Source organism: Kitasatospora purpeofusca (genome assembly GCF_034043715.1).
Lineage (GTDB): Bacteria > Actinomycetota > Actinomycetes > Streptomycetales > Streptomycetaceae > Kitasatospora > Kitasatospora purpeofusca_A.
This window is the reverse complement of record NZ_JAXCLC010000054.1, coordinates 1-57,671: the sequence shown is the minus strand read 5'-3', so window position 1 is coordinate 57,671 and position 57,671 is coordinate 1. Positions and strand designations below refer to the sequence as shown.

General features: G+C 74.4%; 48 protein-coding genes (1 of these 48 running past the window's edge). 23 read left to right on the top strand and 25 right to left on the bottom strand.

Annotated features, from left to right (window positions below):
* Positions 1-1,210: the start of an RHS repeat-associated core domain-containing protein gene (locus tag SM793_RS25315; RefSeq protein WP_320440594.1), read on the bottom strand. 6,071 nt of this gene lie to the left of the window's left edge; 1,210 of the gene's 7,281 nt are visible here — the first part of the coding sequence; the start codon lies at positions 1,208-1,210; its stop codon lies beyond the left edge, outside the window.
* A gap of 340 nt (positions 1,211-1,550) precedes the next feature.
* On the opposite strand from SM793_RS25315, the gene SM793_RS25310 reads away from it, so the two are divergent.
* Complete coding sequence (locus SM793_RS25310) at positions 1,551-5,930, top strand: LamG-like jellyroll fold domain-containing protein (RefSeq protein WP_320440593.1); 4,380 nt, start codon at positions 1,551-1,553, stop codon at positions 5,928-5,930.
* 112 nt (positions 5,931-6,042) lie between these two features.
* Here the strand turns inward: SM793_RS25310 and SM793_RS25305 are convergent, their stop codons facing one another.
* The 3 genes from SM793_RS25305 to SM793_RS25295 form a co-directional block, all read right to left on the bottom strand.
* Complete coding sequence (locus tag SM793_RS25305) at positions 6,043-6,270, bottom strand: hypothetical protein (protein ID WP_053649665.1); 228 nt, start codon at positions 6,268-6,270, stop codon at positions 6,043-6,045.
* A gap of 199 nt (positions 6,271-6,469) precedes the next feature.
* Positions 6,470-7,813, bottom strand: coding sequence for a threonine--tRNA ligase (thrS, locus tag SM793_RS25300; RefSeq protein WP_320440592.1), 1,344 nt, complete (start codon positions 7,811-7,813; stop codon positions 6,470-6,472).
* Between the two features lie 259 nt (positions 7,814-8,072).
* Positions 8,073-8,807, bottom strand: coding sequence for a leucine-rich repeat domain-containing protein (locus tag SM793_RS25295; protein ID WP_320440591.1), 735 nt, complete (start codon positions 8,805-8,807; stop codon positions 8,073-8,075).
* 184 nt (positions 8,808-8,991) lie between these two features.
* Here SM793_RS25295 and SM793_RS25290 point away from each other — a divergent pair, with 184 nt between their 5' ends.
* Positions 8,992-10,656, top strand: coding sequence for a peptide-N4-asparagine amidase (locus SM793_RS25290; protein ID WP_320440590.1), 1,665 nt, complete (start codon positions 8,992-8,994; stop codon positions 10,654-10,656).
* Positions 10,657-10,866: 210 nt separating this feature from the next.
* On the opposite strand, the gene SM793_RS25285 is transcribed toward SM793_RS25290, so the two are convergent.
* The 5 genes from SM793_RS25285 to SM793_RS25265 all read right to left on the bottom strand — a co-directional run bounded on the left by SM793_RS25285 (position 10,867) and on the right by SM793_RS25265 (position 14,819).
* Positions 10,867-11,280, bottom strand: a complete 414-nt coding sequence (locus SM793_RS25285) for a hypothetical protein (protein WP_320440589.1) — start codon at positions 11,278-11,280, stop codon at positions 10,867-10,869.
* Between the two features lie 94 nt (positions 11,281-11,374).
* Positions 11,375-11,731, bottom strand: coding sequence for a hypothetical protein (locus tag SM793_RS25280; RefSeq protein ID WP_320440588.1), 357 nt, complete (start codon positions 11,729-11,731; stop codon positions 11,375-11,377).
* A gap of 147 nt (positions 11,732-11,878) precedes the next feature.
* Positions 11,879-13,318 carry a diaminopimelate decarboxylase gene (gene lysA / locus SM793_RS25275; protein ID WP_413816032.1) on the bottom strand — a complete coding sequence of 480 codons (1,440 nt, stop codon included), beginning with the start codon at positions 13,316-13,318 and terminating at the stop codon, positions 11,879-11,881.
* Positions 13,319-13,392: 74 nt separating this feature from the next.
* Entirely contained in the window at positions 13,393-13,599 is a 207-nt protein-coding gene (locus SM793_RS25270) for a hypothetical protein (protein ID WP_320440587.1), read from the bottom strand.
* 299 nt (positions 13,600-13,898) lie between these two features.
* Entirely contained in the window at positions 13,899-14,819 is a 921-nt protein-coding gene (locus SM793_RS25265; RefSeq protein ID WP_320440586.1) for an SMP-30/gluconolactonase/LRE family protein, read from the bottom strand.
* Positions 14,820-14,910: 91 nt separating this feature from the next.
* On the opposite strand from SM793_RS25265, the gene SM793_RS25260 reads away from it, so the two are divergent.
* Entirely contained in the window at positions 14,911-15,351 is a 441-nt protein-coding gene (locus tag SM793_RS25260) for an Lrp/AsnC family transcriptional regulator (RefSeq protein ID WP_320440599.1), read from the top strand.
* A 147-nt stretch (positions 15,352-15,498) separates the two neighbouring features.
* Here the strand turns inward: SM793_RS25260 and lpdA are convergent, their stop codons facing one another.
* On the bottom strand, positions 15,499-16,911 hold the full coding sequence (gene lpdA / locus SM793_RS25255) for a dihydrolipoyl dehydrogenase (protein ID WP_320440585.1): 1,413 nt from the start codon (positions 16,909-16,911) through the stop codon (positions 15,499-15,501).
* Between the two features lie 249 nt (positions 16,912-17,160).
* Positions 17,161-18,786: a M28 family metallopeptidase gene (locus SM793_RS25250; RefSeq protein ID WP_413816031.1), complete on the bottom strand. Its 1,626-nt coding sequence runs from the start codon at positions 18,784-18,786 to the stop codon at positions 17,161-17,163.
* A gap of 109 nt (positions 18,787-18,895) precedes the next feature.
* On the opposite strand from SM793_RS25250, the gene SM793_RS25245 reads away from it, so the two are divergent.
* The 3 genes from SM793_RS25245 (at position 18,896) to SM793_RS25235 (ending at position 21,184) form a co-directional block, all read left to right on the top strand.
* Positions 18,896-19,075 carry an antitoxin gene (locus tag SM793_RS25245; protein WP_320440584.1) on the top strand — a complete coding sequence of 60 codons (180 nt, stop codon included), beginning with the start codon at positions 18,896-18,898 and terminating at the stop codon, positions 19,073-19,075.
* 260 nt (positions 19,076-19,335) lie between these two features.
* Positions 19,336-19,821 (top strand): cation:proton antiporter regulatory subunit, encoded by a 486-nt coding sequence (locus tag SM793_RS25240; protein ID WP_320440583.1) that lies wholly within the window; start codon positions 19,336-19,338, stop codon positions 19,819-19,821.
* A 7-nt stretch (positions 19,822-19,828) separates the two neighbouring features.
* The gene (locus tag SM793_RS25235) at positions 19,829-21,184 is read left to right on the top strand and encodes a cation:proton antiporter (RefSeq protein ID WP_320440582.1); all 1,356 of its coding nucleotides are present in this window, start codon (positions 19,829-19,831) and stop codon (positions 21,182-21,184) included.
* Positions 21,185-21,259: 75 nt separating this feature from the next.
* On the opposite strand, the gene SM793_RS25230 is transcribed toward SM793_RS25235, so the two are convergent.
* Complete coding sequence (locus tag SM793_RS25230) at positions 21,260-21,454, bottom strand: hypothetical protein (RefSeq protein WP_320440581.1); 195 nt, start codon at positions 21,452-21,454, stop codon at positions 21,260-21,262.
* A 74-nt stretch (positions 21,455-21,528) separates the two neighbouring features.
* Here SM793_RS25230 and SM793_RS25225 point away from each other — a divergent pair, with 74 nt between their 5' ends.
* Together SM793_RS25225 and SM793_RS25220 are read left to right on the top strand one after the other, a co-directional pair.
* Positions 21,529-22,206 carry a TetR/AcrR family transcriptional regulator gene (locus SM793_RS25225; protein ID WP_320440580.1) on the top strand — a complete coding sequence of 226 codons (678 nt, stop codon included), beginning with the start codon at positions 21,529-21,531 and terminating at the stop codon, positions 22,204-22,206.
* Entirely contained in the window at positions 22,203-23,708 is a 1,506-nt protein-coding gene (locus SM793_RS25220) for an MFS transporter (RefSeq protein WP_320440579.1), read from the top strand. Before SM793_RS25225 ends, SM793_RS25220 begins: the two co-directional genes overlap by 4 nt.
* 11 nt (positions 23,709-23,719) lie before the next feature.
* Here the strand turns inward: SM793_RS25220 and SM793_RS25215 are convergent, their stop codons facing one another.
* Entirely contained in the window at positions 23,720-24,580 is an 861-nt protein-coding gene (locus tag SM793_RS25215; protein ID WP_320440597.1) for an alpha/beta hydrolase, read from the bottom strand.
* Between the two features lie 260 nt (positions 24,581-24,840).
* Positions 24,841-26,223, bottom strand: coding sequence for an MATE family efflux transporter (locus tag SM793_RS25210; RefSeq protein ID WP_320440578.1), 1,383 nt, complete (start codon positions 26,221-26,223; stop codon positions 24,841-24,843).
* Positions 26,224-26,418: 195 nt separating this feature from the next.
* Here SM793_RS25210 and SM793_RS25205 point away from each other — a divergent pair, with 195 nt between their 5' ends.
* From SM793_RS25205 to SM793_RS25180, 6 genes are all read left to right on the top strand, one after another.
* On the top strand, positions 26,419-26,961 hold the full coding sequence (locus SM793_RS25205) for a PadR family transcriptional regulator (protein WP_320440577.1): 543 nt from the start codon (positions 26,419-26,421) through the stop codon (positions 26,959-26,961).
* 167 nt (positions 26,962-27,128) lie between these two features.
* Positions 27,129-28,046: a class I SAM-dependent methyltransferase gene (locus tag SM793_RS25200; RefSeq protein WP_413816030.1), complete on the top strand. Its 918-nt coding sequence runs from the start codon at positions 27,129-27,131 to the stop codon at positions 28,044-28,046.
* Between the two features lie 171 nt (positions 28,047-28,217).
* Positions 28,218-29,330, top strand: a complete 1,113-nt coding sequence (locus tag SM793_RS25195) for an acyltransferase domain-containing protein (RefSeq protein WP_320440576.1) — start codon at positions 28,218-28,220, stop codon at positions 29,328-29,330.
* A 190-nt stretch (positions 29,331-29,520) separates the two neighbouring features.
* Entirely contained in the window at positions 29,521-30,411 is an 891-nt protein-coding gene (locus tag SM793_RS25190) for an isocitrate lyase/PEP mutase family protein (RefSeq protein ID WP_320440575.1), read from the top strand.
* Complete coding sequence (locus SM793_RS25185) at positions 30,408-30,743, top strand: hypothetical protein (protein WP_320440574.1); 336 nt, start codon at positions 30,408-30,410, stop codon at positions 30,741-30,743. The genes SM793_RS25190 and SM793_RS25185 overlap by 4 nt, the downstream gene beginning before the upstream one ends.
* The gene (locus SM793_RS25180) at positions 30,740-31,954 is read left to right on the top strand and encodes a bile acid:sodium symporter family protein (protein ID WP_320440573.1); all 1,215 of its coding nucleotides are present in this window, start codon (positions 30,740-30,742) and stop codon (positions 31,952-31,954) included. Before SM793_RS25185 ends, SM793_RS25180 begins: the two co-directional genes overlap by 4 nt.
* Before the next feature lie 59 nt (positions 31,955-32,013).
* On the opposite strand, the gene SM793_RS25175 is transcribed toward SM793_RS25180, so the two are convergent.
* The 3 genes from SM793_RS25175 to SM793_RS25165 are packed head-to-tail and all read right to left on the bottom strand — an operon-like array spanning position 32,014 to position 35,341.
* Positions 32,014-32,901, bottom strand: coding sequence for a hypothetical protein (locus SM793_RS25175; RefSeq protein ID WP_320440572.1), 888 nt, complete (start codon positions 32,899-32,901; stop codon positions 32,014-32,016).
* A complete protein-coding gene (locus SM793_RS25170) occupies positions 32,898-34,841 on the bottom strand; it encodes a GMC family oxidoreductase (RefSeq protein WP_320440571.1) in 1,944 nt (647 codons plus the stop codon). The genes SM793_RS25175 and SM793_RS25170 overlap by 4 nt, the downstream gene beginning before the upstream one ends.
* Positions 34,838-35,341, bottom strand: a complete 504-nt coding sequence (locus SM793_RS25165; RefSeq protein ID WP_320440570.1) for a hypothetical protein — start codon at positions 35,339-35,341, stop codon at positions 34,838-34,840. Before SM793_RS25165 ends, SM793_RS25170 begins: the two co-directional genes overlap by 4 nt.
* Before the next feature lie 417 nt (positions 35,342-35,758).
* Here SM793_RS25165 and SM793_RS25160 point away from each other — a divergent pair, with 417 nt between their 5' ends.
* A complete protein-coding gene (locus tag SM793_RS25160; protein ID WP_320440569.1) occupies positions 35,759-36,574 on the top strand; it encodes a DUF4389 domain-containing protein in 816 nt (271 codons plus the stop codon).
* A gap of 191 nt (positions 36,575-36,765) precedes the next feature.
* On the opposite strand, the gene SM793_RS25155 is transcribed toward SM793_RS25160, so the two are convergent.
* Entirely contained in the window at positions 36,766-38,613 is a 1,848-nt protein-coding gene (locus tag SM793_RS25155; RefSeq protein ID WP_413816029.1) for a S8 family peptidase, read from the bottom strand.
* A 297-nt stretch (positions 38,614-38,910) separates the two neighbouring features.
* Between SM793_RS25155 and SM793_RS25150 the strand changes: the two genes are divergently transcribed.
* Positions 38,911-39,675, top strand: coding sequence for an N-acyl homoserine lactonase family protein (locus tag SM793_RS25150; protein WP_320440568.1), 765 nt, complete (start codon positions 38,911-38,913; stop codon positions 39,673-39,675).
* An 84-nt stretch (positions 39,676-39,759) separates the two neighbouring features.
* On the top strand, positions 39,760-40,227 hold the full coding sequence (locus SM793_RS25145; protein ID WP_320440567.1) for a MarR family winged helix-turn-helix transcriptional regulator: 468 nt from the start codon (positions 39,760-39,762) through the stop codon (positions 40,225-40,227).
* 76 nt (positions 40,228-40,303) lie between these two features.
* Here SM793_RS25145 and SM793_RS25140 read toward each other — a convergent pair whose 3' ends face one another.
* The 3 genes from SM793_RS25140 to SM793_RS25130 all read right to left on the bottom strand — a co-directional run bounded on the left by SM793_RS25140 (position 40,304) and on the right by SM793_RS25130 (position 42,672).
* Positions 40,304-41,062: a thioesterase II family protein gene (locus tag SM793_RS25140; RefSeq protein WP_320440566.1), complete on the bottom strand. Its 759-nt coding sequence runs from the start codon at positions 41,060-41,062 to the stop codon at positions 40,304-40,306.
* A 163-nt stretch (positions 41,063-41,225) separates the two neighbouring features.
* Positions 41,226-41,855, bottom strand: a complete 630-nt coding sequence (locus tag SM793_RS25135) for an AAA family ATPase (RefSeq protein ID WP_320440565.1) — start codon at positions 41,853-41,855, stop codon at positions 41,226-41,228.
* A 298-nt stretch (positions 41,856-42,153) separates the two neighbouring features.
* The gene (locus SM793_RS25130; protein WP_320440564.1) at positions 42,154-42,672 is read right to left on the bottom strand and encodes an Imm21 family immunity protein; all 519 of its coding nucleotides are present in this window, start codon (positions 42,670-42,672) and stop codon (positions 42,154-42,156) included.
* Positions 42,673-43,032: 360 nt separating this feature from the next.
* Here SM793_RS25130 and SM793_RS25125 point away from each other — a divergent pair, with 360 nt between their 5' ends.
* From SM793_RS25125 to SM793_RS25110, 4 genes are all read left to right on the top strand, one after another.
* Positions 43,033-44,724, top strand: a complete 1,692-nt coding sequence (locus SM793_RS25125) for an AMP-binding protein (RefSeq protein WP_320440563.1) — start codon at positions 43,033-43,035, stop codon at positions 44,722-44,724.
* Between the two features lie 149 nt (positions 44,725-44,873).
* Positions 44,874-45,059, top strand: coding sequence for a hypothetical protein (locus SM793_RS25120; RefSeq protein ID WP_320440562.1), 186 nt, complete (start codon positions 44,874-44,876; stop codon positions 45,057-45,059).
* Positions 45,060-45,232: 173 nt separating this feature from the next.
* Positions 45,233-46,087 (top strand): aldolase, encoded by an 855-nt coding sequence (locus tag SM793_RS25115; protein ID WP_320440561.1) that lies wholly within the window; start codon positions 45,233-45,235, stop codon positions 46,085-46,087.
* 1 nt (position 46,088) lies between these two features.
* Positions 46,089-47,003, top strand: a complete 915-nt coding sequence (locus tag SM793_RS25110) for a dihydrodipicolinate synthase family protein (protein WP_320440560.1) — start codon at positions 46,089-46,091, stop codon at positions 47,001-47,003.
* Positions 47,004-47,103: 100 nt separating this feature from the next.
* Here the strand turns inward: SM793_RS25110 and SM793_RS25105 are convergent, their stop codons facing one another.
* Complete coding sequence (locus tag SM793_RS25105; protein WP_320440559.1) at positions 47,104-47,679, bottom strand: XRE family transcriptional regulator; 576 nt, start codon at positions 47,677-47,679, stop codon at positions 47,104-47,106.
* A gap of 170 nt (positions 47,680-47,849) precedes the next feature.
* Between SM793_RS25105 and SM793_RS25100 the strand changes: the two genes are divergently transcribed.
* Positions 47,850-48,791: a phytoene/squalene synthase family protein gene (locus tag SM793_RS25100; RefSeq protein WP_320440558.1), complete on the top strand. Its 942-nt coding sequence runs from the start codon at positions 47,850-47,852 to the stop codon at positions 48,789-48,791.
* 79 nt (positions 48,792-48,870) lie between these two features.
* Here the strand turns inward: SM793_RS25100 and SM793_RS25095 are convergent, their stop codons facing one another.
* The 3 genes from SM793_RS25095 to SM793_RS25085 form a co-directional block, all read right to left on the bottom strand.
* Entirely contained in the window at positions 48,871-49,863 is a 993-nt protein-coding gene (locus SM793_RS25095) for an ABC transporter ATP-binding protein (protein WP_320440557.1), read from the bottom strand.
* A gap of 148 nt (positions 49,864-50,011) precedes the next feature.
* Complete coding sequence (locus SM793_RS25090; protein WP_320440556.1) at positions 50,012-52,843, bottom strand: FtsX-like permease family protein; 2,832 nt, start codon at positions 52,841-52,843, stop codon at positions 50,012-50,014.
* Entirely contained in the window at positions 52,840-56,313 is a 3,474-nt protein-coding gene (locus SM793_RS25085) for an FtsX-like permease family protein (RefSeq protein ID WP_320440555.1), read from the bottom strand. Before SM793_RS25085 ends, SM793_RS25090 begins: the two co-directional genes overlap by 4 nt.
* A gap of 344 nt (positions 56,314-56,657) precedes the next feature.
* Between SM793_RS25085 and SM793_RS25080 the strand changes: the two genes are divergently transcribed.
* The gene (locus SM793_RS25080; RefSeq protein WP_320440554.1) at positions 56,658-57,374 is read left to right on the top strand and encodes an ABC transporter ATP-binding protein; all 717 of its coding nucleotides are present in this window, start codon (positions 56,658-56,660) and stop codon (positions 57,372-57,374) included.
* Positions 57,375-57,671: the final 297 nt, after the last annotated feature.

Genomic DNA, 57,671 nt, shown 5'->3' with positions numbered 1-57,671 from the left:
AGAGGCCGTCGGAGTCCTTCACCAGCTGGCCGCTGTGGCTGCCGAGCGAGAGGGTGGCGTTCCAGCCGGCCCAGCAGGAGTCGCCGGAGTCCTTGATGCCCTGGTCCTTGCAGCTCTTGTAGGAGCGCTCGATGAAGCCGGGGCTGTAGGACCAGCCGTCGCCGATCCAGGACGACTGGGAGTTGCGGGCCGAGGTCTCGCCGTCCACCGACTGCGAGTCGTAGGACAGGCTGACCGCCGGTGCCTCGCCGCCCAGGGAGGGCGGCACGGTCACCGGGTAGTGGTAGGTGAAGGCACCCGAGGCGGAGGCGGACCAGGCGCCCGAGGCGGACAGCGAGGTCGCGCCGAAGTCGCCCTGGGAGCCGCTGCTACCGGCCACGGCGGCCACGGCGATGCCCGCGGAGGACTGGGCGGCGGCCGTCGCGGCGGACGGTGCGGCGAAGACGCTGCCCGCCTTCGCGGCACCGGTCCCGGCGCCGGCGGCGACGAGCGCGACCGTACCGCTCAGCTTCCGGTTGACCGGGTCGTTGACCGCCTCGACGGGTGTCCGGGTGCGGCAGGCGGCGAGCTGCGGCGTGGTGAGCGCGCACGCGGGCATCGCCACCAGCTGCAGCCGGGAGGCCCAACCGCCGCCGTACGCCTGCTCGATGGCGCCGTAGTCCAGGGACACCGCGACGTTGCCGGTGTCCGTCCGGGCGTCGGCCCGGTCCAGACCGACCAGCAGGCCGTCCACGCCGGCCTTCTTGGCCTGGCCCCGGTCGGCGAGCTTCACCCGGACCGAGGAGACCGGGCTGACCGGGGCGACCGACGGCGCGAGCGACTTGGCCCGGGCGCCGAGCGCGGTGGGCGCGGCGGGCGAGACCGAGACCGGCAGGTCGCCGGCCTTCGCCCCACCGGCCGGCGCAGCCAGACCGCGCACCGCCGGGACCTTCCCCAGGTCGACGGTGGCGGTCGCGGCGGCCGGCCACCGCACGGGCTTCACCACGTGCGGGACCAGCTCGCGGGCCCCCGGCGGGATCGCCGGTGCGGCCACGCCCCCGGGCCGGCTGTCCGCCGGGGCCCCGGGGACCTTGGGCAGGTCGGGGAGCGGGTCCGCCTCCCAAACCTTGTCCGTGTACTGATATCCGCCGACGATGGAGTCGGCCACGGCGAGCGGTGTCACCAAGGAGAGGACCGCGGCCGTCGCGACCGCGACGGTCCCCCGTTTCATCCAGGCCCGTTTCCGGACACCGCTGACTCCGCGCGTTCCTGCGCGCATGTTCAATCCCCCAGAGAACAAAAAACAGCCGGTGCCTGACGGATCACCAGCTGACGGCTCATTCGGCCGATCGGAACCGTATTGCCATGGTCAGAGCAAGGCAATACCCTTCCCCAGCGGTCACTCCGACCTCTTCCGTCACACGGGCCCCAAGAAGCTTTCACAAGTGGCACCAGGGCGAGCAAAGACCGCGAATCCGACACGTGGCGGGGGGCCACGGGGCGACCGCCGCGTGAGGAGAATCACAGCGGCGCCCGGGACCGCCCGCCTCCGGTCCCTGAAAGGGCGATCCATGGGGGAGCACCTCCGCGCCCGGAGAAATCCGGCGCGCACACTGACACGCCGTCTGGCGCTGTCGGCCGCGGTCACCGGCCTGCTGCTCGGCAGCGCCGGTCCCGCGCTGGCGGACGACCCGGCCGCCGGCGCCGCGGGCCCGGCCGGGGCGGCGGCCCCGGCGGACTCACCGCTGGCGGCCGCCAGGGCCGAGGCCGCCCGGACCGGCGCGCCGGTCACCGTCGACAGTCTGACCACCGAGACCGCGCGGACCGTCGCCAACGCCGACGGCACGTTCAGCGTCACCACCCACCTGCAGCCCGCCCGGGTGCGCAAGGACGGTCACTGGAAGGACGTCGACGCCTCCCTCACCAGGAACGGCGACGGCACCCTCTCCCCCGCGGCCACCCCGTCCGGGCTGGCCCTCTCCGGCGGCGGAACCGGGCCGCTGGCCACCCTCACCGACACCGAGGGGCGCAAGCTCTCCTACACCCTGCCCTTCCCGCTCCCCGCCCCGGTGGTGACCGGCAGCACCGCGCGGTACAACGGCGTCCTGCCGGGCGTCGACCTCAAGGTCACCAGCACCGACCAGGGCGGCTTCCACGAGGTGCTGATCGTCCACGACGCCGCGGCGGCCGCCGACCCGGCGCTCGCCGCGCTCAAGTTGACCACCCGGGTCAGCGGCGGTCTGTCGCTGACGGCCGACCAGGACGGCCGGGTGGCGGTCACCGCCGCCGACGGCAGCGCGGTGTTCCGCTCGCCGACCCCGCTGATGTGGGACTCCGCCACGACGCCCGGCCCGGCCGCCGCGCCCGCCGTGCCCTCCGCACCTGCTGTGCCCGCCGCGCCCGCTGTGCCCGCCGCACCGGCGTCCAAGTCGCTCACCGGGCCGCAGGCCGCGCCGCGCGCCGACGCCCCCGCGGGCGTCCTCCCCGCCGACCCCGGACCCACCGGCACCGGACCCGCCGACCCCGGACCCGCCACGGTTTCCACCCCTGAGCAGCCGGGCAGCTCCGCTCAGGTCAAGCGGATCGCGGTGACCCAGCAGTCCGACACCCTCACCCTGGTGCCGGACGCCGGCCTGCTGGGCGGCGCCGACACCGTCTGGCCGCTGTACATCGACCCGTACACCAGCCCCGTCACCAGCAAGAAGAGCCACTTCATCACCGTCAAGGAGGGCTGCGCGAGCCAGAGCCCCTACGACGACGCCCAGGACAACGGCGAGGGCGTCGGCTACCAGCGCTGGCAGGACTGCCTCGGCCTCAACCGCGCCTACTTCGAGCTGAACATCGCCAACCTCGACAAGAAGATGGTGATCTCCAAGTCGGTCGTCCACCTGACCTCGACCTACGGGGCCTCGTTCGACTGCGACAACGAGAGCGACATCCGGCTCGCGACGGTGACCGCGATCAGCGGCTCCACCACCTGGACCCACCAGCCCGGCGTCACCGGTGACGGCTACATCGGCGGCACCCAGAAGGTCAAGAGCTCCAACATCGGTCAGAAGTGCGGCAACCACGCGCTCAGCTTCGACGTCACCGGGCAGATCAGGAAGCTCTCGGGCGTCAAGGACAGCTGGACCTTCGGCCTCTGGGGCAACGAGTCCAAGTCGAGCGGCAACAACGACTTCGTCCGCTTCGCCAACAACCCGTACCTGACCACGGTGTTCGACATCGCCCCCGAGGTCCCGGACGGCCTGGGCACCACCCCGGCCACCCGCGCGCCCGCGAGCAACGGCTGCGGCGGCGCGGCGGACGGCTGGATCGGCCAGTCCGGGCTGGCCGGGGACGCCTCCGACATCACCCTCGACGCCCACCTCAACACCGAGATGAGCGGGGTCAACCTCCGTTCCCGGTACGAGATCTGGGACACCAAGACCGCGGCCGCCGACGGCGGTTCGACCGACAAGGGCGCCCCGGTCAGCGGCTGGGTCAGCGACGGCGGCACCACCCGGGTCAACATCGGCTTCAAGGTCGCCGACGGCCACCAGTACGGCTGGCACGTCAAGGCCGAGGACGGCACCCTGGCGAGCGGCTGGTCCCCCAACTGCTACTTCAAGGTCGACCTGAGCGCGCCCAGCATCCCCTCCTTCACCGACTCGCCGGTCTTCCCGCCGCTCGGCGGCGACAAGGCGCCCACCGGCCACGCCGGTGACACCGGCGTCAGGATCGCGGTGACGGCCAACGACCCGACGCCCACCGGCTGCACCCGGGGCAGCTGCGTCAGCAGCGGCGTCGACCGCTTCGAGTACGCGCTGGACACCAACATCCCCGCCAACGGCGCCGCCTCGGTCAACGCCGTGGCCACCACCGGCGGCAGCGCCGGCGCCGAGGTCCCGATCGTGCTGAGCGCCGCCCAGTGGGGTGCGCACACGCTGTTCGTCCGGGCCGTGGACAACGCCGGCAACACCCAGGGCACCGTCGGCCAGTACAGCTTCTTCGCCCCCTGGAACCCGGCCGCCAAGGTGACCGCGGGTGACCTCGACGGCGACGCGGTACCCGACCTGGTCGCCCCGACCACCGACGGCGACCTCGTCCTGGTCCGCGGCAACGCCGACCCGGCCGGTCCTCCGGTCAGCGCCTCCACCAAGGCCCAGAGCCCGGACGGCACCGGGTGGGACACCTACCTGATCGCCCACCGCGGCACCGCCACCGGCACCAACGTCGACGACCTGTTCGCCTACTCCAAGGCGACCCACGAGCTGTACCTCTACCAGAACGACGCCGTGACGCCCGGCGGTACGACCGGGCGCTTCACGCTCACCCAGAACGTGGTGCCCATCCGGAACTCGGGCTCCTGCCCGGCCAAGGGCTCGGACGGCACCTGGAACAACGTCACCCAGATCCTCGCCCCCGGCAAGCTCGCCCAGTTCGCCGACGCCCCCGACCTGATCACCGTCGACAAGGGCGAACTCTGGTACTTCCCCGGGACGTTCCAGGCCGGCTGCAACCTCGCGGCCGGTGTGCGGATCGGCACCGGCGACTGGTCCCGCACCACCCTGCTCGCCCCCGGCTCGGTGGGCGGCGTGCCGACCCTCTGGGCCCGTGACGACGCCACCGGCGCGGTCAGCAGCTTCCCGCTCACCTTCGACGGCGGCGTGCCGACCACCCGGATCGCCGCGCCGGGCCACGCCCCGCTGGTCTCCGGCGTGCTGGACACCGGCAACAAGAACCTCTGCCTGGACATCGCCGGCGGCAAGACCGTCAACGGCACCGCGGCCTGGATGTACACCTGCAACGGCACCGACGCACAGCAGTTCACGCTCGGCGCCGACGGCAGCGTCCACGCGCTCGGCAAGTGCCTGGACGTGCAGAAGGGCGAGACCGCCAACAACACCCTTGTGCAGCTCTACCAGTGCAACAACACCGGCGCCCAGCAGTGGGCCCCCGGACCGTACCCGGGCACGCTGAAGAACCCGCAGTCCGGTCGCTGCCTGGCCGACCCGGCGAGCAACCGCAACCCGCGCACCCAGGTGATCATCTACGACTGCATGAACATCGCCGACCAGAAGTGGGCCGCCACCACCGGCAACGTGCTGCCCGCCGCGCAGAAGGTGCTGCCGCTCGGCGTCGGCGACCGGGACGCCCCGACCGTCGCCTCCCCGGGTGACGTGCAGGGCACCGGGTACCCCGCGCTCTACGCCGGCTCCGGTTCCGGCCGGCTGACCGAGTACCCCGGCGCGGCACCGACCGGCGGCCTCGCCCAGTTCGGGAACCCGGTCGGCATCGGCAACGTCCGCCAGCCCTCCGCCTGGTGGAAGCTCGACAGCACCGCGGACAGCATCCGCCCGAGCGGTGGCCTCACCCTCACCGGCGGCGCGGCCCTCGGCACCGACCCGGCGCGCGGCGGGGTCCTGACCCTCAACGGCTCCACCGGGTACGCCGCGACCGCCGGTCCGGCGGTGGACACCGGCCGCAGCTACACCGTGTCGGCCTGGGTGAAGCTCACCAGCCTCACCGACAACTCCACCTTCGTCTCCCAGTCGGGCACCAACGCCAACGCCCTCCAGCTGTACTACTCCAGCGGGGCCCACGCGTTCGCCTTCGGACACGCCCACGCGGACGACACCGCCGGCGCCTTCACCAGCGCCTACGGACCCACCACCGGCGCGCTGGCACCGAAGACCGACACCTGGTACCACCTGGTGGGCGTCTACGACGCGGACTCCGCGGACCTGCGTCTCTACGTCAACGGCGAGGCCGCGGCCACCGCCGAGTACGCGGGCACCGTCTGGAACGCGACCGGCCCGCTGCAGCTCGGCCGCCGCCTCTACAAGGGCGCCTACGGGGAGTACACCGCCGGCCGGATCGCCGACGTCCAGCTCTACCCCGAGGCACTCACCGCCATCGGCGTCGCCTCCCTCGACGGCAAGCGCCCCGTCCCGACCCGGCTGAGCTGACCCCCCGCCCGGCCACCGCGGCCCGTCCGCCCCGCACCGGGGCGGACGGGCCGCGCCCCGGTGCGGGACCTGTACACGGATCGACCGCCCGGCCCGGTCCGGAGGACGGACCCTACCGCGGGGCGTCCAGGTGGTAGAGCGCGGAGCAGGTCCGGCCGTGCAGCGGGACGACCTGGCGGGCGGCGACCGGGGTGTGGCCGACCGCGGCCGTGCAGTACCGGGAGTCCGGGACCGGCAGCGGGCGCAGCGTGACGCCGGTGGCGGGGGCGGCGACCGCCACCCCGCCGAGGGCCAGCCCGGCCGTCAGGGCGGCGACGACGATTCGGCGGGCGAGGCGCATGGGATACCTCCGGAGGAGCGACGACTGGGGACAGCGGTGGCCGGGGACGGCGGCCGCCGCCCCCATTCGAACGGCGGATGTGCCGGGCGGCCCGGCCGACACACCGCGCGCGCCGCTAGTCGTACGTGTACGACTGCGCCCGACTGTGTACGACTGAGCCCGACTGGGCCCGACGCGGTCCGGTGGCGACCGCCCGGCGTCATCCGGCGGACCCGCCCCGGCTCTCCCCCGGCTCGTCCCACAGCTCCTGGGCGCACGCGCCGACGAGCGCGCGGATCCGGGCCAGCGCCTCCCCCGCCGGCAGCGGTTCCGGCCGCCGGCCGTCCCGCAGGCGCAGGGCGAGCAGCCCGTCCGCCGCCTCGCGCGGACCGATGACCGCCTGGTACGGGATGAGCCGGGCCTCCCGGATCCGCGCGCCCAGGCTGCCGCGCTCGGGCCCGGCGAGCTCGGCCCGCAGCCCGAGGTCCATACAGCGCTCGCGCAGCTGCTCGGCCCGGGCCCGCTCGCCCTCGGTCAGCGGCAGCAGCACCAGCTGGGTCGGTGCGAGCCAGGCCGGGAAGGCCCCGCCGTAGAGCTCGATCAGATGGGCGACCACCCGCTCCACGCTGCCGATGACACTGCGGTGCACCATCACCGGGCGGTGCTTCGCGCCGTCCGGCCCGATGTACTGGAGGCCGAACCGCTCCGGCTGGTGGAAGTCGATCTGCACGGTGGAGAGGGTGGACTCGCGCCCCGCCGCGTCGGCGATCTGGACATCGATCTTCGGCCCGTAGAACGCGGCCTCGCCCGCCACCGCCTCGTACGGCACGCCGGAGCGCGACAGCACCTCGGTCAGCAGCGCGGTGGCCCGTTCCCACAGCGCCGGGTCCGCCACGTACTTGCCGCCCTCGCCCGGCAGCGAGAGCCGGTAGCGGACCGGCCGGATGCCGAGCGCGCGGTGTGCCTCGCCGATCAGCTCCAGCGCGGCCACCGCCTCGTCCGCGGCCTGCTCGGGGGTGCAGAAGACGTGCGCGTCGTTCAGCTGGATCGCCCGTACCCTGGTCAGCCCGCCGAGCACGCCGGAGAGTTCGGAGCGGTACATGCCGCCGAGTTCGGCGATCCGCAGGGGCAGTTCCCGGTGGCTGCGGGGCCGTGAGCGGTAGATCAGGGCGTGGTGCGGGCAGAGGCTGGGGCGCAGCACGACCTGCTCGGAGCCGAGGTCCATCGGCGGGAACATGTCGTCCCGGTAGTGCTGCCAGTGGCCGGAGATCTCGTACAGCTCGCGCTTGCCGAGGACGGGCGAGTACACGTGGCGGTATCCGGCGCGCCGCTCGCGGTCGCGGACGAACTCCTCCAGGGTGTGCCGGATCTCGGCGCCGTCGGGCAGCCAGTACGGGAGGCCGGAGCCGATCAGCGGATCGGTGTCGAAGAGTCCGAGCGCGCGGCCCAGCCGGCGGTGGTCGCCGTCGGGTCCGGCGCTTCGGGCGGGCGCAGGGGCGGCGTCGGGGGCGGGTGCCGCGTCGGAGGCGGGGGCTGCGTCGGACGCGATCGGGTGGCTGTTCATGGGGGTCTCCACTCTGCGGTGCGGGCGAGTGGACCGGTACGGCGAAGCCCCGGGGCACTCGCCCCGGGGCTTCGGACCAGCTCAGCAGTCAGCGCGCCGGGACTCTCTCCGGCGTCGTCGTGAGGACGGCTGCAGCGCGCTTCATAACATCCACGCTAGCAGCCGAACGCCCCGGTGGGCGAACGGTTTTCCGTCCGGCCGGGGAGGGCCGCCCGGTCGCCCCGCCGCCCCACCGCCAGGCCGCCCCGCCGCCCGGGGCTCAGTGCAGGACCTCGCAGCCGCGTGCCGCCAGGGCGGTGAGCAGGGACGGCGCCGGTTCGACCGGGTTCCAGCGCAGGTCCAGCTTCTCCAGCGCGGGCAGCCCCGCCGCCCCGTCCGCCAGCCAGTCCGGCAGCGCGGTGATCCGGTTGCCGCGCAGGTCCAGTCGGCGCAGCCGGGGCAGGCCGGCCAGGGCCGGGGGCACCTCGGTGAGCGCGTTCTCGCGGAGTTCGAGTTCGCGCAGCTCGGCGAGCCCGGCGACGGAGTCCGGCAGGCCGGTCAACGCGTTGCCGCGCAGCCAGAGTTCGCGCAGCGCCCGCAGGCCGCCGAGCGAGTCCGGCAGCGCGGTGAGCAGGTTGTGCTGGGCCCGCAGCTCGACCAGGCCGGTCATCGCGCCGATCCCGGCCGGGAGTTCGGCGATCCGGTTCTCGCCGACGTTGAGGTAGCGGAGCGCCGTGAGCCGGCCGAGGGCCGCCGGGAGCCCGGTGAGCGCGTTGTCGTGCAGGTAGAGGAAGTCGGTGAGGCCGGCGAGGTCGCCGAGCTCCTCCGGGACGGCGGAGATCCGGTTGTGCCCGAGGTCGAGGGTCCGCACCCGGTGCAGCCGGCCGATCCGGGGCGGGACTTCGGTGATGCCGGTGTCCGCGAGGACGAGGACCGTCAGATCGGTGCGGTCCCACACCTCCTCGGGCACGGTGCCGAGGTGCTGCCGCCAGAGGTTGAGAATGATGTCGGTCACCCGGCCATCCTGCCGCCCCGCCCGGACCCTGCCCGGGCACTCCCCGTCCCCGAACGCCCCTCGACTCCGGGCACGGACCGCTTGACGCTTGCATGCCATGCTCGGGAGGATGCCGGAACCGTCCGACGAGCTACGCGCCGACCGTCCTCGCCCCACCCTCCGGTCGGCCGGGAGAGGGCCCCCCTTGGCCGTCCATCCACTGATCCGACGAGCCGGCCGACTGGCCGGCGCCGTCCTCCTCGCCCTGGCCGGGGCGCTGACGGCCGCCGGACCGGCGCACGCCGACTTCGGCACCGACTACCACGACCCGTTCACCGCGGCGAAGCCGCTCACCCGGCCCGACACCCGCTCCTGCACCGTCGACGTGATGCGCGACCAGCCGTTCCGCAACGGCTACGGGAACCCGCCGGACACGCCCTACACCACCACCGTCGCCCCGCCCGCCGACTGCGCCGGCCCCTGGTCCGCGGTCGTGCTCGACCTGCACGGGCAGGTCGCCGGGCGGCAGTTCGACCGGCTGTTCACCGTCCGGGTCGGCGGCGTACAGGTCCTGCTCTCCTCCACCCCCGAGCCGTCCAAGGACGGCATCGAGTGGGCGCTCGAACGCGATGTCACCCGCTACGCGCCGCTGTTCGCCGCCGGGCCGCAGCCCTTCGCGCTCGACCTCGCCAACGTCACGGACGACACCTACACCGGCGTGTTCCGGATCTCCGCGAGCCTGACCTTCTACACCACCTCCGCCCGCCACCCCGCCGCCAGGACCGCCGACCGGCTGCTCACCACCGGGCCCTTCGGACTCGACCGGGCGACGCCGAGCGCCGGCACCGACCTGACCTTCCCGCCCAACCTGGAGCGCCTGACCGCCGAGGTGTACGCGCGCGGCGGCGGCGCCTGCGAGGAGTTCGCCTACGCCTCCGCCCCCGAGGAGTTCGCCCGCGCCAACCCGGGGACCGGCGCCTGCGGCCAGGGCCCGTTCCGCGAGCTGCGGCTCAGCGTCGACGGACGGGTGGTCGGCGCGGTCTGGCCCTACCCCGTCATCTACACCGGCGGCTGGGACCCGCTGCTGTGGCGCCCCACACCGGGCGTCTTCGCCTTCGACCTGCCCGCCTACCGGCTGGACCTCACCCCGTACGCCGGGCTGCTGGTGGACGGCCGCCCGCACCGGGTGGGGATCGCCGTGAACGCCGCCGAGGCCCGCAGCAACGACCTCTGGAGCGGCCAGGTCAACCTCTTCGCCGAGGTCGACCGCGCCGCCGCCCGCACCACCGGACAGCTGACCGACTACCGGGTCGCCCCGGAGGCCGCGACCGCCACCACCCTCAGCGACCACGGCGGCGGCAGCGGCGACTGGACGGTCACCGCCGCCCGGCACGACCTCGCCCGGGGCTGGCTCCAGACCTCGCACGGCCGGGTCACCACCGAGGTCCGCGACGACCTCGTGTTCGACTCCACCCAGCGCTTCCGCTCCAACGGCAACGACCTGACCCTGCGCAACCGCACCGACCTCACCCGTACCACCGCCACCTGGGGCTCCGGCCCCCGGCGCACCAGCACGGTCCACGAGAGCCAGCCGCTCGACGTCACCTACCGGTACACCGAGGACGCGGCCGGCAACACCGACCAGACCACCGCCATGGACCTCGGCCAACACCGCGAGGCGACCACGGCCACCGGCGCCCGGGTGACCGAACGCAGCACCGTCGACCACACCCTGCGCCCGACCGCCCACCGCCACGACGGCGACACCACCGTCCGCACCGGCACCTCCACCGAGGACTACCGCAGCACCGGCCCGGACGGCCCCTATCACCGCACCGTCACCACCGTGGACGGCTGGCCGGTCGGCTGACCCTCCGCCCGCGGGGCCTGTCTCCCGGCTCCCTCCGGCGGGACCGCCGGAATCCAGGAGACGGGCCCCGCGCCGTCGGCGAGGACGTGGAGTCGTGCATCAGCTCGATGCCCGTGGCTGCCACCCTTCGGATCCAGGATTCCTGCTGACCCGTCTCATCGAAGTTCGATCAGTCTCAACGAAGTTTGACCGAGCGGTTCCCGGGCTCCGCTACCTGTCGACGTCTACCGGGATACCGCGAAGCTGCAGCCGTGTCTTCAAGAACTCCATCTCCGCCAGGGTGCCCACCACACCGTCGCTGCTCAGCTGCTCGACGAGTCCCCGGGCCTGCGGCAACGAGACGCCCGAGACGTCACGGAAGACCTTCATGGCCTGCACGAGACTGGGCACCGGCCTGACCAGCCGCAGTCTGGCGGCTCCATTCGCTGCCAGCAACGCTTGTCGCCACTCATCGTCCGGCGCCGTCCCCGGCCCGGCATGCTCGCACCGGTAGGAGCCGCAGCTGTCACAGGAGAACTCGGCATCCCACCACAACTCGCCGCGGTTGATGAACTGATTCACCTGCTGCACCGCCATGTGGCCGCACTCGCAGAGCGCCGCGATCTTCACGGTCTGACCAGTCACCCGCACTCCCTCCATCCAACTCACGCCCTCGAATCCCCTCACCTCGGAGATCGTGCGTAACAGCATTCGAGCACAGGTGCCAGGAACCCCGGCGTCAACGGCGCAGCGTCCTCTGGGCCAGGGCCGGCGTGACCTCGGTGTCGTCGCTCCAGGAGCAGACCTCAAGCCAGGAGAGGTAGCCGGCCTCGACGAAGACCAGGACTTCGCCCGGGCAGTCGCCGTTCTCGGTGTAGATCTGGGCGTCGGCGGCCACCACCGTGCTCGGCCCGGACGGTGCCGGTTGAACCGAGGCCGCATCGAGCTCGAAGTAGGTCGTGCCACACCCGCACGTACAGCGCTCTCTCACTTGCAGATGGGGTACTTGGGCACGGAGCGCCAGGTGAACCGGATCATCGCCGTCAAGGAGGTCGCCGAGCACGTCAGCCACGTCGGGAGGAAGGCCCTCAGTCATGTACGCACCGTATCTGACCTGCGACGTCAAAGTCCGATGAGACGAATCCCGAACGGTCAAACTCCGATGAGACCCGTCAAACCTCAGTGAGACAGGTCACCTGCGGCCGCCACCTCGACCAGCGTTGACAGCTCGGGTGTCCAGGGGTCAGCGGCCGACCTCGCGGGCGCGGAGGTCCTCGACGGTCTCCCGCCGGATCAGCAGGCGCAGCCGCCCGTCCCGCACGGCGGCGACCGGCGGCCGGCCGACCAGGTTGTAGCCGGAGGCCATCGAGAGCTGGTAGGCGCCGGCGGCCGGAACGGCCAGGAGGTCCCCCGGGCGCAGGCCGGCCGGCAGCGTGGCGCCGCGCACCAGGACGTCACCGGCCTCGCAGTGCCGGCCGACCACGTCGAAGGTCGCGGTCGGACCGTCGGTGGGCCGCCCGACCGTCCGCACCTGGTAGGCGGAGCCGTAGAGCGCGGGGCGCGGGTTGTCGCTCATGCCGCCGTCCACGGCCGCGAAGGCCCGTCCGTCCGTGCCGCGCTTGACCGACAGGACGCGGTAGAGCGCCACCCCGGCCGGAGCCGCGATCGCCCGGCCGGGCTCGACCAGCAGCCCGGGCACGGCGAGGCCGTGTTCGGCGCAGCGGGCGGCGAGGCGGGCGGTGAGCTCGGCGGCGAAGCGGTCCGGGTCCAGCTCCGCGTCCCCGGCGAGGTAGCGGACGCCGTACCCGCCGCCGAGGTCGAGTTCGGGCAGTTCTACGCCGTGCCGGTCGCGGATCTCGGCGAGGAGTCCGACCAGCCGGTCGACGGCGGCGAGGTAGGGTCCGGCCTCGGTGATCTGGGAGCCCAGGTGGCAGTGCAGGCCGGTGAGCCGCAGGCCGGGCTGGCCGAGGATCCGGGCGACCGCGTCGGCGGCGTCCCCTCCGGCGATCCGGAAGCCGAACTTCTGCCCGTCGACGCCGGTCCGCACCGCGCGGTGGTGCCCGGCGGCCACCCCCGGCAGGACCCGGACCAGCACCCGCTGCGGGGCGTCCGCGACGGTCAGGGCGGCCAGCCGGGGGATCTCGGCGGCGCCGTCGACGACGATCCGGCCGACCCGCAGGCGGCGGGCGAGGCGCAGTTCCTCGGGGGTCTTGGCATTGCCGTGCAGCAGGATGCGCTCGGGCGGGAAGCCGGCGGCCGTGGCCAGGCGGAGTTCGCCGGCCGAGCAGACGTCGAGGCCGAGTCCCTCGTCGGCGGCCCAGTCCGCCACCGCGCCGCACAGGAACGCCTTGGCGGCGTAGAAGACCTCGGCCTTCGGCAGGGCGCGGCGGAAGGCCCGGGCGCGGGAGCGGAACTCCTGCTCGTCGAGGACGTAGAGCGGGGTGCCGAAGCGGTCGGCGGCCTCGGCCAGTCCGACGCCGCCGATCAGCAGGTCCCCGTTCGGCCCGGGACGGGCGGAGGCGGGCCACGGACTGCCGAGCGGGCCGGGGTCGGCGGCGGGCAGCGGCCGGGCGGTCCGGGGCGACCGAGCGGATCGGGAGGCCTGAGCGGATCGAGGGGGCTGAGCGGATCGAGGGGATTCGGGGCCCGGGGAGGGCTGGGGAGTGCGGAGGATGCTCGTCACACGGTGCTCCTGGTCGGAACAGGGCGGAAGGGGACGGACGGGGTCGGCGGCGCGGTGGGCCGGCCGACGGGTGGTCAGTCCTCGTAGTGCATCGCGTGGCGGCAGTGCGCGGAACTCGCCCGGCGTTCCCCGGCTTCGCGGTCCGCCGCCGTGGTGGCGGCCGCGTCGGACCGGGGGGCGAACACGGTGCCGTGCAGCAGTCGGCGCAGCAGGGCCTCCTCGGCGGCACCGGACAGCCGGCGGTCGCGGGGGTCGTCGGAGATCACCTGGAACTCGGTCATGGCGGGTCGCCGTCCTTCCGGTCGCGGCGGGGGCCTCGGTCGGTCCCGCTCGCAGATCCAGTCCACCCCACGGGCGGGCGTCCGCACCGGCCCTTGACGCGGGGCGTACGCGGACCTGCCCCGTCCTGACGGCACCTTGACGGGGGCGGCACCTCGACGGGGACGGCAGCTCGACGGGGACGGCACAACGGCGACCCGGTGCGACGCGACATGACGACGGCCCGGTGCGACGCGGCACGTCGCACCGGGGCCGCGTGACCGGCGGCCGTGTCACCGGCTGCCGTGTCACCGGCGGCGCGTCAGGCGTGGCGGGGGACCCGGTGGGTGCCGCTCATCGAGGTCACCAGCGAGTACAGCGAGGTGGTGGCGGTGATGAAGAGGCGGTTGTTCTTGGGGCCGCCGAAGGTGAGGTTGGAGACGGGTTCGGGGACGAGGATGCGGCCGATGAGGGTGCCGTCCTCGGCGTAGCAGTGGATGCCGTTCTCGAACGCCGCCGCCCAGAGCCGGCCGTCGCGGTCGAAGCGGATGTTGTCGAAGCGGCTGCCGCTGCCCTCGATGTGGACGTCGCCCCCGGCCAGGGTGCCGTCCTCGCGGATGTCGAAGGCACGGATGTGCCCGGCGCGGCTGTCGGAGACGTAGAGGCGCTGCTCGTCGTGGGAGAGCAGGACGCCGTTGGGGCCGCGGAAGCCGTCGGCGGCGAGCTGGACCTCGCCGCTGTCCGGGTCGATCCGGTAGAGGTTGCAGGCGCCGATCTCGCTCTCGGCGACATGGCCCTCGTAGTCGCTGGTGATACCGAAGTCCGGGTCGGAGAACCAGATCGCGCCGTCCGAGCGGACCACCGCGTCGTTGGGCGAGTTGAGCCGCTTGCCCCGGTAGTGGCTCGCGAGGACGGTGACCGTGCCGTCGTGCTCGGTGCGGGTGACCTGGCGGTTTCCCTGCTCACAGGTGATCAGGCGGCCCTCGCGGTCGAGGGTGTTGCCGTTGCTGTGCCCGGCCACCGGCCGGAGGACACCGACCGCCCCGGTGGACTCGTCCCAGCGCAGGATCCGGTCGTTGGGGATGTCGCTCCAGATCAGCTGCCGCCAGGCGGGCACGTAGAGCGGGCCCTCGGCCCAGCGGCAGTCCCCGTGCAGCTGCTCGAGCCGGGAGTCCCCGTAGGTGCAGGGGCGGAAACGGTCGTCCAGGATCTCGTACAGTCCGTACTCAATTTGACCAGACATCATTCATGTCCCATCGCAAACGGCCGAATATGGTTCTGATGATCATGAGTATGACAGAACCAGGTATGGTTCTGCCATGGCGATCGAAAATCTGGACGGCACCGACCGGGCCCTGGTGGCGTTGCTCCAGCAGGACGCGGGCCAGGCGTACGCGGCACTCGGCCGCGCCGTGGGACTCTCCACCGCCGCCGCCCACGAGCGGGTGCGCAAGCTGCGTGAGCGCGGCGTCCTGCGCCGCACGACGGTGGAGGTCGACCCGAAGGCGCTCGGCCTCGGGGTGCTGGCCTTCGTGATGGTCGACTCGTCCGCGTGGATGGGCGATTCGGCCGGGGCGTTCGCCGCGATCCCCGAGATCGAGGAGGCCCACATCATCGCCGGCGCCGCGTCGGTGCTGGTCAAGGTGCGGACGCCGACGACCGAGCAGCTCCAGGACGTGCTGCGCCGGCTCTACGCGATCGAGGGCGTCAACGGGACCCAGGCCACCGTGGTGCTGGAGTCCTTCTTCGAGCGGCCGCCGTCCCCGGCGCTCTGACCGCCGCGGGCCGGGCCGTGCGCCGGCCACCTCCGGCGCGACCCGGGCGCACCGGGCCGGGCCCGGCCGGGCCGTGCGAAAACGCGACGGGCCCGCCCGGCGGGGGGGTAGTCCCCGCCGGGCGGACCCGGTCGCCCAACGGGCTGATCACATGTTGATCATGTGACCGGCCAGCCCGTGGATCGCCTCCTTGACCGCCTCGCCCAGCGTCGGGTGCGCGTGCACGTTGCGGGCGACCTCGTGCACGGTGAGGTCCCACTGCTGGGCCAGCGTCAGCTCCGGCAGCAGCTCGGTGACCTCGGGGCCGATCAGGTGGGCGCCGAGCAGCTCGCCGTGGGTGCCGTCGCTGATGACCTTGACGAAGCCGACCGGGTGGCCGAGGCCGTGCGCCTTGCCGTTGGCGGTGAACGGGAACTTGGAGACCTTGACGTCGTAGCCGAGCTCGCGGGCCTGCGCCTCGGTGTAGCCGAAGCTCGCGATCTGCGGCTGGCAGTAGGTCGCGCGCGGGATCATCGCGAAGTCCAGCTCCATGGTCTCCACGTCGGCGATGGTCTCGGCGGCGATCACGGCCATCGACTCGGCGGCGTGCGCCAGCATCAGCTTGGCGGTGACGTCACCGATGGCGAAGATGTGCGGGACGTTGGTCCGGCCCCGGCCGTCGACCGCGATCGCGCCCCGCTCGGTGAGCTCGACGCCCGTGTTCTCCAGGCCGTAGCCGTGGACGCGCGGCGCGAAGCCGATCGCCTGGAGGACCTTGTCCGCCTCCAGCACCTGCTGCTGCCCGTCCTTGGCGGTGACGGTGACCTTGACCTTGGCGGCCGGGTCCTTGTCGTCGATCGAGTCCACCCGGGTCGAGGTGAGCACCTGGATCCCGAGCTTGCGGTACTGCTTGGCCAGCTCGGCGGAGACGTCCGCGTCCTCCAGCGGCACCATCCGGTCGAGGAACTCCACGATGGTGACCTGCACACCGTAGTTGTGCAGCACATAGGCGAACTCGACGCCGATCGCGCCGGCACCCGCGATGACGATGCTGCCCGGCAGGTCCTCGGTGAGGATCTGCTCCTCGTAGGTGACCACGCGGTCGCTCAGAGCGGTACCGGGCAGCAGCCGGGTGCTGGCACCGGCGGCGATGACGCAGTGGTCGAAGGTGACGACCTCGAAGCCGCCGCCGTTCAGGGCGACCTGGAGGGTGTGGTCGTCGACGAAGGTGCCGCGGCCGTCGTACTCCGTGATGCCGTTCTTCTTCATCAGGTAGTGGACGCCCTTGACGCGGCCGTCGGCGACGGTGCGGCTGCGCTTGAACGCCTCGCTGTAGTCGAAGGTGACCTTCCCCTCGACCTTGATGCCGAAGGTCTTGGCCTCCTTGGTGAAGATGTGCGCGAGTTCCGCGTTGCGCAGCAGGGCCTTCGACGGGATGCAGCCGACGTTCAGGCAGACCCCGCCCCAGTACTTCGACTCCACGACGGCGGTCTTCAGGCCGAGCTGGGAGGCGCGGACCGCCGCGGTGTACCCGCCGGGACCGGCCCCGAGAACGACGACGTCGTAGTGCGTACTGCTCATGGTGCTGATTCCTCCGAGGGTGTCGCGGTGTCGTGCTCTCGCCGTCCATGGTGTCAGGCCACCGCTCCGCACACCCGGCGGACCCCCGATCGCCCGGCCCCGGCGGGCGTCCCGGCGGGATTCCGACAGGCGTTCGGCCCCGCCTCCCCGAGAAAGCGGGGGGCGGGGCCGGAGCCGGGGCGGGCCGGGTCGGGTCGGGCCCGGATGGGGCCGAGGTCGGGCCCGGATCAGGCCCAGGTCGGGCCCAGGTCAGGCCGCGACCTCGTGGGCGTGGCTCTCCTGGAGGCCGCCGCCGCTGCCCACCTGGCCCTCGGTCTGCTTCGGCGCGACGGGCGCGGTCAGCGAGGAGAGGTCCCACGCGTAGCGGCCGACGGCGTTGGCGATGGCGTCGATGTTGAGATCGAAGGCGGCGAGGTCCAGGTTGTCCAGGTTGTCGCAGGCCTTGTGGTAGCACTTGTCGAACGCGACCCCGGCGGTGCCGCCGTACGTCGCCGCCTGGGCGGCGCTCTTGATCACCTCGGCGCCGGTGTCGGTGCCGCCGGCCGGGATGCCCGCCTCGATGAACGGCCCGTAGTCGGAGCGGCCGGTGAAGTCGGTGCCCTCGTGCGGGACGCTCCAGTCGTCGAGGAAGTCCGTGATCAGGCGCTCGATCTGGGCGGAGCCCACCGGGCCCGGACCCGCGCCGACGTGGTCGGAGTCGTCGCCGTCGTAGACGAACTGGGCCGAGTTGGGCGAGGCGATCATGTCGAAGTTGAGGTAGAGCCGGATCTTCTTCTTCTCGGCCTCGGAGAGCGAGTTCACGTACGCCTCGGAGCCCTTGAGGCCGAACTCCTCGGCGGACCACCAGGCGAACCGCACCTTGTTCTTGACCGGCCGGGTGCCGAGGTTCTTGGCGACCTCGAGGATGCCGGCCGAACCGGAGCCGTTGTCGTTGATGCCGGGCCCCTCGACCACCGAGTCGAGGTGGGAGCCGACCACGACGGTGTTGTTCGGGTCCCCACCGGGGGTCTCCGCCAGCACGTTCCAGGTCTTGCGCTTCTCCATGAAGGTGCGCAGGTCCAGGCTGACGGTGACCGGCCCGGCGGCGGCCTTGGCGGCGAGGGCCTCGCCGGCCGCCTTGCTGGTGCTGCCGACCGGGAGCCGCCCGGCGTCCGGCTCCCCCAGCGTGCCGCTGAGCTCGGCGTCGGTGTTGTTGTACACGACGGCGGCGGCCGCGCCCGCGGCCGCCGCGGCCGCCTGCTTGACCGCGAAGCTGCACCCGCCGCGCTTGATCAGCGCGACCTTGCCGGTGAAGGCGCCGGCCGCGTAGTCGGACGCCTCGCAGCCGGTGGTGTCGTCCACCGGCACGACCGCGAGCTCGGCGGTGATGCCCCCCGCCGGGCCGCTGAGGGAGTACGTCATGGCCTTCAACGGCACCGTCTCGGCCTGCGGGGAGACGACGGCGAACCGCTCGGAGAGGGCCTGGAAGAAGGTGTACTCGAACTCCTGCTTGGAGACCTTCAACCCGGCCCGGCGGGCCTGGTCGTAGACGTACTGGGCGGACTGCTCGTGGCCCCGGGCGCCGGCCACCCGGGTGCCGCCGTTGCGGTCGGCGAACCGCTGGAACGCCTCCAGGGTCCCGAAGGCGTCGTCGGCGTCACTGCCCGCGATCAGCCGGGCCGCCAGCTTCGCGCCGTTGCGGGCCGGGTCCGCGTCGGCGGCGGCGCTGCCGGCGCCGACCAGCAGCAGCGGGGTCACCAGCGCCGCGACCGCCAGCGCGGCGCCCGCCGCCCTGCGCGTGGGGGCGGCCTTCGAGCGGAGTGCGGTGGCCGGGCGACCGGTGCGAACGTTCAACGTGAGTCCTTCCGACGGTCTGTGGATCTCCCGATTTGACATGCTCCCGGACGTCTTGCCAACCCCGGCGCGAAACCTGACCGGATGCGGCCACGCCGGTCTGCGGCGATGCTGGAGGAGGTGGGGCCGTCTCTTCCGGGAGTGTGACCAGATGTCCATGTTGGATAAGCTGAAGGGCCTGCTCAAGGGCCATGAGGACCAGGCCGAGAGGGGTGTGGACAAAGCCGGCGACCTGGCCGACGAGCGGACGCAGGGCAAGTACAGCGGCCACGTCGACACGGCGCAGGACAAGATCAAGGACCAGCTGCGGGACGACCGGCCGCCGCAGTAGACCCACGGCGTCGGACCCCCCGAGCTCCAGAACCGCGGACCGTCACGCAGTCACCTGGTCCGTAGCAGGCCCGTGCGCGCGCCCTCCGGCGCCCGCACGGGCCTGGCCACATTTTCGGACTTTACATACTCATTACTATTGATCCGGTTGCGCGTTCGCGTCCCGTACGCGGTCAGGCGCCGGTGTTCCCCTGCCCCGGCGCGCCCGTGTCCGCGCCCGCGCACCACCGAGGGAACCCCCCTGACGAGAGGACAGCCGCCGTGTCGATCGCCCGTGTCCGGACCACTCCGCTGCCCGGTGTCGGCGTCCAGTACGACCTCACCACCCGAGAACAGCGGCACCTGTCGGTGATCGCCCACCGCGACGGCTCACGCAGCCTCAACGTCTACCGCTCCGACGACCCCGACGCCTGCTCACAGGCCTTCCGGCTGACCGCCGAGGAGTCCGCCGCCCTGGTCGACGCCCTGACCCCGACCCACCACAGCCCGGCCCTGCTGCACACCACCGACCTCGGCCTGGTCGCCGAGCGGCTCCCGGTCGACGGCACCTCGCACTGGAACGGGCGACTGCTCGGCGAGACCCGGATGCGCACCGAGACCGGCGCCTCGATCGTCGCCGTACTGCGGCGCACCGGCGCCGTCCCCTCGCCCCCGCCGGACTTCCGGCTGGCCGGCGGGGACACGCTCATCGTGATCGGCACCCGCGAGGGTGTGGACGCGGCGGCGGCGATCCTGGAGCGGGGGTGATCGGGGGGTGCACACCGCCACCGTCTTCATCGAGCTCGGCTCGGTCATCCTCGTCCTCGGCCTGCTCGGCCGGATCGCCGGCCGGTACGGCTTCTCGCCGATCCCGCTCTACCTCCTCGGCGGCCTCGCCTTCGGCACCGGCGGGCTGCTGCCGCTGAGCGCCAGCGAGGAGTTCGTGGCGACCGGCGCCGAGATCGGCGTCGTCCTGCTGCTGCTGATGCTGGGTCTGGAGTACACCGCAGCCGACCTGGTCACCAACCTGAAAGCCCAGTACCCGGCCGGCGCGGTCGACTTCCTGCTCAACGCGACACCCGGCGCGGTCGCCGCGCTGCTGCTCGGCTGGGGCCCGGTGGCGGCCGTGGTGCTGGCGGGCGTCACCTGGATCTCCTCCTCGGGCGTCATCGCCAAGGTGCTCGGCGACCTCGGACGGCTGGGCAACCGGGAGACCCCGGTGATCCTCAGCATCCTGGTGCTGGAGGACCTCTCGATGGCGGTCTACCTGCCGATCCTCACCGCCCTCCTGGCCGGGGCCGGACTGGTCGCCGGCTCGATCACCCTCGCCATCGCGCTCGCCACGGCGGGAGCGGTGCTGTTCGTCGCGCTCCGCTACGGCCGGCTGATCTCCCGTTTCGTCTCGCACGACGACCCGGAGAAGCTGCTGCTGGTGGTGCTGGGGCTGACGCTGCTGGTCGCCGGCATCGCGCAGCAGCTCCAGGTGTCGGCGGCGGTCGGCGCGTTCCTGGTCGGCATCGCGCTCTCCGGGGAGGCCGCCGAGGGTGCGCACACCCTGCTGAGCCCGCTGCGCGACCTCTTCGCGGCGGTGTTCTTCGTGTTCTTCGGCCTCAGCACCGATCCGACCAGCATCCCGCCGGTCCTGCTGCCGGCACTGCTGCTGGCCGCCGTCACCGCCGTCACCAAGGTGGCGACCGGCTACTGGGCGGCCCGGCGGGCGGGGATCGCCACCCGTGGACGGTGGCGGGCCGGCGGGGCGCTGGTGTCCCGGGGCGAGTTCTCGATCGTCATCGCCGGGCTGGCCGTGACGGCCGGCATCGAGCCCGGGCTCGGGCCGCTGGCCACGGCGTACGTGCTGATCCTGGTGGTCACCGGGCCACTGGCCGCCCGGTACACCCAGCCCGCCGTCGAGCGGCTGGGCGCGGTGGTCGCGCGGCGGCGGCGCGCCTGGGCGCCGGAGGCGCGGGCGGGCGGGACTGCGGGCGGGGCTGCGGCCGGGCCCGGAGCAGTGTTGCCTGCGAAGGCCGCGGGTGCGGAACCGGCGGGGGCGGAACCGGTGGAGGACTCCCCGGACACCGAGGTGGCGCTGGAACCGGGCCCCGGTCAGGCTCTGGACGGGTTGTCACGCTGACCCGGGGACGCCCGGCGTCCGCATGCCGGTGCCCCGGCGGCCACGGCACCACTGGCTCCCCCGCCCCCGGGCGGCTCACCTCCTCGGGTGATCCGCCCGGGGGTTCTCGTTGTCCGCCTCGTTCTCGTCCTCACCCGCGTCCGCGTCCGCGTCCGCGTCCGCGCCGCTGCCGCAGTGCTCACAGGGGCCGGGGCCCGACCGTTCGCGCACCCGTCCGCAGTCCTCGCACACCCGGTCCAGCCAGCAGGCCGGCTCGCCGCCCTCGTCCATGCCGCGATTGTGCCTCCGGCCCGGACGGGAGCGCGAGTAGACAGTGTCTACTCGATCTTGATAGACAGATCCCCATGACCGAACAGGACAAGGCCGTCGGCCTGCGTGCCCGCCTGGTCGCGGCCGGAGTGGAACTGCTCGCGCTCGAGGGCGTCCACGCCCTCACCCTGCGCGAGATCGCCCGCCAGGCCGGGGTCTCGCACGGCGCCCCGCGCAGGTACTTCGCCACCCACGCCGAACTGCTCGCCGCCATCGCCGGGCACGGCTTCCACGAGCTGGCCACCACGCTGGGCCTCGACGCACCGGGCCCCGCCGCTCCGTCCCCCATCTCTGCCCCCACTTCTGCCTCTGCCTCTGCCTCTGCGGCCCGGGCCCGGCTCGACGAACTCGCCTGCGGCTACCTCGCCTTCGCGGCCGAGCGGCCGGGCATGTTCGAGCTGATGTTCCGGCACGACGTGCTGGAGGGCAGCGGCGCGGAGCTGCGCCGCACCTCCCTCCCCCTCTTCGAGGCCGTCACCCGCCTGGTCGCCGCGATCCGGCCGCCCGGCGGGGGCAGGAATGGGGACGGGGAGAGCGACGGGGCCGGGGACGGGCCGCCGCCCACCGTGGTGGCGGCGGCGCTCTGGGCCAATCTGCACGGCCTCGCCCAACTCCGCGCCTGGGGCAGTCTCCGCCTCGCCACCGGCGGCGACAGCGTCGAACCGGTCCTCCGCGCCACCCTCGACGCCCACCTCGGCCGGGATGCCGGGTGACGCCCGCCCGCGCCCGGCGCCTCACCCTCGTCGGCAGCGTCCTCGGTGCCGCCGTCGTCGCCCTCGACGGCACGGTGCTCACCGTCGCCCAACCCAGCCTCCGCCGCGACCTGAACACCTCCCTCGCCGCCGTGCAGTGGACCAGCACCGCCTATCTGGTCACCGTGGCCGCCCTGCTCGTGTTCGCCGGCCGGCTCGGTGACCGGTTCGGCCACCGCCGGGTCTTCGCGATCGGCGCGATCGGCTTCGGCGCCACCTCCGCGGGCATCGGCCTCGCCCCCGGCATCGGCTGGATGATCGGCCTGCGCGTCCTCCAGGGCGTGGCGGGCGCACTGCTCCAGCCCGCCACCCTCGGGCTGCTCCGGGCCGTCTACCCGGCCGAACTGCTGGCCCGGCCGATCGCCTGGCGCACCAGCGCGATCGGACTCTCGGCCGCCGCCGGACCCCTGGTCGGCGGAGCCCTGACCGCCCAACTGGGCTGGCGGTCGGTCTTCTTCCTCACGGTCGTCCCCGCGGCGGTCGCCGGGGTCTCGGCGCTGCTGGTCCGACTGCCCCCGTCGGCCGAGGAGACCGGCGCCGAGAGGGCCGACGGTGCGGTGGCCGGCACCAAGGGAACCGGCGCCGAGGTGGCCGGCGGCGCGGGCACCGCCGCGCCGACGCCTGGTGCCGGGCTGGACCTGCCGGGCGCCGTGCTGCTGGGCGGCGCGCTGGCCGCGCTGGTGTTCACGCTGGCCGGAGTGCCCGAGCACGGCCCGTCCCCGGCGGTCTGGCTCGGGCTGGCGACCGCGACGGCGCTCGGCACGGCCTTCCTCCGCCACGAACGGCGGACCCGGCACCCGTTGCTGCCGCCCGCCGTCCTCCGGGCACCGACGGTGGCCCCCGCGCTGGGCGTCCTGCTCACCGCCTCGGCGGCCCTGTTCGGCACGCTGTTCCTCGTCACCTACTTCCTCCAGGACGTACTGACCCTCGACCCGCTCGCCTGTGCGGTCCGGGCACTGCCGCTCGCGCTGGCGATGGTGGTGGCCGCTCCCGCCTCGGCGGCCCTGAGCCGACGTCACGGCCCGCGCCGGACGGTGGTGGCGGGGATGTCCTCGCTCACCCTGGGAACCCTCGTGGCCTCGGGGTTCCGGCCGGACACCCCGGTGCTCATGACGAGCGCGGCGTTCCTGCTGCTGGGCGCCGGTTTCGGGGCGGTGATGGCCACCGCGACGACGGCGGTCGTCCGCGCCGCGCCACTCGGGGCAGCCGGCGTCGCAGGCGGGCTCCAGCAGACCGCGATGAACATCGGCCCCGCCCTGGGCGTGGCCGCCGCGACCACCCTTGCCGCCGGCCGCCCACCGGCCGAAGCCCTCACCCCGGCGCTGATCACCCTGGCCGCCGCAGGCGCCACCGGCATACTCCTCGCCACCCGCCTCCCGCCTCCCGACGGCCCATCGACCCGCCGCACCCGCACCCGGCCCCGAACCCGCACCCGCACCCGCACCCGCACTCCGGGACACTGAGCGTTGAAGCCCTATGCGCCCACGGCGGCCCGCACGAATCGCCGCAGGTGCGCACGCACTTCGTCGGGCCGCTCCAGCCAAGGCTCGTGCCCCGCACCCTCGATCCGGGTCAGTGGAAGAGCCAGCCGGATCGCGAGCGACTCAAGTGCCGACACGGGGCGGGGATCGTCGACTCCACCGAGGAGCTCCGCCCGCACGGGCAGCCGTGCGCGCAGTTCGGCCAGGTGCCCGTCGAGCGGGTCGGCGCGTCCCTCCGTACCGAGGTCGGCGTTCATGGACCAGTTGACCGGTCGACGCCGCCGGGCTTCCTCGGCCGCCCAGCGCCACCCGCGTCCGGGATCGGAGTGGTCGGTGAACCATGCCAAGGTGAGCAGCTCGACCTCCTGCTCCTCCGTGCGCCGCGGCAACTCCTCCAACTCCTGGAGCCGCTGCTGCTGGACCGCCGACATCCGGCGACCGCGTTCCGCTCGCTCCTCGGTCCGCCAGTCCCCGACGAACGGCCCGCACATCAGCAGCACGGCGCGCACCCGGTCGGAGTGCCGCAGACAGAACCGGCTCGCCAGGCCGGTGCCGTAGGAGTGGCCGATCAGCACGGCCTCGGACAGCTCCCACGCGTCGAGGAGTTCGGCGAGATCCTCGACATGCCGGGCGAGCGAATGGCGGCCCCGCCACGCGGATCGGCCCGTGCCGCGCTGGTCGTACCGGTACACGGGCGCGAGGTCCGCGACCATGGGGGCGATACGGCCCAGATAGTCCGGCAGCCCGGGGCCACCGTGGAGCAGGACAACGGCCGGCCGCCGAGTCGTGTCCCCCAGTGCCTTCCAATGCACCTGCGCCTCGTCGGTCATCGACACGAGGCCCTGCGTCTCCATCAGAGTCACCGCCAGGAGGTTGCCGGCGTCGCTGATGCTCCGCCAAGGTCGGTCGTCGGTTCAGGTCGTCGATTCTGGATGCGTCGGTTCAGGATGTCGGTTCAGAACGTGCCCCGACGGGCGCGAAATGGCCGGAGCAGGGCGGCCACCAGGGCGGCGGTGGGGCCTCCGGGCCCGGCGGCGGCGCCCGCCCCAGGGCGCCGGGTACAGCTCAACTCCATAGCGCACGCTCCGGACTTCGGAATTCGATCGTACGCAGCTTAAGCAGGCGCGTTCCGCTCGATCAACCGAATTTCTGACGCCTCCTCAGGCTCTCTCCCACCCGGTCCGTCCCCGGTGGCCCCGGCCCGACGGCGGGACACCGGGAGCAGGAGCAGGGCGAGTTGGACCAGCGCGCCGATCGTCATACCGGCCCACAGGCCGCGGACGCCGAACGGGCCCGACAGAGCCGCGCCGGAGGCGAGCTGGGCGGTGAGACCGAGCAGCACCGCGACCACCGGCCGCCGTCCCCCGCCGGCTACCTGCCGCACTCCGCCGAGGGCGACCACCAGCGCGTAGGGCAGCAGGTAGAGGCCGGCCATCCGGAGGAAGCCGACGGCCTCCCCGGCCACCGCCGGGTCGTCGGTGAACAGCGCGGTCACCGGTCGCGCGCCCGCCACGCAGAGCAGGGCCGCGCCCGCACCGAGCGCCCCGGCCAGCCTGGCGGTGTCACGGGCGAGGGAGCGGACGACTGCGGCGGGGTCGACACCGGCCCGCCGGGCCTCGCCGGTCAACCGGGCCGCCTCGATGGCGGCGGCCTGCCGGACGGCGTAGAAGGCCATGGTGACGATCAGCAGGACGCGGTAGCCCACCCCGTACCCGGCCACCGCCGACACTCCGAAGGCCGCGACCAGTCCGAGCTGGACGGTCCCGACGCCCATCCGGGCGGTGAAGTCCAGGCCGAACGGCGCGCCGGTCACGGCGATCGCGCGCCCCTCCGCGAGCATCCCGCCCGCCGGGGCCGGCAGCCGATGGCGGCGGCGGAGCAGGGCGGTGGCGGCGAGGGCGACCGTGCGGGAGGCGGTCAGCGCCAGCGCGGCGCCGGTCACGCCGAGCGCCGGGAACGGGCCGGGCCCGAGGATCAGCAGCGGGTCCAGGACGAGCAGCAGGGCATTGCCGAGCAGGGCCGTCCGCAGCGGTGTCCGGGTGTCGCCGACGCCCTTGAACAGCTCGTCGGCGATCCGCTGGGCGAAGAACAGGGCGAAGGCCGGGAACGCCACGGTGAACCAGTCGCCGGCGAGCGCGGCGGCCTCGCCGTCCAGGAAGGCGGCGGCGATCCGCTCCCGGGCCAGGAAGCCGGGGACGGCGATCAGGAGGCTGCCGAGCGCGCAGAGCCGCCACGCGGCCCGGGCGACGCGCCCGGCCCCGGCCCGGTCCCCGGCGCCGTGGGCGTGCGCGAGCCGCACGGTGGTGCCGGACGCGACCACCAGGACCAGGCCGAGCAGCAGGTTCTCCACGGTGCCGGCCAGGGTGACGGCGGCCACCGCCGGTGCGCCCAGCCCGGCCACCCAGTAGGCGCCGACGACCGAGGCGACCACCCCCGAGAGCAGTTCCCCGTAGACCGGTCCCGCCAGTGCCACGAGCCGTGGCAGGTGCCCCCGCATGCTTCCTCCGCTGTCCCCGTCGATCCTCGGTCCCGATGACCTCGAATAGAGATACATCGAATCGATGCACATCGACAAGAGGTATCGTGGCGCCGTCACGGAACGCGCGGCCACGGGCTGCCGACCGCCGGTCCGGACCACCACCGCGACGGCGCCAAGCCGCCGGAACACCACGACGACGGAGGGCCCCCGACCGTGCTGACGCTCGCGATCCTCGGCTTCCTGTACGACGAGCCGCTGCACGGCTACCAGTTGAAGGCCCTGATCACCGGCCTGACCGGCCATGTCCGGCCGGTCAGCGACGGCGCGCTCTACCCCGCGATCACCCGGCTGGAGAAGGCCGGACTGCTGCTGCGACGCACCGAGCCGGGCGCCGGGGCCGCCCCCCGGCAGGTCCTGGAGCTGACCGCCGAGGGGCGCGCCGAGCTGGAACGGCGGCTGGCCGAGCCGACGGAGGTCGAGATCTCCGACCAGATCCGCTTCTTCACCGTCGCCACCTTCCTGGACCGCCTGGCCGACCCGGCCCGGCAGGCCGCCGTTCTCGGGCGGCGGCTCGCCTTCCTGGAGGCACCGAGCAGCTTCTTCTACGACTCCGAGGGGCTCCCGGTCACCGCCGAGCGGGAACCCAATCCGTTCCGGCGCGGCATCCTGCTGGTCGCCCGGGCCTCCGGCGCGGCGGAGCGGGCCTGGCTGGCCGAGACGATCGCCGAACTGCAGCGCGGTCTGCCGAACCCCTGATCGGGCCACCGGACGCGTCGTTCCCCGAGGGGATCCCGTCGGCGCGACGCGTGGCTATGATGACCGCCACCCCGCGGCCGGTCCGTCCGGAACCCCGGCGCCGCCGCGAGTGGCAAGGTCACGGGCCGGTCCCCGACCCGCGCCGTCCGCACCCGAGGGAGACCGCCGTGCCCAGTGCCGACACCGCCGACGCCACGGACACCGCCCACACCGCCGGCGCCGTCCGGTCCACGACCGGCCCCGGCCCGGGCGCACCCCGGCCCGCCGCGCGCCGGGAGGACATCCCCGGCTGGTTCTTCCGGCTGGACCAGGAGGCGTTCGGGCACCTCCTCACCGCCCAGAGCGCGGCCGGCACCACCGGCGACATCCTCGAACTGGGCAGCTACCTGGGGCGCAGCGCCGTCCTGCTCGGCGACCACCTGCGGCCGGGCGAGCGCCTGACGGTCTGCGACCTGTTCGACTCGGAGGCGGGCGACGACGACAACGCCGCCGAGATGACGATGTCCTACCGGGCCTCGCTCACCAGGAGCGGCTTCGAGGCGAACTACCTCGCGTTCCATCCGGAGCTGCCGACCATCGTGCAGGCGCCGACCTCGGTGCTGGCCGACGGCCGGGTCCCGGACGGCAGCTGCCGCTTCGTCCACATCGACGCCTCCCACCTCTACGAGCACGTGGCCGGGGACATCGAGGTGACGCGGCGGGCGCTGTCCGGGAACGGTCTGGTGGTGCTGGACGACTACCGCTCGGAGCACACGCCCGGGGTGTCGGCGGCGGTCTGGCAGGCGGTGTTCACCGGCGGGCTGCGGCCGGTGCTGCTGACGCCGATGAAGTTCTACGGGACGTGGGGCGATCCGGAGCCGGTCCGGCGGGCACTGCTGGCGCGCGACTGGCGGGCGGAGGGGTTCACGGTGGACGAGGACACCATCGCCGGCGCGCCGGTGCTGCGGCTCAACAACGCGGTCCGCCCGGCGGCCCCGCGCTCGGGCGCGCGCCGGCTGCTGCTCGACCTGCTGCCGCCGGTCGCCACCCGGTCGGTCCGGCGGGTGCTGGGCGCGTTGAGGACGTGGCGGAGGCCGGGGGCGTAGCGGGCGCAGCGGCGCAGCCGCCCGGACGGCGGGCGCGGCGCGGCCGGGCCGTACGGTCTGAACGCGCGGCCTGACTGCGCGGCCTGACTGCGTGGCCGGGCCGCCGGTAGGGTCGCCCGGTCGGGTCCGTCGGCCGGGCGGGCCGGACGCCGCACCGTGGAGGGCTCCGAAGTGCCGTCGAGAACGCCCGATCTGCCGCAGCCATCGCAGCCGCCGCACCCGCCGCACGTCACCGAGTCCGCCGGTCCCGCTCGGCCCGCTCGACTCCCGCCGCCCCCCGAACTCCGGCAGCCCCTGCAACTCCCGCAGCTCCCGCAGCTTCCGTCGGACGAGGACCTGGTCGAGGCACTGCTGGGGCTCGCGGTGCCGTTCGAGGAGGTGAACGGCCTGCTGGCGGCCCGGACCCGGCTGGCCCGCGACCGGGGGCTGCGGACCTTCTTCGAGGAGATGCTGCGCACGCAGGCCGAGGCGGTGGGAACGCTCGGACAGCCGGCCGGGCTTGACCGTGACTGGGCCGCCGGAACGGCCGGCGGCGAGGGCCTCGGCACCCTGCTGTTCGTCGCGCTGGCGCCGCTCGCCCGGGCGTACCACCGGGCGCTCGGCATACCGGCGGAGGTGACCGGGTCGACGCTGGCCGACCTCGGCCGACAGCTCGCGGTCAGCCGATGGCGCGGACGCTCCGGACTGGGCAACGCGCGCTGGCTGACGCTGCACTTCCGGGGCGAGCTGTTCCAGCTCGGCCGCCTCCAGTTCCAGCGCGCCCGGCCCATCGGCGCGGACGCCTCGGCGGCCCGGGCCGGTGGCGCCGACGAGTGGAGCCTGCACCTGCACATCCCCGACCACTGCGGGCCGCTCTCCCCCGCGGCCTGCGACCGCGCGCTGGACCGGGCCCGGGCGTTCTTCCCCCGGCACTTCCCCGGGGAGCCGTACCGGAGCTGCCACATCTTCTCCTGGCTGCTCGACCCGCAGCTCGCCGACCGGCTGCCGGCGGAGTCGAACATCGTCCGGTTCCAGCGGCGGTTCTCCCTACTGGAGCGGCCGGACCGGCCGTCGGTGCCCGAGGACACCAATCCGCTGAAATTCGTCTTCGGCGACATCGAGCGGCCGCTGGAGTCTCTCCCCCGCGACACCGCCGTCCAGCGCGCGCTGATCGACCATCTGCGGGCGGGCGGCCACTGGTACGTGCGGGCCGGCCGGCTGCCGCTCCGGCCCGTCGTCCCGGCCGCTGTCCCGGCCACCGCCCCGACCGCCGGGGAGGCCGTCGGACAGGAGCCGGATCGATGAATTGAGATCCGATGGAATGACAATTCCGATAAGTCGGACCGGACTCACTCGAACGAGGGAACATCCATTAAAGATTTGCCCACGGAACATTAAAGCCCGCATAGTGATGATGCCTCGGTTGGCCATAGGAATGGCCAACTTTCGGCAAAGCCCCGTGCGTGTCGCGCACGGATCCCCGACAGGCGAGGAGATGGCGTTGCGTCACGAGAACCTTCACGACGGCTACGGGCAGCGGCTGCGCGAGCGAATCGCCGCCCCGGGTACGGCGCCGCTCATCGGCGTCTACGACATGTACTCCGCCTCCATCGCGGCCGAGCACTACGACGGCATGTTCGTCTCCGGCTTCGGCTTCGCGGCCTCCTACTACGGGCTGCCCGACATCGGCTTCATCGCCTGGCCGGACATCGTCGCCTTCGTCGAGCGGCTGCGCGGCGCCTTCCCCCGGCACCACCTGCTGGTCGACATCGACGACGGCTACGTCGATCCCGAGGTGGCCTGCCACGTGGTGCGGCGGCTGGAGCGGATCGGCGCCTCGGGCGTCATCCTGGAGGACCAGAAGCGGCCGCGCCGCTGCGGCCACGCCGACGGCAAGCAGGTCCTCCCCCTCGACGAGTACCTGGAGAAGCTGGAGCAGGTCCTCGCGGCCCGCACCGATCTGGTCGTGGTCGCCCGCACGGACGCCACCGAGGAGGCCGACATCCTGCGCCGGGCCGAGGCCCTCGCCGCCACGGAGGCGGACGTGGTGCTGGTCGACGGCGTGCGCAGCGAGGAGTGGATCCGGAGGATCCGCCGGGTGGTGGGCGACAAGCCGCTGCTGTTCAACCAGATCGCCGGCGGCAAGTCGCCCCGGCTGTCGCTCTCCGAGCTGGGCACGCTCGGGGTGGACGTGGCCATCTACAGCACCCCGTGCCTGTTCGCCGCCCACCAGGCGATGGACGAGGCACTCGCCGGTCTCAAGGTCGCCGACGGCCGGCTGCCGGCCGAGGCCGGGGGGAGCCAGCCGATCGGCGTACGCGAGTCGACCGAGCTGCTGGAGCGGAACATCGCCCGCGTCCGGACTCGTGAGGAGGTGGGCGTGTGACGCTCCGGGTTCCCGGTCCGGCCGTGCCGGCCCTGGTGTGGGTGTCGCGCCGGGGCCGCCACCGGGTGCTGGCCGTCGGGCTGGCGCTGGCGGCCTGGGCCCTGCTCGGCTGCGCCGTCCCGGGGGTGGCCGTCGGGGCGCGCAGCCTCCTCACCGTGATCGACAACTCGGGGGCGGACTCGATCGTCGAGATCGACCGGACGGCCGATCTCCTGTTCGGGCACGGGTCCGCCGGCAGCGACCACGACGGCCCGACCTCGGTGGTGCCCGGCCTGCTGGGCCTCACCGGAAGCAGCGCCGCGCTCCCGGCAGCGGAGGAGGACGAGGAATGACCACGGTCGGTCAGCACCGGGCGCCGCCCCCGCCGGAGGCACAGCGCCCTCCGTCCGGCAGCGGTGAACGGCGGCGGCCGTGGTGGCGGGCGCTCGACCCCTACGTGGCCGCGCTGGCCGGAGCGGTGGCCCTGGCCGCGCTCCTCCCCGCCTCCGGGCGGGCGGCGCACGGGGCGGAGCTGGCCTGCGAGTTCGCGGTGGGGCTGCTCTTCTTCCTGTACGGAGCACGGCTGTCCACCCGGGAGACGGTCGCCGGGTTGCGGCACCTGCGGCTGCACGGGCTGGTCCTGGCCTGCACCTTCGTCCTGTTCCCCGTACTCGGACTCGCCGTGACGGTGGTGGCCCCCGTCGCGGGCACCGGACCGCTGCGGACCGGCGTGCTGTTCCTCTGCCTGGTGCCGTCCACCGTCCAGTCCTCGGTGGCGCTGACCGGCGTCGCCCGGGGGAACGTCCCGGCCGCGATCTGCGCCGGCACCTACTCCAGCCTGGCGGGTCTGCTGCTGACGCCGCTCCTCGCGGCCTGGCTGCTGGGAGCGGGCGCGGCCCTCTCGGCCGACGGACTGCTGCGGATCTGCGCCCAGTTGCTCGCACCGTTCGTGGCGGGGCAGCTGCTGCGCCCCTGGATCGGCGGCTTCCTGGCCCGCCATCGCCGGGCGCTCGCCCCGGTCGACCGGGGATCGATCCTGCTGGTCGTGTACACCGCGTTCAGCGGCGCGGTCGAGCAGGGCGTGTGGGCCACCGTCACACCGATCGCGCTGCTCGGGCTGCTGGCGGTCCTGCTGTTCCTGCTGGCGGCCACACTCGCCACCGCCCGGCTCGGCGCGCGGTTGCTGGGCCTGGATCGCGCCTCCGGAATCGCGGCGGTGCTCTGCGGCTCACAGAAGAGCCTGGCCGGCGGGCTGCCGATGGCGACCGTCCTCTTCGGTCCCCAGGCGGGGCTGCTGGTACTGCCGCTGATGATGTACCACCAGTTGCAGCTCGTGGCCGGCGCGCTCCTGGCCGGGCGCTGGTCCAGGAGGGTGGACGGCATCCCGGGCGGGGCGGCGGGCGGCCCCGGGCCCCCGTCGGACGGACAGGGGCCCGGGTGCGGTGGCGCAGGATCAGCGGACGCCCAGGCGGAGCGCCACGTGCCAGGCGGGGTTGGACTCGAACGGGTGGTGGAGCGCCGATCCGGACCGTCCCGGTGGGACCGGACAAGACCGCCCCAGTGACCCGGAGGCCGGCCGGACTCCCGCTCGGTCCTGTCTCGGCGCTCCTACCGGGTACCGGGTCAGGGGATGTAGTAGGGGCGGTGGTGGGCGGCCACCGGAGCGGACTGGTAGGTCCAGGCGCCTGCGGCGGGTGCGTCGCCGACCAGACGGGCGAGGTCGGCGACGGCTTCCCGCCCGGGCCCGACCGACCCGGGCCCGCCCGGCCCACGCTCGCCCGGCCCACGCTCGCCGAGGGTGAGCCGGACCCGCTCGGCGGTGCGGGCGTCCAGCGGGTGGAAGCGGTAGGGCTGGTGGACGGTGAGCGGGCCGGCCAGCAGCCGGCCCTCCGAGTCGGTGCCGTACCCGGTGACGGGGGTGTTGACGACCGGTTCACTGTCGAGGCCGGCCAGGTCCGCCTCGACCGCGAACAACTCCTCCTCGTGCCTGCGCAGCCCGTCCGGGCCGAGTGTGGCCCGGTGGCAGGCGACCGACCAGCGGTCGTGCACGGCGGCCGCGTTCAGAGAGGGCAGGACGGCGGTGAACCAGCCGGGATGCTTGGGCTCCGCGTAGAGCCGGGTGCCGGCGTCGATGGCGAGCGGGTTGTCGCAGAGCACATGGAGGCGGGCGATGCCGAGCAGCCTGGTCTGGTCGTGGCCCCGGGCGTACTGGCCGTAGTCGACGGCAGGCAGGCGGTCGGCGGCGGACCGGGGGTGGGCGATGACGTTGATCTCCACCTCTTCGGTGATGCCGCCGCCGGTCGGGTACTGGGCGAAGTACAGCTGGTAGTTGAGCGAGACGCAGGCCCGGCCGCCGAAGTCGGCGGCGGCCAGGGCGGGGTGGCGTTCGGCGAGCAGTTCCTGGACCGGTCCGGGGTCGACCAGGTAGTCCACGCCGATGTTGTGCAGGGCGCCGTAGTGGAAGGGGAGGTAGTACGGCTCCGGCACGGGTGGCAGGGGCAGACCGGTCATGAGGGCTCCCTGGACGGGGTCGGTGAGGACGCGGGCACGGTGAAAGGGGCAGGAACGGAGGAGGAGGCAGGGACGGAGGAAGGCGCGGGCGCGGGCGAAGGCGCGGACGGACGCGGCGCGGTGAGCGCCGCCGGGCCGCGCAGGACCGTCAGGTCGTGGTGGGCGCGGTCGGCGCTGCGCAGGGCGAGGGCGGCCATGGTCAGCGAGGGGTTGGAGGTGCCGAGCGAGGGCATCGAGCCGCAGCCGACGGCGTAGAGGTTGGGGTGGTCCCAGCAGCGCTGCCACTGGTCGACCACGGAGGTGTCCGGGGAGTCGCCCATGATGTGGGTGCCGCCGCCGTGGCCGGCGCCCCGGTAGCCGTACGGCCGGCCGTCGTGTTCGAGCCGCCCGGGCCAGCCGGGGCCGGCCTCGTAGCGGGTGTGGTCCTCGGCGCCGAGCAGGGCGAACAGCTGCTCGGAGACGGCCCGGGCGGAGGCCATACCCTGCCGGACGTACCCGGAGAGGTCGTAGTGGAGGGCCGGTCTCGGCAGGCCGAGGCGGTCCGGCCGGCTGTGGTCGAGGGTGACCCGGTTGGCCGGGTCGGCCGGCTGTTCCAGCTCGAACTGGAGCGAGAACTGACGGCCGAGCCGGTCGCCGAGGCGCTCGCGCAGGTCCTTGCCGCGCACTCCGGTGCGCAGCAGGGCGCCGGTCTCGACCTGGGGCGGCCTCCCTGCCCAGGACCAGCCCCAGTTGCCGATCTCGACCCGGAACGGCGCCCGCCGGGCCCGTGCCCGGCCGAAGCGGAAGCCCTCCAGTCCGCTGGTGGAGCCCGGCCCCCGGTAGGGCCCGGTCGGCTCCGGCAGTAGGCCCCAGGTGAGCAGTGCCGGATGGTCCATCAGGTTGCGGCCGACCTGGTCGCTGCGGTTGGCGAGGCCGGAGAGGAGCAGCAGTCGGGCGTTCTCGATCGCGTGGGCGGCGAGGACGACCAGGTCGGCGTGGACGCGGTGGGTGGCGCCGTCCGCGTGGTACTCGACGCCGGTGGCACGGCCGGTGCCGTCGACCAGCACCCGGCTCGCCACGGCATCGGTGCGCAGCCGGACACCGGGTGCCCAGCGGGCCTGGGTCCGCAGCGGGGTGTACTTGGCGCCGCTGGGGCAGGCCGGGACGCAGGAGGCCGCTCCCTGGCAGAGCGGCCCGGCCGGGTGCTCCGGTCCGGTGGGCCGGCCGTTGCGGGCGTGCGGGGTGGTGCTGACGACGAGCCGGGTGTCCTCGTCGGCGGCCGGGTCGCGGGCGGTCCGGCCGTCGAGGGCGCGGGCGAGGGTCCGGTCCAGGTGGGTGGCGGGGATCGCGCGCATCGGGAAGGCGTAGTCGGCGGGGATGGGCAGCCCGACGGCGCGGCGCTGCTGGTCGGCGTCGGCGGCGACGCCGAGTTCGTGTTCGGCCTGCCGGTAGTACGGTTCGAGGTCCTGGTAGCCGATGGGCCAGTTGCGGCCGTGGCCGAGGTCGGCGGTGCGGAAGTCCTCGGGGTGCATGCGGGGGGTGAGGCCGGTCCAGAGCAGGCCGGTGCCGCCGTTGGCCCGCAGGTAGCCGCTCGCGTAGGGCAGCGGGCCGTGCTGGAGGAGGTATCCGGTGGCCGTGAATCCGCCGTCGGGCAGGCCGGTCAGGTCGTCGACGTCCGGGGACGACGCGTCGGCGCTGCGGGGGTAGGGCGAGGTGGGAGTGCCGCCGCCGGCCGCCAGGTAGGCGGTGGCGGTCGTCGCGGCGGGGGGGACGTCGTGGCCCGCCTCCAGGACGAGGACGCGGTGGCCGTGGCCGCCCAGGCGGTGTGCCACCAGCGAGCCGGCGAAGCCCGCGCCGACCACGATCACGTCCCAGTCCCGCTGGGCGTCCTGGCGCGGCCCGTCCTGGCGGTGGGCGTCCGCCCGGGGCCCGTCCTGGCGCCGGCCGATGTTCCGGGTCATCGGCCGGCCCCGTCCTGCGGGGCCTCGGCCCAGCTGCCGTGGCCGGGGGCGGTGCTTCCCGGGGCGGCGCCGTGGAAGGTGCGCCACATCAGCCCTCGGTCGTGGGCCCGGGGTGAGGCGGGCGGCTCGTCCGGCCAGGCGCCGACGTACCAGAGGTGGACCAGGGCGTGCTCGTCGCGGACCCGGTGGGCGAGCAGGGTGCGGTGGTGTTCGTGGGCCATGCCGGTGTCGCGCAGTTCGCTCTCGTCGAAGCCGGTGAGCTCGGCGGAGAAGCGGAGGAAGTCGGCGAAGTCGGTCAGCTCCAGGAGGTCGCCCGACGCGGGGAAGCCGTACGCCGCCCGGTCCGGCTCGTCGGTCCGGGCCCCGGGGTCGGGACCGAGGCCGGTCCTGGTCCATGGGTCGGGACCGGCTCCGAAGCCCTCCGCTGGCATCGGGTCCGGATCGAGCCCCTCGGCGACCGGGCCGGAGAGGCGGTGATGGTGGTCGTCGAACCCTGGCAAGCCGGCACCCCCATGGTGAGCAGGTCGCATCGCATCGCATCGCGTCCCGTCCCGTCGCATCACGTCCAGGACATGACAGCCGAGCGGGCACTTCACATCCGACGGACGATCGGGTGGACTCCCGGTCGTCCCGGGACCGATGCTGCCCCGTTGCCGACCCTCGGAGAACCTTCGATCACAATCGATCGGCCATGACCACTTCGCGATGGTTTGTTGGTCGCATCGCGATCGAATGCTTATCGGATCGACTGCCTGAATGATCGATCCCGACCGGTCGGGTGTCGTCGCCCGGATGTTGTCGCCCGAGTTGGCGTCGCCCGGGTGGCGCAACGCAGCGCGCGGGCTCCCCGGGCGGCTGCGATCTTCGGAGCACGCGCGGGTCCACCGCGCCCCCGGTGCCGAGCCCTGGAGGCCCCGATGTGGCAGGCTCCCCCCGCCGCCGCCCCGTACCCGAACGAATGGCTGCCCGCGCTCGACCTGCCCGCCCCAGGACCGCAGAACCGGCTGACCGTGCTGTTCCGGCTCCTGCTGCTGATCCCGCAGTTCATCGTGGTCTGGGTGCTGACGGTGGTGGCGTTCGTGGTCACGGTCATCGGCTGGTTCGGCGCCCTCGTCCTCGGCCGGCTCCCGGTCTTCGCCGCCGACTACCTCGGCGCGTACGTGCCGTACGAGACCCGGGTGAACGCCTACCTGCTGATGACCACGGGCAGCTATCCGCCGTTCGCCTTCCGCGTCCCCGACTACCCCGTGCAGGTCGGCCTCCGGCCCGGGGAGCTGAACCGGCTCGCGGTGCTGTTCCGGATCGTGCTGGTCATCCCGGCCGCCGTGGTGCAGGGACTGCTCTACGCTGGCTGGTGGGTGGTCGGCTGGATCAGCTGGCTGGTGGTGCTGGTCCTCGGGCGGATGCCGCAGCCCCTGTTCGAGGCGAGCGCGGCGGTGCTGCGCTACCGGATGCGGTACATGGCCTACCTGCTGATGCTCACCTCGGCCTACCCGAAGCGGCTCTTCGGCGACGAGCCCGGCTCGGAGCCCGAGGGGACGGTGTCGGCGACCCGGCCGCTGGTCATGAGCGGCGCGGGCCGGGGGCTGCTGGTGCTCTTCCTGGTGCTCGGCCTGGCCTCCGGGGTGACCAGCTCGGTCACGACGACCGTGACCGAGGACGACGACGAGGTCAAGAACGTCACCGGCCCGCTGCTCCCCGGCCCGCTGCCGCCGGGGCCCTCGTCCGGCTGACGGCGACTGTCCGGAGCACGAGGAGCGCAGGGAACGCAGGGAACGCAGGAACGAGAAAGCCACGGCGGCGGGAATTTGTCCCCGCCGCCGTGGCTCGTTCCGACCCCCGTCCGCACTGCCCACCGGACGGGGCGACCGTCAGAGGGTCCAGACCGTCAGAAGGCCCGGACCGTTCCGAAGGCCCCGACCGTTCAGAAGGTCAGGTTCCAGGCGTCGACGGTGCCGACGTCACCGGAGGCGCCGTCCTTGACCCGCAGCTTCCACGTCCCGTCGGCCGGGCTCGCCGAGGCGTTGACGGTGTAGGTCTTGGCGACGTTGTCCGCGCTGTCGCTGTCCGTGAAGTCCTCCAGCAGGTAGACCGTGCCGTTCGGCGCGACCAGGGAGAGGACGAGGTCACCGCGGTAGGTGTGCTTGATGTCCACGCCGACCTTGAGCGTGGTGGGGGCGTTGCCGCCGACCCCGGTCACGGCCAGCGGGCTGTCCACCGTCGCGTTGTCGGTGATCGCCACGTCCGTCAGGGTCTCGAAGTACTTGCCGGTCGGCGGGGTGCCGCCGCCGACCGCCTTGAGCGCGTCGACCTGGCCCTCGCCGAAGAAGGCGTTGTTGGCGGTGGTGCCGGTGCAGCGGCTGTCGGACGGGCAGGCCACGTCGTTGGCCTGGGTGGCCAGGCGGGCGCGGATGTCGGCCGGGGTGAACGTCGGGTTGGCGCTCGCGATCAGCGCCGCGACACCGGTCACGTGCGGGGAGGCCATCGAGGTGCCGCTCTTGGTGCCGTACTTGCCGCCGGGCAGCGTGGAGTACACGCCGGTGGCGCCGTCACCGCCGGGCGCGGCGACGTCGATGACCCCCCGGCCGAAGTTCGAGTACGAGGCCTTGCCGGTGCCGCTGGCCATGGCCGAGACGGTCACCACGCCGGGCAGCTCGGTCGGGATGTCGATGCAGGCGTTGGTGATGGTCCGGGTGACCTTGGTGGAGTCGTTGGGGCTGTCGCTGTCGGTGGTCTTGTTGGCCAGGTCGTAGTTGGAGTTGCCGGCCGCGGCGACCTGGAGCGAGCCCTTGCCCTCGGCGTAGGCCTGGGCCCGGCGGACGCCCTCGATGATGGCCGCCTGGTCCAGGTTGTCCGGGCAGTTGAACTGCCACGGGTCGGTGTAGTAGCTGTTGTTGGTCACCTTGAAGCCGTGGTCGCCGGCCCAGACGAAGCCGCAGACGGTGTTCTCGGCGAAGAACAGGGTGCTGGTCGGCTCGGCGATCCGGACCGAGGCGATCTTGACGCCGGGGGCCACGCCGATGACGCCCTTGCCGTTCTTGGCGGCGGCGATGGTGCCGGCGACGTGGGTGCCGTGGGTGTCGACGTCACGCCAGGCGCCGGTGCGGGTGTCGGCCTTGCCGTAGGCGCAGGAGGCGGAGTCGGCGGCGTCGAAGTTGGGCGCCAGGTCCTGGTGCTGGTCGTCGACACCGGTGTCCAGCACACCGACCTTGACCGCGGCCGAGCCCGTGGAGACGGCCCAGGCCTGGTCGGCCTTGATCTGGGTCATGTCCCAGCGGTTGGACTCGGTCAGCGTGGTCGCCGACTGGGCGGGGTTCGCGGGCAGCGCCGGGTTGTAGGCGTCGGCCGGAACGTCCGAGGTGCGGGTCGCGCCGACCTGCTGGACGCCTGCCACCCCGCGCACCGCCGCCGCGAAGCCGCTGCCGGTGGAGTGGGCGACGACGACGCCGATCGCGTCGTAACTCGCGAAGACGGTGCCGCCGTTGGCGGTCACCGCGGACTTGGCGGCGGCGACGTCGGCGGGGGCGCTGATCACCAGATACGCGCGGGTCCCGGCGGCCCAGGCGGTGGCGGCGGCCGGTGCCTGCGGCGCCGCCTGGCTCTGCGGAGCGGCTGCGGCGGCCGGGGCGGCCGGAGCCTGGACGACGGGGGCGGAGACGGGCGCGGCGGGCGCCGCGGCGGCCAGGGTCGCGGGGGTCGCCAGGGCCGCGGCGGCCAGCAGGGCGAGCGCGGCGGTGGGGCGGCCGACCCGCCGGGATATCAGGGGTGACACGTGCGTCCTCCGATCGGGGCCCGTGCGTGAGGGGATCACACGAGGGTTGAACGCAACATGCCAGAACAGCAAGCATTTGGGGAAGGCTTTACGCGTGACCTGTTGTCACAAACGTGTCAACATTTGATGTCTCCCCGATTGCCCCTGTCATTCCGGTCGTTCCTACCTGGGCGACATCCGTGCAACCGGCGGGCCCGGCCGCCCCGGCGAGCCGATCGGCCGACCCCGTGGATCCGGCCGGATCCGCTGTCGGCGGACAGCCCCGAAGCGGACCCGGCCGCGCGCCAGGATGACCGGATGGGCAACCACACAGCGGTACGCCGACTCGACCTGGGCTACTTCGTCCGCCCCGCCTCGGAGACCGGTGGCTCCCGGCCACGTGTCGAACCCGTGCTCGCCTGTCTGGTGCGGCACGGCCGGGGACTGATCCTCTTCGACACCGGCATCGGCGCCGCCGACCCCGGGACCGAGGCCCACTACCGACCCCGGCGCAGGCCGCTGGAGGGCGCCCTCGCCGCTGCGGGAGTCACCCTCGCGGACGTCTCCCTGGTCGTGAACTGCCACCTCCACTTCGACCACTGCGGCGGGAACCCACTGCTGGGCGGTACGCCGATCCTGGTCCAGACCGTGGAGTTGGCCACCGCCCGCCGGGGCGACTACACCATCGACGAACTGGTCGACTTCCCCGGCGCGACCTACGAGGAGGTCGACGGCGAGGCGGAGGTCCTGCCCGGAGTCCGGATCCTCCCCACCCCCGGGCACACCGAGGGGCACCAGTCACTCGTGGTCCAACAGGGCGACGGCACCGTGGTCCTGGCCGGCCAGGCCCACGACTTCGCGTCCGAGTTCGGATCGGACCACCTGGCCCGACACGCGGCCCGCCGAGGCGTGGAACAGCCGCTCCCCGACTACCGGCCCTGGCTGGACCGGCTCGGCGAGTTCGACCCGCGACGCGTCCTCTTCGCCCACGACTGCTCGGTCTGGGAACCGCCCCACCCGGGCAGCTGGGACCACCCGCCCCGGGCACTTCCCCACCCGGCCGAGCGAGGACTGACGCCGTGACGGCGATCGGCGGGGGCTCGTCGGCGAGATGCTTCAAGCTTGCATTGTTCCGGCTTGACGCTTTCCCCTGGGTAGCATGACCGCATGACACCGCCCCCGGACAAGCCGGACGAACGGGTCCGGGCCGAACGGGTCCGTACCGAACGGGTCCGGGCCGAGCGGGCCCTCTGCGGCCTGGTGAACGGACTCGCCCAGCGGATCGGCGACCATCTGCGTCAGCACGCCGCCGGGCTCGGGCTCACGGCGGCCCAGGCCGGCGCGCTGCGCGAGCTGGACGGCCCGCTGACGATGCGTGAACTCGCCGGGCGGATGAGCTGTGAGCCCTCCAACGCCACCTTCGTCGTCGACCGGCTGGAACGGCAGGGGCTGGTCGAACGGCGCCCCCACCCCACCGACCGGCGCGCGCGGCAGCTCGTCCTCACCCCTGCGGGCACCGGGTTGCGGGAGCGGCTGCTGGCCCTGCTCGCCGCCGACTCACCACTGGCGGGGCTGGGCCCGGAGCAGCGGCTGGCGCTCCAGGAGCTGCTCGAACAGGCGCTCGCCCGGCCCTGAACCGGACCGGAACAGGGCAGGAACGGCCGGTGGTCGCCGGGGCGCGGGCGTCCGCGCCCCGGCGACGACCGGCGACTCAGATCTCGCGCAGGTGGGACTTCACGACGTCCAGGACAGCGGTCCGCTGCTGGGTCAGGTAGAAGTGCCCGCCGGGGAAGACCTTCAGATCGAACCCGCCGGTGGTGTGCGCGGCCCAGTCGCCCGCCTGGTCGAGGGTCACCCGCGGGTCGTTGTCGCCGGTCAGGGAGGTCACCGGTACCCGGACGGTGTCCTCCGGCGCGGCCAGATAGGTCTCGATGGCCGTGTAGTCGCCGCGCAGCGAGGGCAGGATCATCGCGCGCAACTCCGGGTCGGCCAGCAGGCGTTCGTCGGTGCCGCCGAGCCTGGCCAGCTCGGCCAGCAGGCCCTCGTCGGGCAGCAGGTGAACTGCGGAGTCGCGCGGCTCGGACGGCGCCCGGCTGCCCGAGACGCACAGCCGCACCGGACCGGTCACCTGGTCGCGCTCGAACCGGCGGGCCACCTCGAAGGCGATCGCCGCCCCCATGCTGTGCCCGAACAGGACCAGCGGACGGTCCGCCCACGGCCGCAGCGCGGCGTAGACCCGGTCGGCCAGCTCGGGCAGCGAGTCGAGCGCCCGCTCGTCGATCCGGTCCAGCCGGCCGGGGTACTGGGCGGCGAGCACGTCCGCGTACGGCGACAGCTCGGCCGACCAGTCCCGGAAGAAGCCCGCCGAGCCGCCCGCGTGCGGGAACATCACGACCCGGACGGGCGCCGTGTCGAACGGATGGAAACGGCGGAACCAGAGGCTGTCGGTGACGGCGGTGGGGCCGGGCATAGGGTGCGCTCCCTCGCGACTGACTGATCGGCAGGACGGTCTACCCGCACAGTCTCCCCGGCCGACCCGCACCCGCGTCAACCGCCCACCGGAACGGGATCGTCCGGCCACGGTCCATCGGGCGGCTCCCGGGCGGCACCGTGGGCGCCCGGCGGGCCACCGGTCAGCCCTTTTCGGCCACCGCATCGCGGTCGAACCGCGCCTCGGCCGCCCGCGAGCGGGACCGGCCGTCCAGCAGCAGCACCGACGCGGCCTCCGGCACCGGCGTCCCCCCGTCGCCCCGGGTGTGCGCGGTGAGTGCCGCGATCAGCTGGTCCAGGCCCCGGCGGTGGCGGGCGAAGACCCGGTTCGACGCCCAGCGGCCTCGGGCCCGCTGACCGGCCAGGGCGGTCGCCGCCCCGACGTCGAGCAGGACGAGGTGCAGCTCCCGCCCCTGCCGGGCGGCCTCGCGGGCCAGCCAGCGGCGCATCCAGGCCCGGCTGCCGCAGTCGTGCACCAGCAGCGGCCCGCCCCGGCGCAGCGAGCGGCGCAGCAGCCGGAAGTGCTCCAGCCGGACCCAGGGGCGGTAGAGCGCGTACGGCAGGCGGTCCGGCATGACGGCGGCGCAGGCCTCGTGCACGGCGCGCGGGTCGACGGTCACGGCCTGCGGCGCGCGGGCGGACCAGTGCCGCAGCAGGGTGCTCTTGCCGCTGCCGGGCAGCCCGGAGACGACCACGACCGCGTCGGCCGGGTAGTGCACGGCGAACGGCTCTCCGGGCACGCCGCGCAGGTCCACCGGTCCCCGCGGTTCCATCCCCGCCTCCGGTGTCCGGCCCGCGCCCGGCGCGTCCGCCCTCGCTCCGCCCACGATGGCCGACCCGTCCATACCGCTCACCCGTCCCGTCCGTGCCCGACCCGGAACGATAACAATCCACGCCGCCGGCTCCCGCCACGGTTCCCGGCCCCGGCCCCGGAGGCGGAGGCGTGCGGCGGCAGGGTTGTCCACGGGCGCCGGGGCTACCGGACGGGCGGACAGCTTGCGGTCCCTGCCGGCGGACAGTTCGTCTCCTGCCGCAGGACGACTGTTCGTCACGCGCTCCGGTCCGGACGCATCACCCGGGGAGGCGGCGCACGGCGACCAGCGTGAGCGCGGTCTGCGGGTCGGGTTCGACGTAGGCGGCACGAACGCCGTAGGACCCGGGCCCCAGGTCGACCCGTACGTGGTCCTGCCGGCGGGACTCCTCGCCCGTCCAGGCCGCATCGAACAGCACCACCGGTCCCGGCACCTGCCAAGTCAGTTCCGGCTCCCATGAAGCGGCACGCATCGCCGCGCCGACGCTCCCGAGTATGGCCTCCTCGGACTCCGCCGCCGACCAACGGACGAACACACCCTGCGCCGACAGGTAAGCGGTCGAGGCGGGTTCGTCCCCGAGGACCAGGCCCTCCGCCGAGCCGACCCGGAGCAGGCCGATGCAGCCCTCGACGGCACAGGCCCGGTCGTAGTCGTCACCGGCGGTGTCGTGCCCGGCCGATCCCGACCAGGCCTCCAGCACGACCTCAGGAAGCACGACCAACGGCCCCCCGAGGGACTCCACCCACGCCACCGCTCCCGGCTCTCCGTACCTGACCATGCGCGCAACCTACCTGCCGGGCCCGACAGCCGGCCTCCGAGTTCGACGCCTCGGCCGCATGGGATCGGGTCCGGTCGGCACCGGACGGTCCGGACGGAGCCGCGGAGCGAAGACCGGAGCACCGCATCCGCCGACTGTCCGCCTCCGGCTCGGCCGGGATCGGCGGCGGCTTCGGAGGGGCAGGCAGCGGAATCGGCATGAGGTACCGCCGATACGCGGGTGGGTGCGAGGGGTCTCCGGTCGGCGGGCGGCGCGGCGGGGTGGACCCCGGCGGGTGGGGCGGGATCGAGGGTCCTATGGTGGTCGCCGTTCATGATGCGCCGTCAGATTCCCGGGTGCCCGGGCGGGTGGAGGTTGTACGTGACGGAGGCGCTGCGGGCCGGGCCGGGTGGGGCGGTGGCCGGGGCGGCGGACGCGACGCACACCGGGCAGGTACTGGCGGGGCTGGCACGCGATCCGGGGCGGGTCGCGCTGCGGCACGGGTCGCGGTCCTTGACGGCCGCCGAGTGCCTCGCCGGGGTGCACCGCCTGGCCCGGGCCCTGCGCTCCACCGGGCTGGGGCGCGGCGACGGCGTCACCCTGCTGGCCGGGAACCGGCCGGAGGCCCTCCTGGTGCGGCTCGCGGCCAATCTGATCGGCTGCCGGGTGGCGATGCTGCCCGCCGACCTGCCGGTCGCGGAGCAGATCGCGCTGGCCGGATCGGCGGGGACCGACGCGTTCGTGTTCGACCCGGAAGGCGGCGGCGCGAAAGGGTACGGCGCGGCGGGGCACGGCGCGGCGGGGCACGGCGCGGCGGGGCACGGCGCGGCGGCCGGGATCGCGGCCGCGCTGCCGTCGGTCCGGCTGCTGACCCTCGGGCCCGGCCCGCTCGGCACGGATCTGACGGCACTGGCCGAACCGCTGTCGCCCGCGCCGGTGGCGCCCCGGTTCCGGCCGCAGGACGTGATGGCGATCCGGTTCACCGGCGGCTCGACCGGCCGGCCGAAGGGGGTATCGCGCCGCTTCGCCCGGCCTCCGCGCCCGGAGCTGATCGCCGGGTCGGTGTTCCTGCTCTGCACGGCGCTCTGCCACGGCGGCGGGACGACGGCCGACCTGGCCCTGGCAGCGGGCGGCACGGTGGTGCTGCAGGACGGCTTCGCGGCGGCGGAGGTCCTGGCGGCGATCGAACGGTACCGGGTGACCCGGGTCTACCTTCCGCCGCACCTGCTGTACCAGGTGCTCGACCACCCCGCGCTGGCCCGGACCGACACCGGCAGCCTGCGCCGCGTCACCTACACCGGCTGCCCGGCGGCACCGGAGCGGCTGGCCGAGGCCACCCGTCGGCTGGGCCGGGTACTGCACCAGACCTACAGCCTCACCGAGTGCGGTCCGGTGACCCGGCTCACCCCGGACGAGCACCTCGACCCCCGGCTGCTGACCACGGCCGGGCGGCCGCTCCCGGACACCGGGGTGCGGATCCTCGACGAGCACGGCCGTCCGCTGCCCACGGGCGGCATCGGGCGGATCTGGGTGAGCACGCCGACCGCGATGCGGGGCTACTGGCGCGACCCCGGGTCGACTGCCCGGGTACTCCGGGACGGCTGGCTGGACACCGGTGATCTGGGCGCGCTGGACGGCGCGGGGTATCTGACGGTGGCCGGGCGGCGCGATCCGATGGCGATCGTCGACGCGCACAACGTCTTCCCCCGGGACGTCGAGGGCCCGCTGCTGACGCACCCGGCGGTGCGCGAGGCGGTCATGTTCACCACCACCGACCGGGACCGGCTGCAGCACGCGCACGCCGCCGTGACGGTGGCCCCCGGCAGCGGGGTGACGGTGGCGGAGCTGCGTCAGTGGGTGCGGGAGCGGGGCGGGCCGCGGTGCGAGCCGGCGACGATCCTGGTGCTGCCGGACCTCCCGCTGTCGGGGACCGGCAAGCCGGACCTGGGCATGCTCCGGGCCCTGGTGCCGGACCCGGCCGACCCGGCCGACCCGGCGGTACCCCCAGCATCCCCGGCACCGGTGACGACGGCTTCGGTGACGACGGCACCAGGGGCGCACGGCCCGCTGTAGCGCACGCCGTTCGAGCTTCGACCGCCCGCGTGCACGACCGTGCGCGCGGCGGTCGCCGGGCAGAACCGCCCGTGGACACTCGACCTCGTCGGCCGGTCTGCCGATATCCCCGGCGGCACTCCCTCGCGCCGTCCCCCTGGAGGCATCCCGTGACCTGGCTCCGTGTCCTCACCGCCCTCGGCATCCTCGCCGCGGCGGCGAGCGCCCTGCTCGTCTTCGCCCTCTGCACGGCCGCCGGCCGGGGCGACCGCATCGACCGGGGCGCTCCCGGCAGCGATCTGCGCTCGGACGCGGAACGCTCGGGGCTGATCCGCCGTCCGGGCGCTGGGAGCTGACGGTCCGGCGGCCCGCTCCGCCCCGACGACGGGGTCACCATCGGCGTCACCATCGACGCAAGGACACGATGTGTCCTATGGTGAACGTAGTGTCCTACCGGTGCGGCCGGTACGCGACACCAGACCGCCGCGCTCCGCTGCGGCGCGCCCCCGAACGAAGGAGCACCCCGACCATGGCCGAGACCCTGACCACCGCCAAGGCGGACCTGGTCGACCTCGCGCACCGCAGGATGCGTACCGCGATCCCCGACAACGACTGGACCGCCCGCCAGAAACTGGCCCTCACCTGCCGGATCCTCTTCGAGGCGGGCCACGACTCGGGCCTGGCCGGCCAGATCACCGCCCGCGCCGAACGGCCGGGCACCTACTACACCCAGCGGCTCGGCCTCGGCTTCGACGAGATCACCGAGGACAACCTCCTCCTGGTCGACGAGGACCTCGAGGTCCTGGAGGGCGAGGGTATGGCCAACCCCGCCAACCGCTTCCACAGTTGGGTCTACCGGGCCCGCCCCGACGTCGCCTGCGTCATCCACACCCATCCGCCGCACCTCTCCGCCCTGTCGATGCTGGGGACTCCCCTGGTCGTCTCGCACATGGACCTCACCCCGCTGTACGAGGACTGCGCCTTCCTGGAGACCTGGCCCGGCATCCCGGTCGGCAACGAGGAGGGCGAGATCATCACCGCCGCGCTCGGCGACAAGCGGGCCCTGCTGCTCGCCCACCACGGCATGCTGGTCGCCACGGCCGGCGTGGAGGAGTCCTGCACCCTCGCCGTGCTCTTCGAACGGGCCGCCCGGCTCCAGTTGCTGGCCTCGGCGGCCGGCCGGATCCGGGAGATACCCGCGCCGCTCGCCCGGGAGGCCCACGACTGGACCTCCACCGCCAAGCGCAGCCAGGCCAACTTCGCCTACTACGCCCGGCGCGCCCTGCGAGCCGGGCACGGCGACGCGATCAACGGCGGCGTCACGGCCAACGGCGCCCCGACCAACGGCGCCGACTCCGGAACGACGCCCGAGAGCGGTGCCTGAGATGACCGGACCCGCACTGGAGGGGATCATCGCCTACCCGGTCACCCCGTTCGCCCCGGGCGAGGACGGCGGCAGGAACGGCGGTGAGGGCGGCGGCGTGGACACCGAAGCCCTCACCGCCCTGGTGGACCGGCTGATCGACGCCGGCTGCCACGCGATCGCCCCGCTCGGCTCCACCGGCGAGAGCGCCTACCTGGACGACCAGGAGTGGCACACCGCCGCCGAGGCGGCGCTCGCCGCGGTCGCCGGCCGGGTGCCCGCCGTGGTCGGTGTCGCCGACCTCACCACCCGCGGCGCGGTCCGGCGCGCCCGGTTCGCCGAACGGGCGGGCGCGGACGCCGTCATGGTGCTGCCGCAGGCGTACTGGAAGCTCGACGAGCGCGAGGTGGCCGGCCACTTCACGGCCGTGGCGGACGCGGTCGGCGTCCCGGTGATGCTCTACAACAACCCTGCCACCAGCGGGGTCGACCTCTCCCCCGAGCTGATGGTCTCGCTGGTCGAGCGGGTGGAGAACATCACCATGGTGAAGGAGAGCAGCGGCGACGTGCGGCGGATGCACCGGCTCGCCCAACTCACCGACGGCGCGCTGCCGTTCTACAACGGCAGCAACCCGCTCGCGCTGGCGGCCTTCTCGGCCGGCGCGGCGGGCTGGTGCACCGCCGCACCCTGCCTGATCCCCGGACCGGTCCTGGAGCTCCACCGCGCCGTCCGGGCGGGTGAGTGGGACCTCGCCCTGGAGGTCTTCCAACGCCAGCTCCCGGTGCTGGAGTTCATCCTGGGCGGCGGCCTGCCCAGCACCGTGAAGGCCGGCCTGTCCCTGCTCGGTCTGGACGTCGGCGAGCCGCGCCGACCGCTGCTGCCCCTGGACCCGGCCGGGACCGCTCGCCTGGCGGAGCTGCTCGCCGCCGCGGGCTGAACCAGCAGGACGGCACCCGCCCCGGCACCACCGGCCCCCGGGACCACCGGGGCCGGTGCGTGCCGGCGCGTGCCTGCGCGTGCCTGCGCGTGCCTGCGCGTCAGGGCAGGGTCGGGACCCGGTCGGAGGGCCCCGACGGCTCGTCGTGGATGACCACGAGGATCGCGGCGGGCCGGCCGCCGGTGGAACGGCAGCGGTGCGGCAGGGCGGAGTTGAAGTACACGCTGTCGCCCGGCCCGAGGGCGACGGTGCGCTCCGGGAACTCCAGCTCGGCGGTGCCCTCGTGGACGAAGAGGTACTCCTCCCCCGCGTGGGACTTGAACGGCGGGTCGGCGGGATCCGTCGGCGGGTGCATCATGAACGGCACCATCCGCTTGCCGGTCAGACCGGTCGCGATGCCCTCGTAGCGCGTGGCGCCCGGGCCCGTCCCGGCACCCATCGGGGTGCGCTCGTCGGCCCGGACCACGGTGACCAGTTCGGGTTCCACCTCGTCCGAGAACAGCCGGCCGACATCGACGTTCAGCGCGTGCGCGAGTTTCAGCGCGGTGGAGATCGACGGGTCGCTGAGGCCGCGTTCGACCTTGGAGAGATAGCTCTTGGTCACCCCGACCCGCTCCGCCAGCGCCTCCAGGCTGAGCCGGTTCTGCTTCCTCAGCACCCGCACCCGGCTGCTCATGTGCCGCCCCTCACCACCTGCCGCCGCGGAATGGACCGGTCCAGTATCCCACCCGCGCCCGGCCTGCCCGGACGGCCGTCCCCGGCGGGCCCGGCCCCGACTCCGGTTGGGTCCCCCGGTGATCCACTGTCTAGGCTCGGTCCCTCCGAGCAGAGGGACGGGTGAGCCGAGTGGGCAGGTGGGAACGGGCGCTGGACGCGGCCGGGGTACGGGAGGCCGGTCTGCGGGCCGACTACGGGCGGCAGCGGCAGCAGGTGACCCGCTACCGGCGCGAGGTCGCGGTGGCGGCCGGGCTGCTGCTGCCGGAGCGCACCGTCCCGCACGTGATCGCGGCGGCCGCGTTCATGCACCGGACCGACACGCTGCTCGACAGCGGCCCGCTCGCGCAACGGCGGACGGCCGCCGCCCGCTGGCAGCGGGAGGTGACGCGGAGCCTCGCCGAGGGCCGGACGGACGATCCCGAGCTGCGCCCGCTGCTGCACAGCGCGGCCGCCCACCCCGTGCTGCGCGACCGGGTCCTGGACCACCTCGCGGCGGCGGAGGCGGATCTCGACTTCACCGGCTTCGACACCGAGGAGGACTACCAGCGCTACGTGGACGGGTACTCGCTGCCGGGCTTCATGGTCGTCGCCGCGCTGCTCGGCCCGGACGGCGACCAGTCGGCCTACCGGGCCGCGTGCCGGACCTTCATCGACGGCAGCCAGCGGCTCGACTTCGTCAACGACCTCGCCGAGGACCTCGCGGAGGGCCGGCTGACCGTACCCCTGGACCGGCTCGAGCGGCACAAGGTCACCCGCGCCGATCTGGAGCTGGCCCGCGACCTGCCGACGGTCCGGGAGCTGCTCGGCGGTCTGCTGGACGAGGCGGACCGCGCCCTGGCCGAGGCCCGGACCGTGATCGGGATGGTCCCGGCCGTCCACCGGCCGATGGTCCGCTGCATCGTCGGGGTGGAGGAGCTCACCGGCGCGGCGGCGCGCGCCGACCTCGGCGCGCTGCTGCGCCGCTCCGCGAGCCCCGCCGGGCCCGCCGCGCTGCGGCTGCTCGCCCGGGAGTACCTCCGGTTCCGCAGGGCAGCCCGTCAGGACCGCCGCCGCCCCTCCGGTTCCCGCTGACCCTCCCGTCCCCGCTGACCCCCGGGCCACAGCGGCCCCGACGGCAGCGGCCCCGACGGCCCCGAGGGCGGCGGGACCCTCAGTGCCCCTCCAGGTCGTCCGGGCGGACGGCGATGTGGTCGGGGGCCAGCTCGACGGCGACCCGGTGCTCCATGCCCAGCGCCTCCAGGAACTTGGCGGGGAGCTGGACCCGGCCGGTGCGGTCCAGCATCACGTACTCGGTCTCGTTGACCGACTCCTCGCCGTGCTCGTCGGTGAGGGTGCGGCGGAGCACCTCGCTGCTGGTGCGGCCGTCGCGGATGGCGACCGTGCGGCGGACCTCCCCGGCCACCATCGGGTCGTGGGTGACGATCACCACGGTCGCGCCGAGTTCGCGGTTGACGGTGCGGAAGGCCTCGAAGATGCTCGCCCCGGTCTCCGAGTCGAGCTCACCGGTGGGCTCGTCGGCGAGCAGCACCGGCGGGTTGTTGGCCATGGCGACGGCGATGGCGACGCGCTGCTGCTGGCCGCCGGACATCTCGGTCGGGCGCCGGCGGGCGAGTTCGCCGATCTCCAGCGCCTCCATCAGCTCGGCGACCCTGGCCGCCTGCTGCCGGGAGCCGGTCCGCGACGACCGGCCGCCGCGCAGCTGCATCGGCAGGGCGATGTTCTCGGCGGCGGTGAGGAACGGCAGCAGGTTGCGGGCGGTCTGCTGCCAGATGAAGCCGACCACCTCGCGGCGGTAGCGCAGCCGTTCCCGGGGGGACATCTCCAACAGGTCGCAGCCGGCCACGGTGGCGGTGCCGGCGGTCGGCACGTCGAGCCCGGCCAGGATGGTCAGCAGGGTGGACTTGCCGCTCCCGGAGGCGCCGACCAGGGCGACCAGGTCGCCCTGCCGGATGGTCAGTTCGAGCCCCTGGAGGGCCTGCACCTCGACGCCCTGGGCGCTGAAGATGCGGACCAGCCGGTCGCAGACGATGGCCGCGTCCGCGCTGTGCGCCGCCGGGCCGGCCGCGGCGGCGCGGGCGCGCTCCTGGAGTTCCTGGAAGGTGGGGGCCGGGGCGGTCTTCTGGTCCTGGGCGCTGCCGTTCACCGCGGTGCTCCTCTCGTCGGCGTGGGGCTCGTCGTCGTGGGTGTGGTCGGCGTTCGGGGGGTGGTCCGGCCGTGACCGGACGCGGGGCCGGAGTTGGGGTCGGGGCCGCTCGCGGGGTCGGGCCCGGACGCGGGTCGGGGCGGGAGGGTCATCGCTGGTCCCCCGCCCGCAGTTCGGTGGCGATCTGCCGGCGGCCGGCGATCAGCGCCTCGGCGACGACGCCCGCGCAGACGAGGGCGGCGAGGCCCACCGTCGGCAGCAGCACCGGCGGGACGGCGACCGGCAGCCCGGGCGCGATGTCCGCGCCGACCAGGACCGACAGATCGAAGGCGGGCCCGAGCAGGGCGACCGCGGCGAGCGCGACCAGTCCGCCGCCGACCGCCGCGACCAGGGTCTGCGGCAGCGTCTCGATCAGGATCAGGGTCAGGCCCTGCCGGGGCCGCAGTCCCATGGTGCGCAGCCGGGCGAGCAGCGCGGTGCGTTCGGGTGCGGCCCGGACCAGGGTGAGCAGGACGGCCAGCAGGGCGAGCGTGCCGGCGCCGAGGACGGCGGTCCAGAACAGCCGGGCCGCGGCGGACTGGAGCGGGTCGGCGGCGAGGGCGGCGCTCAGGGCGGCGCTGGTGCGCACGCTGTAGCCGGGGGGCAGGTCACCGTTGCCCTCGCCGGCCGCGGTGGGGAAGGCGGTGGCCCGCTCGGCGCCGGTGGCGATCCGCTCGCGCACCAGGCTCCGCAGCCGGTCCTGGTCGACGGGGCCGGTGGCCAGCCAGAGGTTGGAGCGGTCGAGTTCGGGTGCGAGGGCGACGGCCGGGCCGGCCGGCAGGACGACGAACAGCCGGTCGTCGCCCTGGAGCGCGGGGGTGCCGTCGACGGTGCCGGCGGTGCCGGTGAGCAGTTCTCCGCCGTTGGGCAGCCGGAGGCGGTGGGTGGCTCCGGGGCCGAGCTTGCGGGCGAGCGCGGTGGAGACCAGGGCGGGTACCGGGGCGTCCGCCGCGCCGGTCCCCCCGGTGAGCGCGGCCGCGTCGAATGCGCCCCGCCCGAGCGAGCGGGAGATCTCCGCGTAGGCGACCGGGTCGGCGACCACGGCGAAGACCCGGGTGGAGCCGTTGCCGTCGAGGACGAACACCTCGGTGTCGGCCCAGATCCGGGCGGAGGCCCGGACCCCGGGCAGCTTGGCGGCCGCCTCGGCGAAGCCCTCCGACACCGGGACGCCGATCGGGACCATGACCGAGGCGTCGCCGCCGACGGTCAGCCGGGCGGCGTGGGTGCGCTCGGTGTCGACGGCCCCGAGCACGGTGGAGCCGAAGCCCGCGGTGGTGACGGCGAGCAGCAGCGCGATCAGGGGCAGGACGGAGGGCCGTGCCCCTTCGGTGCTGCCTCGGGCGGCGCGGGCCAGGCCGAGGAAGCCGATGGCGCCGGGCCGCCGGGTGGCCACCCGGGCGAACGCGCCGAGCAGCAGCGGTTGGAGCCGGGCGAGCAGCAGTCCGCCGGTGAGGGCGAGCAGCAGTGGTGCGGCGATCAGCAGCGGGTCGACGCCCGCCCCGGTGGGGGCTACGCCGCGCCGCCGGACCTCGGCGACGGCGGCGACCGTCAGGGCCAGGACGGCGAGTTCGCCGGCCAGGCGCCGCCGGCCGCTGCCCGCCCGGGGCGGGGACCACAGCCGGGCGGCCCGCACCGGCAGGGTGAGCAGGGAGAACAGGGCGACGGCCGTGCCGGCGAGGACGGCGCCGCCCCAGCGCGGGCTGGGCAGCAGCCACAGTGCGAGCGTTCCGGCGAGGGCGGCGGGCAGCAGGACGGTGACGACGCCTTCGCCGAGCAGCCGCCCGACGACGCCGGTCCGGGAGCCGCCGCGGGCCTGGAGCAGGCGCAGTTCGGCGGCCCGCCGGTCGCCGGCGAGGGCGGCGGCGAGGGCGAGCACGACCAGGCCGACGCCGGCCAGTCCGGCCGGGCCGATGGCGGCGAGCGGCGCGGTGGCCTGCTGCCGGGCGGTGGCCTTGTCCAGCAGGTCCGGCAGCGGTGAGGTGATCTGCAGGCCGGGGCGGTTGGTGGCGTTCGCCAGTTCGTTGGCGGTGTTCCCGGTGAGGTAGGCGGCGAGTTCCCGGTCGGTGCGGTCGAGCCGGTCGGCGCGCAGCCGGTCGACGTCGACCGGGATCCGCCAGAAGTCCTGGGCTCCGGTCTGCCAGGTCCGGATCGCGTCGAGGGCGCTGCCGTCGACGAGTCCGGTGAGGCGCCAGTAGGCGTAGGGCTGCTTGCCCCGGGTGAAGTCGAGGCACGCCTGGACGGGGCAGGACAGCTCGGCCCAGTACGGGTCGTCGTGGTCGGTGGCGTTCAGGATGCCGACCACCTCGGCCTTCCGCGGTTCCTCGCCCTGGAGGGTCTCGCCGGTGGTCAGCACGTCGCCGAGGTGGATCCCGACGGTGGTGGCGGCGTCGCGGACGAGCGCGATCGGGACCGGGGCGCCGGCGCCCCTGGGGGCGTCCGGCCAGCGGCCTTCGGCGAGGGTGGTGCGCTCGCGCAGGCCCTGGACGTAGAGCAGGCCCAGTTCCGGGTCGACGGCTTCGGGCCGGGCCAGGCCGGGGTTGGTCAGGGAGCGCGACTTGCCGCTGCGGGCGCCGTAGACGAGTCCGCCCGGGTCGACGCCGAGGGTGGGGCCGACGTGGGCGGCGAGCACGGCGGCGTCGTCGTCGAGCTTCTTGGCGCCGCCGGCCAGCGCGGCGGAGGCGTACATACTGGTCGCGACGGTGCCCCGGTCGCGGAGGAAGTCGCGCAGGCCGTGGTCGGCGGCCCGGTCGAGGACTCGCGGGAAGGCGGTGGCCAGGAAGACCGTGCCGAGCGCGAGGACGGCGGTGAGCAGGGCGGCGAGCGGGGTCGCGCGCAGCCGGGTGCGCACCCACGGGGCCGGGTGGTGACCCGCCTCGGGGGCGGTGCCGGTGGGTCGGGGTCCGGTGGGTCGGGGCGCGGTGGTTGCGGCCGGGCCGGTCACATCTCCTCCAGGTGCCGCAGGCGCTGCGCCACGTCGCGGCGGCGGCGGCCGCCGAGCAGGGCCGAGAGCAGGGGGACGGCGGAGATCGCGGCGGCCAGCAGCGCGGCGGTGCCGAGCGGCAGGGCCACGAGGGCCTCCGGGACGGGGCGGCGGGCCGCCGGGGTGAGTACGACGAGGGGCACGATCAGATGGACGATCAGGGCGCCGAGGGCGAGTCCGACGACGCTGCCGAGGCCCACCAGGACGGCCTGTTCGGCGGCGGCGGTACGGACCAGGCGGCGCCTGGGGGCGCCGAGGGCGAGCAGTAGCGCGGAGTCGCGGGAGCGCTGGCCGGCGGCGGCGGCCCCGGCGGCGCCGAAGCCGATCGCGGCGAGCACGGTGGTGACGACGGCGATGGCGGCGAGGGCGTTCTGCGGGGCCGCGCTGAGCGGGTCGCCGAGGAGGTCGGCGGCGACCTCGTCGCGGAGCTGGATTCCGGGAGTGCCGGGGGCGGCGCGCAGTGCGGCGGCCGCCCGGGCGGGGGTGTGGTCGTCCGGGCCGGTGGCGGGCAGCCACCATTCGGCGGGAACGGGCGTCTCCCGGCCGCCGGCGGCGAGCGTCCGGCCGACCGCGCCGAGGTCGACGAGGACCGCGTTGTCGCCGACGACGGGCAGGGAGGCGACCTCGCCGGTGATCCGCACCGGCACCGTGGCGAAGCCGAACGGCACCCGGACGGTCGCGCCGACGGCGGAGCCGGTGGCGGCGAGGTAGCCGCGGGTGGCGACGCCGGCGATCTCGGCCGGGGGCTTGGCCTCGGCCGGGATGACGACCGCGCGCCGGTTGTTGAGGGCGTTGGAGCCGGCGCCGTAGCGCACGCTCAGCAGCCGCCGGTCGTCGGAGGCGCCGGGGGCGACGTCCACGCCGACCGGGCGTTCGGCGGCGTCGCCGCTGGTCCAGCCGAGGCCGGCGGGGACGGTGGCCGGCACCCCGGGGTCGCCGGCGCGGTCGGCGGCGGCGAGTCGGCGGATGGTCAGTTCGCCGGTGTCCTTGGGGCCGAGGGCGAGGGTCAGGCCGATCACGGAGAGCGGCGCGGACACCGAGCTGAGGCCGCCGTCGGTGAGCGCGGTGAGGTCGACGGTGGCGCGGGCGTCGCCGCCGGCGGGGACGCCGGTGACCGGGGCGACGAAGGAGAGGTTGTGGCCGTCCCGGAGCAGCAGCCAGACGTCCGGGACGTCGGGCGCCGCGGCCGGGCCGAAGCTGTCGCCGGTGGCCGCCGCGAGGCGCGTACCGGGGGTGAAGGTGAGGTCGACGTCGATCCGCTGCGGGCTCCCGGGCAGCGGGATCCCGGTCGGGGCGGCGCCGGCCGTGGTGCCGGCGAGCGGGGTGAACAGGCGCTTCGGGTCCTGCCCGTCGAGCAGGTCGGAGCGGATCGGGACGTACTGGGCGAAGGCGGCGGCGTCCAGGGCGAGGACCTGGCCGTGGGAGCCGTCGGGCAGCGACTGCTCCTGCCGGCCGACCGCGAGGATCCGGTCGCCGCCGGGCAGGGCGGCGAAGCGGCTGCCCTGGCCGATCGCGGCGGTGTGGGCGCCGTGGATCCGCAGGCCGCCGGCGGTGGCGAAGGAGGCCTGGTCCTGCTGGGAGCCGTTCCAGGTGTCGTGCTGACCGAGCGCCAGGACGCCGGTGGAGACGCCGAGTACCAGGAGCAGGACCGGTCCGCTGGCCTGGGCGGGGCGGCGGGCGAGCTGCCAGCCGACCAGGGCGGGGCCGAGGCCGCGGCCGCGGGCGGCCAGCCGGGCGCCGATCCGGGCGACGACGGGCAGCAGCCGCAGCACGAGCAGGGTGCCGGCGCCCAGGGCGAGCGTGGGGGTGGCGACCAGGACCGGGTCCAGGCCCAGACGGCCGTCGGCGTCCGGGGACAACCCGCCGCTGTACTGCGAGAGTTGCTGGTAGGCGAGGACGGCCAGGCCGAGCAGGGCGAGGTCGGCTCCGGAGCGGGCCGCGCCGGCGGCCAGGGCCTGGCGGCGGCCGGCCCGGCGCAGCACGGCGGTACCGGCGCCGCGCAGCAGGGCGGGGACGGCGGCGAGCAGGACGCAGCCGAGGGCGCAGCCGATCGAGACCGGCCACAGCGTCCAGTGCAGCGAGGTGTCCAGCGGCACGTGGCGCAGGGGGCCGAATCCGCCGAGGACGCGCAGCAGCGGCGGGGTGAGCAGCGGGGCCAGCAGGGCGGCGGGCAGCGCGAGCAGCAGTGCCTCGACGGCGGTGTAGCCGCCGAGCCGGGCCCCGGAGGCGCCGCGGGCGGCGAGCAGGGCGTTCTCGGACTGCTGGCGGCTGGCGATGAGGTGGACGACGAGCAGCAGGGCGGCCGAGGCCAGCACGATCAGCTGGAGCGCGCCGATCAGCAGGGTGGACCGGGCGACCATCGCACCGGAGTCCAGTTCCCGCAGCAGGGCCGGGAGTTCGGTGCGGGCGATGAGTCCGGCGTCGCGGTTGAGCGCGTCGCCGGCCGGGGTGACCCGGTCCCGGACGGCGTCCACGGCGGCGGTGCCCACGCCGGTGAAGTCGGCGTCGATCAGCCAGCTGCGGCCGTTCTGGGGGATGCCGGTGGCGCCGAAGGCGGTCTCGTCGACGAGCAGCGGGCCGTAGGTGGTGAAGCCGCCGGAGAGGATCTCGCGGCCCTGCACCGGGTCGAGCCGCCAGTAGAGGTCGGCGGGGTCGTTGGCGCGGTAGGCGCCGGTGACCCGGACCACGAGCGGGGGGCCGCCGTAGCGGTCGGTGAGCCGGACCTCGGCGGGCAGGGCCTCGGCGGTGAGGCCGAGGCGGGTGAGCACGGACCTGGGGACGGCCGCCTGGACCGGGCCCGGCGTGCCGGGGGCCGCGGCTGCGGGCCAGTCTCCGGCGAGGAGTTGGACGTAGCGGCGGTCGAGGGCGGCGAGCAGGGTGAGGTCCTCGGCCCTGGTGGCGCCGGGCTGTGCGGCGGCGGCCGTCGGAGCGGCGGAGGGGGCGGCGGGAGCGGCGGCGGATGCGGAAGGGACGGCAGCGGATGCGGGAGGGGCGGCAGCGGATGCGGGAGGGGCGGCGGAGGTCGGCCCGGCGGCCGTCGGAACAGGGGCCGCCGGGGCGGCCGGAGTGCCCGCCTGCTTGCCCGTCGGGGCACCCTGCGCAGCGTCCGCCGGTCCGGTCGGCAGTCCGTAGGAGCGGCTGCGGGACAGGCCGCGGGTCTCGGCCGGCAGCTCGCCGAAGAGCACCCGGGCGTAGTCGGCGACCGCCGCGTCGTCCTTGGCCCTCCGGTCCAGCCCGTGCTCGGAGTTGACCACCACGGTGGTCCGCGGGTGGCCCGCGCCCTGCAGTGCCTGTCGCTGTCCGATCTCGCCGACGGTGCGCTGGAAGGCGACCAGTGCCGTGAGCACCGCCGTCGTGATCAGTACGGTGAGCAGGGCGGCTGTGGCCAGGGGCAGCCGCCCGCGCAGACGACGCATGACAAAGCCGAGCATCCCGATCCTCCCCCGGTCGTCAATGGCGTCCGCGCCGGGCCCGGTCCGGGCAGTTGTGTCCCCCTGCGCGGATGGGCGCCCCAGGCGCCGCGTGCTGAATGATCACCGGCTCTGGATCACCGGATAGCGGACGATGCTGTCAGATCCGGTCAAGGAAAGGAAGGGACTTGCGCGAAGGATGTAAGTAGTGAGCAAATGCTGCGCATCGCGGCTGCACGGCGGCCGACTGCACGTCATCTCCGCGATTTCCGCAAAGCCATGAACACCTCAAAGAACGCCGCGAAGAACACCCCGGCCGGCCGCAGTCGGCGGACCCCGCCGGGGAGCACCCAGGGGGATGCCGCATGACCCAGCAACCGGCCGGCACCGTCACCACTCCCATGGTGGCCGTCACCGAGGTCCACCGCAGCTTCGGCACCGGCGAGCGCGCCGTCCACGCCCTGCGCGGCGTCTCCTTCACCATCGGCCGGGGAGAACTCACCGCCCTCAAGGGCCGGTCCGGCTCCGGCAAGACCACCCTGCTCAACCTGGTCGGCGGCCTGGACGCCCCGACCGGCGGCAGCATCACCCTGGACGGTACCGACCTCGGCAGCCTGGACGAGGACGGGCGGCTCGCGCTGCGCCGCGACCGGCTGGGCTTCGTCTTCCAGTCCTTCGGCCTGCTGCCCGTGCTCACCGCCGCCGAGAACGTCGGCATCCCGATGCGGCTGCGCAAGGTGCCCGCCGCCCAGCGCGAGGAGCGCGCCCGCACCCTGCTCGCCCTGGTCGGACTGGCCGACCACGCCAACCAGCGCCCCGGGGAGCTCTCCGGCGGCCAGCAGCAGCGCGTCGCCATCGCCCGGGCCCTGGCCAACGAGCCCGACCTCATCATCGCCGACGAGCCGACCGGCCAGCTGGACTCCGAGACCGGCCGCTCGATCATGGAACTGCTGCGCGCGGTGGTCCGCAGCGAGGGCGTCACCGTCCTGGTCGCGACCCACGACCCCAACCTGATGGAACTCGCCGACCGCGTGGTCGAACTCCGCGACGGCCGCGTCGTCGACGAGCCCGCCACCGCCTGACCCCGCGACAGCGCCGCCCGGGGGGCACTCACGGGCGCCAACGGGAACTGCCGGGCGTCCGCGCGCGCGCCACCCGCCCCATCGCGTCGACGGGGCCCCCCCCCCAGGGCGGACCCCCCCCACCCCCCCCCCCGGGGCGGGGTTTTGGCCCCTGTGGGGACCTTCAAAAAACACACGGCGGGGCGGTGGGCGGGCGCCGCCGAGATGACGATGTCCTACCGGGCCGGGCTCACCAGGAGCGGCTTCGAGGCGAACTACCTCGCGGTCCATCCGGAGCTGCCGACCATCGTGCAGGCG

What these genes read in the sequence shown, in the direction of transcription:
- SM793_RS25310 (WP_320440593.1), top strand. Translation starts at nt 1,551, where the DNA reads ATGGGGGAGCACCTCCGCGCCCGGAGAAATCCGGCGCGCACACTGACA.
- SM793_RS25305 (WP_053649665.1), bottom strand. Translation starts at nt 6,270, where the DNA reads ATGCGCCTCGCCCGCCGAATCGTCGTCGCCGCCCTGACGGCCGGGCTG.
- thrS (WP_320440592.1), bottom strand. Translation starts at nt 7,813, where the DNA reads ATGAACAGCCACCCGATCGCGTCCGACGCAGCCCCCGCCTCCGACGCG.
- SM793_RS25280 (WP_320440588.1), bottom strand. Translation starts at nt 11,731, where the DNA reads ATGACTGAGGGCCTTCCTCCCGACGTGGCTGACGTGCTCGGCGACCTC.
- SM793_RS25270 (WP_320440587.1), bottom strand. Translation starts at nt 13,599, where the DNA reads ATGACCGAGTTCCAGGTGATCTCCGACGACCCCCGCGACCGCCGGCTG.
- SM793_RS25265 (WP_320440586.1), bottom strand. Translation starts at nt 14,819, where the DNA reads ATGTCTGGTCAAATTGAGTACGGACTGTACGAGATCCTGGACGACCGT.
- lpdA (WP_320440585.1), bottom strand. Translation starts at nt 16,911, where the DNA reads ATGAGCAGTACGCACTACGACGTCGTCGTTCTCGGGGCCGGTCCCGGC.
- SM793_RS25250 (WP_413816031.1), bottom strand. Translation starts at nt 18,786, where the DNA reads ATGTCAAATCGGGAGATCCACAGACCGTCGGAAGGACTCACGTTGAAC.
- SM793_RS25245 (WP_320440584.1), top strand. Translation starts at nt 18,896, where the DNA reads ATGTCCATGTTGGATAAGCTGAAGGGCCTGCTCAAGGGCCATGAGGAC.
- SM793_RS25230 (WP_320440581.1), bottom strand. Translation starts at nt 21,454, where the DNA reads ATGGACGAGGGCGGCGAGCCGGCCTGCTGGCTGGACCGGGTGTGCGAG.
- SM793_RS25225 (WP_320440580.1), top strand. Translation starts at nt 21,529, where the DNA reads ATGACCGAACAGGACAAGGCCGTCGGCCTGCGTGCCCGCCTGGTCGCG.
- SM793_RS25215 (WP_320440597.1), bottom strand. Translation starts at nt 24,580, where the DNA reads ATGGAGACGCAGGGCCTCGTGTCGATGACCGACGAGGCGCAGGTGCAT.
- SM793_RS25210 (WP_320440578.1), bottom strand. Translation starts at nt 26,223, where the DNA reads ATGCGGGGGCACCTGCCACGGCTCGTGGCACTGGCGGGACCGGTCTAC.
- SM793_RS25190 (WP_320440575.1), top strand. Translation starts at nt 29,521, where the DNA reads ATGGCGTTGCGTCACGAGAACCTTCACGACGGCTACGGGCAGCGGCTG.
- SM793_RS25180 (WP_320440573.1), top strand. Translation starts at nt 30,740, where the DNA reads ATGACCACGGTCGGTCAGCACCGGGCGCCGCCCCCGCCGGAGGCACAG.
- SM793_RS25175 (WP_320440572.1), bottom strand. Translation starts at nt 32,901, where the DNA reads ATGACCGGTCTGCCCCTGCCACCCGTGCCGGAGCCGTACTACCTCCCC.
- SM793_RS25170 (WP_320440571.1), bottom strand. Translation starts at nt 34,841, where the DNA reads ATGACCCGGAACATCGGCCGGCGCCAGGACGGGCCCCGGGCGGACGCC.
- SM793_RS25160 (WP_320440569.1), top strand. Translation starts at nt 35,759, where the DNA reads ATGTGGCAGGCTCCCCCCGCCGCCGCCCCGTACCCGAACGAATGGCTG.
- SM793_RS25150 (WP_320440568.1), top strand. Translation starts at nt 38,911, where the DNA reads ATGGGCAACCACACAGCGGTACGCCGACTCGACCTGGGCTACTTCGTC.
- SM793_RS25145 (WP_320440567.1), top strand. Translation starts at nt 39,760, where the DNA reads ATGACACCGCCCCCGGACAAGCCGGACGAACGGGTCCGGGCCGAACGG.
- SM793_RS25140 (WP_320440566.1), bottom strand. Translation starts at nt 41,062, where the DNA reads ATGCCCGGCCCCACCGCCGTCACCGACAGCCTCTGGTTCCGCCGTTTC.
- SM793_RS25135 (WP_320440565.1), bottom strand. Translation starts at nt 41,855, where the DNA reads ATGGAACCGCGGGGACCGGTGGACCTGCGCGGCGTGCCCGGAGAGCCG.
- SM793_RS25130 (WP_320440564.1), bottom strand. Translation starts at nt 42,672, where the DNA reads ATGGTCAGGTACGGAGAGCCGGGAGCGGTGGCGTGGGTGGAGTCCCTC.
- SM793_RS25115 (WP_320440561.1), top strand. Translation starts at nt 45,233, where the DNA reads ATGGCCGAGACCCTGACCACCGCCAAGGCGGACCTGGTCGACCTCGCG.
- SM793_RS25110 (WP_320440560.1), top strand. Translation starts at nt 46,089, where the DNA reads ATGACCGGACCCGCACTGGAGGGGATCATCGCCTACCCGGTCACCCCG.
- SM793_RS25105 (WP_320440559.1), bottom strand. Translation starts at nt 47,679, where the DNA reads ATGAGCAGCCGGGTGCGGGTGCTGAGGAAGCAGAACCGGCTCAGCCTG.
- SM793_RS25085 (WP_320440555.1), bottom strand. Translation starts at nt 56,313, where the DNA reads ATGCTCGGCTTTGTCATGCGTCGTCTGCGCGGGCGGCTGCCCCTGGCC.
- SM793_RS25080 (WP_320440554.1), top strand. Translation starts at nt 56,658, where the DNA reads ATGACCCAGCAACCGGCCGGCACCGTCACCACTCCCATGGTGGCCGTC.